Source organism: Ruegeria arenilitoris, from assembly GCF_013031355.1.
GTDB classification, from domain to species: domain Bacteria; phylum Pseudomonadota; class Alphaproteobacteria; order Rhodobacterales; family Rhodobacteraceae; genus Ruegeria; species Ruegeria arenilitoris_C.
This window is the reverse complement of sequence record NZ_WPZO01000007.1, coordinates 113,030-169,331: the sequence shown is the minus strand read 5'-3', so window position 1 is coordinate 169,331 and position 56,302 is coordinate 113,030. Positions and strand designations below refer to the sequence as shown.

Below are 56,302 nucleotides of genomic sequence, written 5' to 3'. Positions count from 1 at the left end.
GTCGAGAAAAACGGCTCGAACACCTTTTGCTGTACCTCGTCGCTCATGCCCGGCCCGGTGTCGGCGACATCCAGACGGATCACGCCGATCGCCTCGTCCGGCAAATCATCGAGCGCGTCGTCATCCGCCCGGCTGATCCGCAGCACCACCTCACCGGGCTGGTCACCCATCGCCTCAAACGCGTTGTGACACAGGTTCAGCAGGGTCTGGAAAAACAGGGTGGTGTCGAAGTCAGAAAAGGCAGCGTCGATCTCAACGTCAAAGCGGGTCTCAATGCTGGGCGGGGCCGAGACCTTGATCAGCTCCAGCGCCTCTTGCGTAGCTTTCACCAAGTCACCGCGCTGCGGGTTGCGGGGGCGCTGGCGGGCAAAGGTCAGCATCTTGCGCACCAGCGCTTGCGCCCGCCGCGCCGCAATCCGGATATGACTGACCGAGGTCTGGACGTCCTCGTTCCCGTCGGCATCCAATTCGATCAGATCGGCGTTGCCGATCACGCTCATCAGCACGTTGTTGAAATCATGCGCGACCGAGCCCGCAAGGATGTTGACGGCCTCCATCTTCTGCACCTGAGCGAATTGTTCCCGGGTGCGACGGGTCTCGGTGATATCCTCGCCGATACCGATGTAATGCGTGACAGAACCGTTTTGATCCACCAGCGGGAAAATGGCCGTCGAGACCCAATAATGCGCGCCATCCTTGCGCAGGTTCCGAAACACGCCGTACCAGCTTTGGCCTTGTTTCAGCCGCACCATCAGGTCCTTGTAGACCCCCTGCCCGGAATAGCCCGACTGCAGCATTTTGGGCGTATGGCCATAGACCTCATCCGCCGTGTACCCGCTGAGGTCAAAGAATTTGCGGTTGGCGTATTCGATATTCAGATCGGTATCGGTGATCAGGATCGAGGTCGGGCTTTGTTCAACCGCACGGGCCAATTTGCGTTCGGCCAGTTCAACCTGCTCGCGCAAGGTCAGTTCGGCCTGCAGGCGCCGGTTGGTGCGCAGGATGTTGGCGATCAGCAATGTGGTCAGAATGGCGACCACCCCGACAAGAACGATCAGCCCGACCAGCAGAACCGAGAAGTTACGCACCAGCCGCTCGCCATCGGAAAACGCCCGCACCATGCCCGAGAGGCTGCGATCCCGCTCTTCGACCCACAGGGTTTCCAGCGTCGCCAAAGCCGCCAGCGCGCCGCTGTCATCGACGCGCACTCGGGTATCGATCTGTTCGGCGGTCTGGCCTGCGGCGATACCCTCTTCGATCAAGGGGATGTTGCCGGTGTATTCCAGGGCAACATCTTCGATCTGCCGCAAGGCGTCCAGTTCCACCTGCGATGGGTCCGAGTTGCGATAGGCCTGAATCGTCCCCAGCAAGCGGGCCGACTGCTGGCGCAGGATCGGGCCATAATCCGGGTCCTGCCGCAGCACGTAGTTCTTGAAGTTGTGAATCAGACCGCCATAGCCGAAATCCGCACGGATGTCGGAAATCCAATAGCCGCGCGGCGTGGTCTCGACCGAATAGCTGTGCCAGGCCTGCCGCATCTCGCCAATGCGATTGCCGGTTTCGCGCGACATATACAGAAACACCGACAGGATGATCACCAGCGCGATGCCGATTGCAAAGGCCACGGCAAGCGACCGCCCTGGATAACCCTCGACCACTTCGGGGACGTCTTTCATGCCTGCACCCTGACCAGAACATCTTTCAGGCCTAGGGTGTGTCACGTTTTGAAGATGCGCGCCACTTTTGTTCAGGCTGTGCGGCTTAGAAGTCCAGCCCGATATCGATGGTGCGGTAGGAATGAGTCAGCGCCCCGGACGAGATGTAATCCACCCCGGTCGCCGCCACGGCCGCCACCGTGTCACGGCTGATATTGCCCGAGGCTTCAGTGACGATCCGGCCATCTACCAGCGCGACCGCCTGTTTCAGGGTCTCGGGCGGCATGTTGTCCAGCAGCACCACGTCCGCGCCGCCGACCTCAAGCACTTCGGCCAGTTGGTCCAGCGTGTCCACTTCGATCTCGACTTTCATCATGTGCGAAGCGCGAGCCTTAGTGGCCTCGAGCACCGCCCGCACGCCCCCGGCGGCGGCGATGTGATTATCCTTGATCAGGATCGCGTCGGACAAAGAGAATCGGTGATTGAAACCACCGCCATGCAGCACCGCCTGTTTTTCGACAATGCGCAGGCCGGGCGTGGTCTTGCGGGTGCAAGTGATCCGAGCCTCGGTGCCTTTGGTCTCGGCCACCAGCGCCGCCGTTGCGGTCGCCACACCGGTCATGCGCCCGGCATAGTTCAGCGCCACCCTCTCGCCCGACAGGATTGAGGCCGCGCTGCCTTTGATTTCCATCAGCGTATCACCCGTAGCGCAGCGCTGACCGTCGGCAATATGGGTCGTGATCTGCAGCGACGGATCGACCAGACGGAATGCCAGCGCGGCAATCTGCATCCCCGACACCACCGCATCCTCGCGTGCGTTCAGCCGCGCGTTATAGGTGGCATCCGCCGGGATCACGGTCAGGGTGGTGATATCGCCATTGGTGCCCAGATCCTCCATCAGCGCCGCGCGCACCATGGGTTCCAGGATCATGTCGGGCAAAGCCGGGTAGTTCATGCTGCATCCTTTGCAATGCGGTCCCGCAGGGCCAGTGCCTCGGTCAGTGTCAGGGCCGAGCGTTGGCCGGGGCCGGGAATAAGGTCGGGGAAGTCGGATCGGTAATGCGCGCCGCGGCTTTCCTCGCGCAGCAAAGCGGCGGCGGTGATCAGCGTGGCCGTGGCGGTCATGTTGAGGAACACTTCGGACTCGGCGTGCTTGGCCTCAAGCGCAGCGATCTGCGTCAAGGCGTGGCGCAGGCCCGTTTCGTCGCGCACCACGCCCACATGTTCCGTCATGGTGCGGCGCAGGGCGGCTACATCCTGATCCAACGCGGCTTCGTCGCCGGAGGTCAGGTGGACATTCACTTCGGGCGCCGCCTGCGTGGTCATCTCATCTGCAATGTCCCGCGCGCAAGAGCGGGCAAAAACCAGCGCCTCGAGCAATCCGTTCGAGGCCAAGCGGTTCGCGCCATGCAACCCGGTCGAGGCCGCCTCGCCACAGACCCAAAGTCCCGTCAGAGAACAGCGCCCTGCCAGATCGGTTTCAACGCCGCCCATGTGATAATGCGCCGAGGCGGTCACCGGGATCGGGTCGTGCGCGGGGTCAACACCATTACGCAGACAGGCCTCGGTCACGGCGGGGAATTGCGTCGCGATCTCGGCCCCGATGGCTTTGCACGTGTCCAAAGCAGGGCGTTTGCCCGCCTGCGCCTGCTGGTAGACGGCGCGTGCAACCGTGTCGCGCGGGGCCAGTTCGGCATCGGGGTGGATGTCGGACATGAAGCGGTGGCCATCACGGTCGATCAGAATAGCGCCTTCACCGCGCAGCGCCTCAGTTGCCAATGGCGTCGGGTCTTCACCCACATCGATTGCGGTGGGATGAAACTGCACGAATTCCGCGTCGGCAATCCGGGCACCGGCACGGGCAGCCATGCCGATCCCCTGCCCCCGGATACGCGCCGGATTGGTGGTCTGGGCATAGAGGCCAGATGATCCGCCGGTGGCCAGTACATGCGCCGCACCGCGCAACAGAACGGTTGGCGCTGCGGCCATATCTGCATTGGTCAGGTAAACGCCGGTGACCTGGGCGCCGTCACTTTCCAATCCGACGGCCTGCACGCCTTCGATCACCTGAATCTGAGGGGTCTGGCTCAGTTCCTCGATCAGCGCACGCATGATCTCGGACCCGGCCTGATCGCCCTTGACCCGCACCACCCGCGCCGCGGAATGCGCGGCCTCTCGCGACTGCACAAACCCGCCATCGGCGGTGCGGTCGAACCCGGTACCAAGGTCGGACAGGTCATAGATATGCTCGGGTGCGGCCTGGGTTACGAACTCGGCCACCTCACGCAGAACCGACCCGGCGCCAGCGCGCATGGTATCCTCTGCATGGGCTTCGGGGCTGTCCGTCCGCGCCATCGCCGCTGCGACGCCACCCTGCGCCCAGGCCGAGCTTGCGCCTGACCCCAAAGGCTCGGGCGAGATCATCACGACCGGACAAGGGGCCAGCTTCAGCGCGGTATAAACCGCCGCCAGCCCGGCCCCGATGATGACCACACGCGGCGTCTCAACGATCTGCATGTCGCCGATCAAATACCCAGTTTACGTGACAAATCGATCATGCGCTGCACCGACAGGCGCGCCTTGTCGGCCACGTCCGCGTCAACCTCGACCTGCCCGGTCATGGTGTCCAGCGCGAACAGCACCTTTTCCAGCGTGATCTTCTTCATGTACGGGCACATGTTACAGGGGCCGACAAACTCGACCTCGGGCAATTCGTCGGCGATGTTGGACGCCATCGAGCATTCCGTGATCAGCAGCGCCTTTTCCGGCTTCTCATCGGTGACATATTTGATGATGCCGCTGGTCGAACCCGAGAAGTCGGCCTCGGCCACAACGTCCGGCGGACATTCGGGATGCGCGATCAGGCGCGTGCCCGGATTCCATTCGCGGAAGTCGCGCAGGTCATTGGCGCTGTACTGTTCATGGACGATGCACGAGCCTTCCCACCAGACCACGTTCTTCTGTGGAACGTCACGGGCCACGTTCTGCGCCAGATACTGGTCCGGGGTCATGATGACCGTGTCGCTGTCCTGCGCGGCAACGATCTGTGCCGCGTTGGACGATGTACAGCAGATGTCCGAGGCCGCTTTGACCTCGGCCGTGGTGTTCACATAGGACACCACTGGTGCGCCGGGATAGCGGCGGCGCATTTCCTCGATCCCCTCGGCGGTGATCGATTCCGCCAGCGAGCATCCAGCCTCCATATCCGGCATCAGCACTGTTTTCTGCGGGCTGAGGATTTTGGAGGTTTCGGCCATGAAATGCACACCGCATTGCACGATTACATCCACCTCGACCTCGGTTGCCTTGATCGCCAGTTGCAGGCTGTCGCCGCCAAAATCGGAAATGCCGTGGTAAATCTCGGGCGTCATATAGTTATGACCCAGAATGACCGCGTTGCGCTCGGTTTTCAGGTCGTTGATCGCCTTCACATAGGGCGCATAGATCGCCCAATCCACGGGCGAGACCACGCGCGACATGCGGTCGTAGATATCGCTCATGCTTTCGGCAAGCTCGGGCGACGGGGCTAGGTCATACTTTTCGGAGAGATGCGCGCGCTGCGCGGGTAGGTCGAACACGGGACTGTTTTTCTGCCTGATGAACTCGTGACGCTGTTCATATGGTGTTTGTGGCGAATTTACCACCACCCAGACCAGAAGAATGTTCTGATATCGCTAGCGTCGGCGGAATTATCTTGCCGAAGCGTGTAATCCCAAGGCCTTACACTCACACGTGGCGAGGGTCGCCGTGGTCGTCATGACCATCTTAACCGCCCGCTGCGGATCAACCCCATCCTGATGACGGGACCGAATCCCAACAGCAACCTGCATAAGGCTGTCCACTTGGCCTGTCAGAGCAAGACTTGCCATGTGCATTCCAAAATTGCGATGCTTTGATGAGTCGAATCCGCACAGTTGTACGTTCTGTCAGAGTCCTAGTGGGGGAGATTTTCAATGTTGTTTTCTAAGTTTTTTGTACGCGCAATGGCACTTGGAGCGGGGATATTCGCTTCGTCTGCCACGAGTTTGGTTGCGGAAAACCAAGGTCCTACTGAATGGTCTAGAACCGAGCCTTATCCCAACCAGACCGTATATTACCCTGGAACAGAAACCCTTGGCCCTGACGAAATGAGGGTCGTCGCTTGTGGAACGGGCATGCCGCAGCCGCGCCTGAAACAGGCTGCTGCGTGTTTCCTGGTCGAGTTGGGCAATGGTGAAAAGTTCATCTTCGATATGGGTGAAGGGTCGTATGAACGGATTATGGCGCTTGGGATTCCCTTGGATCAGTTGGATAAGGTCTTTTTAGGCCATTTGCACCTTGATCACGCAGGCGATTTTCCGGCGTTCTATTTCACCGGCCCTGTGAACAACCGCCTGACACCTGTACGTCTTTGGGGCCCTGCGGGGATCAAGCCCGAATGGGGAACAAAGTCCTGGGCAGACCACATGATGAAGATGTGGGCTTGGGAAGAAGCGACCCGAGGCGCGGCGGTCGACCCGCGCGGCTTGCAGCTTGAAGTGAACGAGTTCGACTGGAAAGCTGTAAACAACGTCATCTATGACGAAAACGGTGTTCAGGTCCGAACGCTACCAGCCATTCACGGTGAGCAGGCTGTGAGTTTTCTGCTGGAATGGAATGGCCTCAAATTTGCGTTTTCGTCCGATACGCTTCCGACGCGATGGTGGAGAGAGCATGCAGTCGGTGCGGATCTGGCCATCCATGAGTGCTTCACCCCGCCTGAGTTCATGATCGAGAAATACGGATTTGCACCATCGGAAGCGATTTTTGTGGGCTCACAAGGGCACACCGCTGCGCAAGCCTTCGGCAAGATTATGTCTGATACTGCGCCGCGGCTGGCGGTTTGCTATCACTTCCAAAACGACCATGACATCGCGTTGGCCGTCTATTCGGCAATCCGGGAAACCTACGACGGCCCCTTGGATCTGGCAGCTGATTTCATGACGTGGAACGTAACGAAAGATGCAATTCGTACGCGTCAGGGCGTACCGAATGAGGAATCGTTCCCGGCGCCGGTTCAGATGGCCAAGCAGCCCCCGGACTCTGCCGCGGAGTTCCCTTTCTCTGAGTTTGATCTTGAGAGTATCGACCGCGGCGCCGCACAAGCCACGAACGATATGATCGATGCGTTCAACGAACGCTCGGGAAATAATGAGGTAGGGGCATATACCAGCCTTCCCTTTGCCGAATAGTCAAAAATGGCGCCCAAAAGCCCTCGATTTGAGCTCTCTAACGCTGTTTTGTCCGCTTGGCTGGCGGTTCCCTTGGGCACAGCGGACAAAGGATGTAGCTGCGCTCATAACGTTGCGCTGTTCGAAAAGCCCGTCAAACTCGACGGGCTTATGTCATAGGCTGCTGCAAGGGCAAACCAGGCGCGAATGGAAGGCAGAACTCATACCATGACCTCTGCCTAGCCTGTTTACGCGTTGAAGAACTCTGCCACAGCGTCGGTGGAAGCCTTGACCGCCTCGGGTTTGTAGTAGAAGTCCACGTGGCTGAATTCGTCGAAGGCCAGTTCTTGGTGGTCATTGGTCAGCTTCTCAACGAATGCGGTTGAGCAGATCGCCGTCGAAGCAGAGGTGCCGTAGATGGTCAGTGACGGCTGCGCGATCTTGTCGGCATAGGCTTCGCAGATCGAGAACAGTGACTGCATGGCCTGATCGCCGATGTGCATATTGGTGTAGGTCGCAACCGCAACCGGACCTTTGACACCGTCACGACCGTAGTAGTCATAGGTCTCGCCAGCCATGGCCGGATAGGCGGCCGCTGCAGTGAACTCTTCGCGGGACATTTCGTCGTTCAGACCGAACGGGGCGACATAGTCCGGCTCACCGGTCTCATATTGCTTCTGCATCGATGTGTTGGCACCGGCGATCATCTGGTTGACCATATCGCGGTCGGTCCACTGGAACGCATCTGTCGCCATCATGCCCGACACCATCGCGATTTTCTTGATGCGGTGGTCTGTCACGGCGGCCGATGCGATGATCGAGCCGCCCTGGCAGACGCCCAGGCCGTGGATTTCTTCAACGAAGGGCAGAGTGCCCAGGTAAGACACCGCGTCCCAGGTGTTTTCGATCAGACGGAACATGTAGCGCGCCTGCTTGAACTCACCCGGAAGCGCCGGGGATTCACCCATGCCCAGATAATCAAAACCCAGATAGATGAAGCCACGCGCGGCCATTTCCGGGCCGTAGGTTGCCGGAATTTGGTCCTTGACCTGTGGGAACGGGCTGGCGCCCACGATTGCCTTGTACTTTTTGGTCTCATCGAAACCTTCGGGAAGGTAAAGATCGCCAACCAAATCCACACCAAAGGATTTGAACGCTACTTTATTTTTGCCAGCAGTAAGGGCCATATCAGAAAGTCCTTCGTTAGAGGGTTGTGAGGTTTGTTTTGCATTTGCTCCCCAGCCCGCGAGAGACAACAAGGAAGCGATGGAGGCGGTTTGGAGGACATTGCGTCGTGAAAGTTTGATCATGGTCATGCTCCGCTTTCTCGGGTTGGTCGGCACCTTGCCTTGCAAAAGTACATGATGGTGTTTACTTATGGCATCACACACAACTTGTAAATAAGGCTATTTACTTTTAAGGTTGAAATCGTGAAACGCACTGAAAAAAAACGAAAAGACATCATCGATGCAGCTATCGATGAGTTCCGTGAGCAGGGCTTTCTCGGGGCAACGACAACCTCCATTGCCAAAAAAGCGAACGTATCGAGTCGCACGCTCTACAATCACTTCGAGAGCAAGGAGGCCCTGTTCGAAGCAATTTCTGAGATCATGATCGAGCGGAACTGGAGCATGGACCCGGTACCCTATGACCCGGATCGCGACTTCGTCGAGCAATTGAAGGATGCTTTATGGCGCTATGTCGAAGTGATCACGGAAGAGACTGCCATAGGATTGAACAGGATGGTCATCTCAGAACTGATCCGTGACCTTGACCGTTCCCGGCAGTTCTTCAAAGAAAGCGAAACGCACAATTATCCAATAACGAGGCTGATCAGCGAAGCCATGGATGCAGGCGTGATCCGGAAAGCCGATCCGGGTTTCGCGACCAATCAGCTTCTGATGCTCGTCAAAGGCTTCTTTTTCTGGCCGGAGTTTTTCCTCGGCGAGAGCCCGACATCCAAAGACGTGTTGGACGATTGCGTCGCGATGTTCCTGGCACACTACAAAGCTGACGTTTGACCAGCCATTGCGAATGGCAGCTTCTTTGGGCAAATAAATCGAAGAAAATTAATGGCTTGAATCTCTGCTTCAGGCTGCAGTCGGTAAATGATACTCAATACAGAACACGACTTAGTGCCCATATCTAGCAAAGCCGCAAGTGCGCGCGCAAACGTCCGCCACCCGAACAGTGGTATGACGGCGCCCACCAGTTAACACGGTGTGAGGTCATTGCCGTTTGTCGTGTTGTGCGGCTGGTTGAGGTGTCGGGTCAGACGCTTGCGGAACATGCATAGGGCGAGGGGGTTTCGCGTGCCCTGTTTTGTGTAAAGAACGATACGGCCAATAGCACGACACCAACCAGCGCTGGGATAAATCCACCGTCACTGACGTTGACATGCGCCGAAACCGCCAGCAGCAGAAGGAAGAACATGGCCGCATCGGCAAGGTCGGGCAGCTAAACCGGGCGACGCACCAAAATTGCGATTGCGCCAAGAACCTTTGCGAACATCAGAACGGAAACAAGGTACAGCGGAGCCCCGAGTGCGGTTTATGCCGCGTTGACCATATCCCTCTGAGTCGCATCGAGGGCAGCTCCTCCAAAGTACATAAGAGCAATCAGGCCGGTTGAACTCCAATACACCATTTTGATTTTGTTCCTGTTGATTTCCTTACGCACTTTTTTGCTCGCATGAAGAAAGGAGAGGAAAATGCCTGCGAAAGAAGAAGAACAGCCTTTGATGAAATATCGGCACCGCATCGAGTATGATTTGACCCCTACGGGCAGATCACTGATATTGCCGCTTCACACTCTCTGGGAATGGGCAGCCGAAAAGAGAGAAGACATCGATAATTCCCGCGCGGCATATGACCAGCGTGTAGCCGCGAAAACGCAAAGCACCTGATGTACCGGTCCGACAAGCAGTTGGAAATAAACCGACGACGAAACTGTAGTATCGGCAACCGCGCTGGGGTGACACCTCAGGTCGCGATTGCCGCCAATTATCTTAGACCAGACAACAGGACTAGAAATCCAGGTTCTCGACGCTCAGTGCGTTTTGCTGGATGAACTCGCGGCGCGGTTCCACCACGTCGCCCATCAGCTTGGTGAACAGGTCGTCAGCCTCGACCATATCATCCACGCGCACCTGCAACAGCGTGCGGGCATCCGGGTCCAGCGTGGTTTCCCACAGCTGATCCGGGTTCATCTCGCCCAGACCCTTATAACGTTGCAAGGACAGACCTTTTTCGCCCTCTTCCAGAATGGCGCGCAGCAGGTCAAGCGGGCCATGGATCGCCTGCATGCGATCGCGGCGAACCAGCGTGGCCGGGGTGTTGTAGACCTCTTGCAGGCTTTGGGTGAAGCTGCCGGTTTTACGGGCCTCACCCGAGCGCAGCATCGGGCCGTCCAGCGTGCGCACCTCTTCCACGCCGCGCAGGATGCGGGCCAGACGGATACCGTGGTCCTGCGTGATCCGGCCCTGCCAGCCGCGCTCATATTCCAGCGCGATCAGGTCGAGACGGGCGGCGACCTTGTCGGCCACGCCTTGCAGGTCGGCATCAACCGCACCCGGCACAAAGGCGCCTGCGACGGCGGCTTGTTCCAGAATGTGACGCGGGTAGTGGGTCGGGAACGCGTCCAGCACGCGTTTCAGCTGGCGTGCCTCGTCGACGACCCGGGTCAGGTCCTGACCGATGATCTCTTCGCCCGAGCCGAGTTTCAGCACCGCGCCCTCGACGCCTTGGTTGATCAGGTAGTCATCCAATGCTGCCTGGTCTTTCAGATAAACCTCTGATTTACCGCGCGAAACTTTGTATAGCGGTGGCTGCGCGATATAGAGGTATCCTCCTTCGATCAGCTCCGGCATCTGCCGGTAGAAGAAGGTCAGCAGCAGCGTTCGGATGTGTGCGCCGTCCACGTCCGCATCGGTCATGATGACGATCTTGTGGTAGCGCAGCTTTTCGATGTTGAACTCATCGCGGCCAATGCCGGTGCCCAGCGCCATGACGAGGTTGCCGATCTCCTGGCTCGACAGCATCCGGTCAAACCGCGCGCGTTCCACGTTCAGGATTTTACCGCGCAGGGGAAGAACCGCCTGAGTCAGCCGGTCTCGGCCGGTTTGCGCAGACCCACCCGCCGAGTCACCCTCGACCAGGAAAACTTCGGTCTTGGACGGGTCCTTCTCGGAACAATCTTTCAGTTTACCGGCGAGATAGTTCACATCCATTGCCGTCTTGCGGCGGGTCAGTTCACGGGCCTTTCGGGCGGCTTCTCGGGCCAAAGCGGCCTCGATGATCTTGCCGACGATCCCCTTGGCCTCGTTCGGGTTTTCCTCGAACCACTCGGCCAGTTTTTCGTTCATCAACCCTTCGACCGCCGGGCGAACCTCGGACGAAACCAGCTTGTCCTTGGTCTGGGACGAGAATTTCGGGTCGGGTACTTTCACCGACAACACGCAGGTCAGGCCTTCGCGCGCGTCGTCGCCGGTGAAGTTGACCTTTTCCTTCTTCGCGATCCCGCTGGACTGTGCATAATTGTTGATCGTCCGAGTCAGGGCGCCGCGGAAACCCGCCACATGGGTACCACCATCGCGCTGCGGGATATTGTTGGTGAAGGGCAGAACCGTCTCGTGGTAGCTGTCATTCCACCACATCGCGATTTCAACGCCGATATCGTCGCGCTCGCCCTTGATATAGATCGGCTCCGGCATCGCCGGGGTCTTCGAGCGGTCGAGGTATTTGACGAACTCTTTGACGCCGCCTTCATAGAACAGCTCTGTTTCCAGACGCTCCGCTGGGCGTTCATCGATCAGGATAATCCGCACGCCCGAGTTCAGGAAGGCCAGCTCGCGCAGGCGCTTCTCCAGCGTCTCGAACGAGTATTCGAGGTTCGAGAACGTATCGGTCGAGGCTAGGAACCGCACCTCGGTCCCAGTCCTATCACCGCATTCGCCGACGACCTTCAGATGTTCCGCCGTCTCGCCGCCCTCAAAGCGCGCGACATGTTCCTTGCCCGCACGCCAGATGCGCAACTCCAGCCAATCCGACAGCGCGTTCACCACCGAAACGCCCACGCCGTGCAGACCGCCCGACACCTTGTACGAGTTGCTGTCGAACTTACCGCCCGCGTGCAACTGGGTCATGATGACTTCGGCCGCCGAGACCCCCTCTTCCGGGTGGATATCGACCGGAATTCCGCGGCCGTTATCGCTGACCGAAACGCTGGAATCGGCGTGAATTTTCACAGTCACATGGTCGGCGTGACCGGCCAGAGCCTCGTCAATTCCGTTGTCCACAACCTCATAGACCATGTGGTGCAGGCCCGAGCCGTCGTCGGTGTCACCGATATACATACCGGGACGTTTGCGAACCGCCTCTAAGCCTTTGAGAACTTTGATGGAATCAGCGCCGTATTCTTGTGGTGCCTGTGCGTCTTCGGACATGCCGTTAGTACCTATATTATTTTGGTAACTTATACGTTTTCTGGTGGGGATTGTCACGCGCTCCCCCAATATTTTGTGGGTCCGAGGGGCTTTATTTGCGGATCAAAGCCGATCGAGGTCCGCCGCGATATCCTCGGCGATTTCCGCCGCGTTCACATCGTCGCGCTCGGCGGACAAGCGCAGCCCCAGAAGGTCGGATTGATACCGCGCTGCAAGGCGGTTTGGGTCGCGGCCGGGGGCGATCTCTCCGGCCTCCTGTGCGCGGCGAAACAGGTCCGCAAAGCAGGACTTCATCGCAACCATATGGATGCGCGCCTGACCGGCCAGATCATGATCCTTGGCCTGCAATTCGGCATAGGTCTTGGCCAACATACACGCTTTGGTCGGCAGTTCCGACGCCTCGACCACGCGACGCGGCTGCGCCTTGAGTGCACCGAGCGGCCCGAGTTCCTCTGCCAGTGCCATCATGTTTGCGACCCCGTCCTGCGCATAGCGCTCCAGCGCGAGGGCATAGAGCGCATCTTTGGACCCGAACGCCGCATAAAAGCTGCCCGGCTTCAGCTTCAACTCCCGCTCCAGATCCTTCAACGATGTCCCGGCCCAGCCTTGACGCCAGAAAATGTCACGTGCCTGCGCGATCAGCGCATCGCGATCATAGGAAGGTTTGCGGGGCATCATCTCACCAATACTTGAACGTCCGCTCAAATATATACTTGAGCGATCACTCAAGAAACCCTATTTCTGTCTCATCACGCCAGAAACAGGAGTTCCGACATGGCCAATTTCCCGTCTCATGACCTCGAATCCGCGCCCGAAGGGTCCAAACCGCTGCTCGAGAAATCTCAGGCCGCATTCGGTCGCCTGCCCGGCCTGCACAAGGTAATGGCAGAAAGCCCGCAGCATCTGGAAGGCTATCAGGTTCTGCACGGCCTGTTCATGCAGACCGATTTCGACAATGACGAGAAAACCGTCGTCTGGCAGACCATCAACGTTGAAAACGAGTGCCACTACTGCGTGCCCGCCCACACTGGCATCGCCAAAATGATGAAGGTCTCGGACGAGATCACCGAAGCCCTGCGCAACGAAACACCGCTGCCGAGCGCCAAGCTGGAAGCGCTCCGCACCTTCACCCTGCAAGTGATGGAGACCCGCGGCAACCCGACCGAGGAACAGTTGCAGGCGTTCTTTGACGCCGGTTACTCGCACCGCGCCGTTCTGGACGTGGTGCTGGGTTTGGCACAGAAAACCATGTCGAACTACGTCAACCACATGGCAAAAACACCGGTGGATGAGGTCATGCGCGGCTTCTTGTGGGAACGCAAAGTCGGCGAACCAGCCTAAGTGGCGACAACCGAGCCCTCATCGCCTTCAGTCACGATCAGCGTTTGGGCCCGGTCACCCAACTCCGCAAACAGCTCAGGCCCGGTGCCTGTCATCCAGGCCTGAGCCCCCAGCGCGCAAATCTCATCATAAAGCGCCGCGCGCCGCCGGGCATCCAAGTGTGCGGCTACCTCATCCAGCAACACGATCGGAGGCGCCCCTACCATTCCGGCCAGCGCCCGCGCGTTCGACAAGATCAGCGAGACAAGCAGCGCCTTCTGCTCTCCGGTCGAGCAATCCTTGGCCGGAACGCCCTTGGCGGCGAATACGCCATACAGATCCGACCGATGCGGCCCGACCAACGTGCGCCCTGCCCCCAGATCGCGGAACCGGCTTTCATTCAGCGCCTCGCGCAGATCCTCGGCCGATTCGGGCATCGCCCCTTCAGTCTGTACCAGCTCCAGATCGGCCGACGGGAAAGCGGTTTCCGCCTGCTCCTGCGCCGCCCTCAAGTGACCCAACGCCGCCAAGCGCGCCACGTGAATGCGATGACCGGTTGCGGCCATCTGCCCCTCAAGCGCCGCGTACCAATGCGCATCGCGCACCTGCTCTTTCAATAGACGGTTCCGTTCGCGCATGGATTTTTCATAAGTCAGGGACGCTTCGGCATGAGCCGGGTCGAAGCTCAGCGCGATGCGATCCAAAAACCGCCGCCGCCCTTCCGCACCTTCGATCCACAACCGATCCATCGACGGGATCAGCCAGACCACGCGCGCCAGCTTACCCAAATCGATCTGGCTAACCGCCTTGCCATCAATCCGGACCTGACGCGCCGCGCCCCCTTCGGACCATGTTTCGATTTCGTAATTCTGCCCCTGTGCATTCAGCAACCCGGACAGCTTCCAGCCCAGCGCCTCGGGACGCCGGGTCATCTCGGCCGCACTCGCCCGGCGCATCCCGCGACCGGGTGAGAACAACGACACCGCTTCAAGAATATTGGTCTTGCCGGCCCCGTTCGGCCCATGAATGGCCACCGGCCGCCCATCCAAAGACAGCCGCGCCAGCTTGTGAGACCGGAAATGCGAGACCGTAAGTTCGGTCAGGGCCAAAGTCATGACCCCTCCCTTCCGTTAAGGATCACCCCGCAGGGTCGATCAGACGCGCATCGGCATGACAACGTAGACCGCGCTCTGATCATTGCCTTCGCGCATCAGCGTCGGATCACCGGCCGAGTTGAACAGGAACACCGCGTTCTCACGGTCCACCTGCGAGGCAATCTCGAGCAGGTACTTGGCGTTGAAGCCGATCTCCAGCCGCTCATCGCCATAGGCCACGGCCAGTTCTTCCTCGGCGGCACCACTGTCCGGTGCGTTGACCGACAGAACCAGCTTGTCCGCATCCAATTGCAGTTTCACCGCGCGCGAGCGTTCGGACGAAACGGTGGCAACCCGGTCAACGGCCTGCGCGAACTCGGCGGCGTCCACTTCCAGCTGGCGGGTATTGCCCTGCGGAATCACGCGGGTGTAGTCGGGGAACGTGCCGTCGATCACTTTCGACGTCAGCGTGATGTCGGGTGTTGCGAAACGGATTTTGGTTTCGCTGACCGAAACGGCGATGTCCATCTCATCATCATCCAGCAACTTGCGCAGTTCGCCTACGGTCTTGCGCGGCACAATCACGCCAGGCATGTCTGCGGCGCCATCCGGCAGGTCGGCGTCGATGCGGGCCAGACGGTGGCCATCGGTGGCCACGCAGCGCAGCACCTTGCCGCCTTCGGACCCATCGGCCACGTGCATATAGACACCGTTCAGGTAATACCGGGTCTCTTCGGTCGAGATGGCAAATTTCGATTTGTCGAACAGCCGCCGCAGCAGCGCGGCCGAAGCCGTAAAGTTCGACTGATATTCCGAGGACGCCATCACCGGGAAATCCTCTTTCGGCAAAGTCGCCAGCGAGAAGTTCGACCGGCCCGCCTCAACGGTCAGGCGGCCAGCGGCACTGTCGGCAGTCAGAGTTACCAGCGCGCCATCGGGAAGTTTGCGCACGATCTCATGCAGAGTGGTGGCCGCTACCGTGGTTGCACCTGCCTTCTCCACCTGCGCCGGGGCCTTGTCGACCACTTCGATATCCAGGTCGGTGGCGCGGAACATGGCCTGATCGCCTTCGGCCTCGATCAACACGTTGGCAAGTATGGGAATGGTGTTGCGACGTTCGACAACAGATTGGGCCTGGGAAACGGCCTTGAGAAGGGTGCCGCGTTCGATGCTGATCTTCATACCCTAATTCCTCTGACTTGCGTGCCAACATGGGCGGGACTGGCACGTTAGCGGTTCCACCCTGAGGCACAAGGATTTTTTATGGTTTTCTGGGTCGGAACGCCCAATGCGTCAAGGGCCGCGTGGCCCGGCGGGCACAGTTCCAGGGTAAACGTGGATTAAAGCGCACAAAAAAGCCCCGGGCACGAAGGTCCGGGGCGTTTCCTGAGGGGCTTGAGGTAAGTCTCAGGCTTCCAGCGCGCGGCGCAGCATTTCCACGTCTTCGGCAATCTGGCCGTCGGTGGTTTTAAGCTCTTCGATGCGTTTTACACCATGCATGACAGTGGTGTGGTCACGCCCGCCAAAACGGCGGCCAATCTCGGGCAGCGAGCGGCTGGTCAGTTGCTTGCACAGATACATTGCCACCTGACGCGGGCGGGCATAGGACCGCAGGCGCTTGGGGCCGATGATGTCTGACAGACGGATGTTGTAATAGTCGGAGACTTTGCGCTGAATCTCTTCGACAGTGATCTTTCGCTCGGACGCGCGCAGCACGTCAGCCAGACAATCCTGCGTCAGCTCCATGTCGATCTCACGCCCCACCAGCGAGGCAAAAGCGAACAGACGGGTCAGGGCACCTTCCAGCACGCGAACGTTGGTCGAGATGCGATGAGCAAGGAATTCCAACACGCCATCGGCAATGGTCAGGTCGGGATATGTATTGCTGTACTGCTGCACCTTGTTCTGCAGGATGCCCAGACGCAATTCGTAATCGGTCGGGTGCAGGTCGACGACCAGACCGCATTGCAGACGAGATTTCACGCGGTCTTCCAGATCCTTGATCTCGCCGGGGGCGCGGTCGGCCGAGATGATGATCTGCTTGTTCTGGTCCACCAGCGCGTTGAAGGTGTGGAAGAATTCTTCCTGAGTCGAATCCTTGCCCGCGATGAACTGCACGTCATCCACCATCAGCACATCGACCGAACGGAACAGATGTTTGAAATCCATCATCCGGCGCTCACGCAGCGCGCGCACGAAGCGGTACATGAACTGTTCAGCGGACAGGTACAGCACATTCAGTTCGGGCCGCTTGGTTTTCAGCTCCCATGCAATAGCGTGCATCAGGTGGGTTTTACCCAGACCGACGCCACCATAGAGAACCAGCGGGTTGAAAGTGACGGGACCACCTTCCGCGACACGGCGCGCGGCGGCATGCGCCAGCTCGTTGGGTTTGCCGACCACGAAGCTGTCAAAGGTGAAACGCGCGTCCAATGGTGCGGCCTGCAGTGATTCCAGCGCATCACCTGACACCTCGGCCTGCTGTGACAGAGACTGGGGTTGCGGCGCGACCTGCGCGACCGCGGGCGCGGATACGGATTCGTTGGACGGTCGCACTGGCGAATTGGCGGCAACGCGAAAGGCCAGGCGCTGCACCGTTTCCCCTGCGGTGTTCATCTCGTACAGGATGAGATCCGCAAAGTTCTGGCTTACATAATTGCCCATGAAATTCGTCGGCACCGAAAAAACGGCTACGCCATCCTGCAGCTCTTGGAATTCAAGAGGTTCGATCCAGGTGGTGTAGTTGTTCTTGCCGACTGCCTTGAGCAATTTGTTACGTAGTTGTCCCCATTTTTCTTGTGTCATCAAGCGCCTCACGCATCCCATTCTTTATTGGCCTGTCGGCCTTATTACCCAGTTCCGGTTACCCGGTTATTTTGCGTTCACTCGCAACAGGATACCCACACGCCAAACCACGTTGGTCTGGCGGGACTGTCCCCAGAACTCAGCACAGCCTGACAAGTGGCCACCCGAAAAGAGGGCACCCCATGAGCCGGGTTGCGCGTCGCAAACATATTTTTTTAGACAGGGCTCAGATCTTCGGTGACCCGAAGACCTTTAGCAGATCAACAAACGGGCAGTATCCGTTTGCCAACATTCGTTTCGCGACCATCCTGATGCCCGTCAGTTTGATCAATGAAACAGCCTGTCCCCCCAAGCGAGTGAATCGCTGACTTAGTGGTAACAAGAGGCCAAGGCGTACGGCAACGAAACTCTGATGTTGACTCGGGTCTTTGGCCGAAAGAATCTCTCGTCTTCGTGAAGACGCGGCTTTCCGGCAACAGCACAAAAAAAGCGCCACGAATTGTGACGCTTTTGTGAACAATTCAGCCGTGAATTGTTGACCTAAGGTCAACCCTTGGGCTTAGCCCAGCGCTTTGACCCGGGCCGACAGGCGCGACATCTTGCGCGAGGCGGTGTTCTTGTGGAAGACGCCTTTGGTGACGCCGCGCATCAGTTCGGGCTGAGCGGCACGCAGGGCTGCGGTCGCTGCGTCTTTGTCGCCGGATGCGATCGCTTCTTCGACTTTGCGCAGGTAGGTACGGATGCGCGAGCGACGTGCTTTGTTGATTGCGAAGCGCTTGTCATTCTGACGCGCGCGTTTCTTAGCCTGGGGCGAGTTTGCCATGTGTTTCTGACCTTCGTTCGGTACGGTTATATTCGGTTACGCGTCACGGATTATCCGCACCGGATCAGAATCACGGGTGTGAGTCGGGCCAAGCGGGCCGCACGCGCATGTATAGCGGCGCTAGTTATCCAAGATTGCGTGCTTTGCCAAGCCGATTCTTTCACTGAACAGGACAGGCATGAAAAAGGCGGGCATGGCCCGCCTGATCTCGATCCAATACGCGCGCCTTACTTGTCGCGGAACTGGGCGGCGCGTTTTTCCTGGAACGCGGCCATGCCTTCTTTCTGATCTTCGGTCGCGAACATGGAATGAAAGACGCGGCGTTCGAACAGCAGGCCTTCGCTCAGCGTGACCTCATAGCTGCGGTTGACGGCCTCTTTGGCGGCCATCGCGCTCAGCTGGGATTTCTCGGCGATCTTTTGGGCCGCGCCAATCGCTTCTTCCATAAGCTTCTTGGCCGGAACGACCCGGCTGACCAGCCCGGCACGTTCCGCTTCTTCGGCGTCCATGAAGCGACCGGTCAGGTTCATGTCCATTGCCTTGGACTTGCCGACGAAACGGGTCAGGCGCTGCGTGCCACCCAGCCCGGCAATGACGCCCAGATTGATCTCGGGCTGACCGAACTTGGCGGTGTCGGCGGCAATGATGAAGTCACACAGCATGGCCAGTTCGCACCCGCCGCCCAGCGCATAGCCGGAAACGGCAGCAATGATCGGTTTGCGGATCGCACAGATGCGGTCATTGAAGCCGCCAAACAGATTGGACGCATAGACGTCGACAAAGCTCATCTCGGACATCTCTTTGATGTCCGCACCAGCCGCAAAGGCCTTGTCCGATCCGGTGATGATGATGCAGCGCACCTTATCGTTCTGGTCCGCCTCTTCCAGCGCCGAGCAAAGCTCTTGCGTGAGTTGGGCGTTCAGCGCGTTCAGTGCATCGGGTCTGTCGAGCTTGATAAGTGCGACGTGGTCTTCGATTTCGACGATGATCGTCTCAAAAGCCATGAGGTGTAAGCTTCCGGTTGTTCCGTTCAGTTACGATTCCTTATCACGCGAGGAAGCTGGATCAAGCTATCTTTGGCATTGCGCGCAATAGAAGGATGACCGACCGGACTGTGTGATTCTTTTCACAACCGCATCGCAGCCTTCGGTGCGGCAGGGTTCGCCTTCGCGGCCGTAGACGTCAAAGCTGTGCTGAAAATATCCAAGTTCTCCATCGGCTTGGCGGAAATCGCGCAGGGACGAGCCACCGGCCTCGATGGCGTCCTGCAACACCTGCCGAATGATCGGGACCAGTGCCGCGACACGGGCCGCAGAAATCTGTCTGGCTTTGCGACGTGGCGACACGCCTGCGCGATAAAGCGCCTCGCAGACGTAGATATTGCCCAATCCGGCAACGATTCCCTGATCCAGCAACGCCGATTTGACCGGAGTGTTCTTGCCCCTGAACGCCTCGATCAGATGTTGCTCGTGGAAATCGTTGCCCAGCGGTTCCGGCCCCAGAACCGACAACAGCTTATGCGCCTCGGCGGTGGCGGTTGGCAGCAGGTCCATCGCGCCGAACCGACGCGGGTCGTTGAAGGTGACCCGCGCGCCATTGGCCATGTGGAACACCACGTGGTCATGTTTTTCCGGCATCGGATGTTCGTGGACGAACTGTCCCAGCGGATCGCCCGACACTGTCATCCGTCCGGACATACCCAGATGGATCAGCAAGGTTTCCCCACTGCTGAGATCGGCCAGAATGTATTTCGAGCGCCGCCGCAGCCGGTCGACCCGCTGTCCGGTCAGCCGTTCCGCCATGCGGTCGGGAAAGGGCCAGCGCAGATCTGGGCGGTTCACATCCGCCCGTTCGATCACCACCCCTTCCATCGCGGGCGTCAGCCCACGGCGGACCGTTTCGACTTCGGGAAGCTCCGGCATGTGCTCTCCTGATTTGCCGCAAGCGCGTTTTCAAACGCCTGCACCATTTCATCATGTCCGGTTACATATTTCAGAATCCGCGCCGTCTTCCCATCCGAAAAACGCAAACGATACATCGGACCGTTGCGGTGTTCGACCGCCACTAGCTTGCCCAGATCAAAGGAATAGCGTTGAAAAAACGCCCCGGTCACAGTCAGTTCCTTTCCATCGATGGTCAACCGATATACGAAATGGTGCAACACATTGAAGGCAAGCACTGCTATCAGCGCGACCTTGAAAAGGGTGACGGGATAACTGCCGAATTCCGCCTCAAGCGCTCCCATCGCGTAAACATCGAGTTTGTAAGCGAGAGCCAGATAAACCGCCACGAGCACAAACAGAGTTTTAAAACGCAGCCCATAGGTCGTCCGATAGGTGGTTTTATTCAGTGTGTGTTCGGGTGAGTCTTGGCTGCCGCGCATGACCGTTCTTTCGAAGCCGCGATCCCATATTGGCAGTTCCTTGCTCTGATCACGTATGTCGTTCCATTCATTCGGACCGCGCCATTTCGCGAAATACCGGCGCCCAAGGCGGATCGCCCGGACAAACAAGACGACCAGTATGACAAACACCGACGTCTGGAACACAAGAAGCGGAGTAACCTCAATCATTTTGTCAGCAATATCCTATCACGCGGGCTGCCGTGTACGACCCGCCGCGAACATCTACCGTCAATGGGGCACATTTGTGACTTTGGAGCGCACCAAACTGCGCCAATCTGTCCGTCCAGGCGGGGCGCGATTGTCTTCCCCGCGCTGAGGCCTATAAGGATGAGCAACACAGGCAAAGGCGTCCTTTCAATGTCCGACAGCAACGACAAGACCACACATTTCGGGTTCGAAACCGTACGCGAGGCCGACAAGGCCGGGCGCGTACAGGGCGTGTTCAACTCGGTCGCTTCGAAATACGACGTGATGAACGATGTCATGTCGATGGGCATCCACCGGGTTTGGAAAGACGCGATGATGGATTGGCTGGCCCCGCGCCCCGGTCAACGCCTGCTGGATGTGGCGGGTGGTACGGGCGATATCTCGTTTCGCTTCCTCAAACGCGCGGGATACGGCCACGCCACCGTGCTGGACCTGACCGAGCCGATGCTGGTCGAAGGCCGCCAACGCGCCGAGGCCGATCAGATGTCCGACAGCCTGAACTGGGTGGTCGGCGACGCGATGTCCCTGCCCTTCGACGACAATACCTTTGACGTCTACACCATCTCTTTCGGCATTCGGAACGTGACCCGCCCGCAAGAGGCCCTGAACGAGGCCTTCCGCGTGCTCAAACCCGGTGGCCGCCTGATGGTGCTGGAATTCAGCCAATTACCAAATGATGGGCTGCAGAAGCTCTATGATCTGTACAGTTTCAATGTCATCCCGCGCATGGGCAAGCTGATCGCCAACGACTACGACAGCTATCAGTATCTGGTGGAATCGATCCGCAAATTCCCGGATCAGGAGACCTTCCTGAACATGGTCCGCACCGCCGGGTTCGAAAATGCCAAATACCGAAACCTCAGCATGGGTATCGCTGCGCTGCATTCCGGCTGGAAGATCTGATCCATGCGCGGCCCTCACAATATCATCCGCCTGATCCGCACAGGCGCCACGCTAGAGCGCACTGGCGCAATGAACGTGGTGTTGGACGCTTTCGAAGCCCCCCGTCCTTTGCGCTTTATTGCTCACGCTTTGGGCAAACCGTTCCAATGGCTGGGCTATAAGGGCGATCCTGACATGCCTCCAGCCACCCGGGCGCTGACGGCGCTGGGTCCGGCCTATATCAAGTTCGGTCAGGTCCTTTCGACCCGCCCGGACGTGGTGGGCAATGACTTGGCCGCCCAATTGCGCGTGTTGCAGGACAAACTGCCGCCGTTTTCCCGAGCCGAGGCAATGGCCGAGGTCGAAAAGGAACTCGGCCAGTCGGTGGATCAGGTGTTCTCGGAATTCAGCGAACCCATCGCCGCAGCCTCGATCGCACAGGTCCACAAGGCCAAGCTGACCAGCACGGGTGAGGATGTCGCCGTCAAGGTTCTGCGCCCCGGCATCGAACGCGCGTTCCGCAAGGACGTGGACGCGTTCTATTTCGCCGCCCGCATCGCCCAGTTGTTCGCACCCGGCGCGCGCCGCCTGCGCCCGATGGAAGTGATCGAACATTTCGACGGCGTCGTGCGCGGCGAGCTGGACCTGCGTCTGGAAAGCGCCGCCGCCTCGGAATACGCCGCCAACACCAAGGATGACGCCGGGTTCTGGCTGCCTCCTGTGGTCTGGTCTCTGTCGGCGCGACGGGTGATGACACTCAGCTGGGCCGACGGGATTCCACTGGGCGAAAACGAAGCGCTTGATGCCGCAGGTCACAATCGCCGCGATCTGGCCGAACGGGTCCTGCGCCTGTTCCTGCAGCACGCGCTGCGCGACGGTTATTTCCACGCCGACATGCATCAAGGCAACCTGAAGGTTGCCGCCAATGGTGACATCATCGCCTATGACTACGGCATCATGGGCCATATCGATGAATACACCCGCCGGGTTTATGCCGAGATCCTCTTCGGCTTCATCCGCCGCGACTACAAACGCGTGGCCGAGGTGCATTTCGAGGCCGGCTATGTCCCCGCCAATCAGGATGTCGATGAATTCGCCCGCGCCCTGCGCGCAGTGGGTGAGCCGATCTTCGGCATGGACGCTTCGAATATCTCGATGGGCCGCCTGCTGAACTACCTGTTCGAGGTCACCGAACGGTTCGGGATGGAAACCCGGACCGAGTTGATCCTGCTGCAACGCACCATGGTGGTGGTCGAAGGCGTCGCACGCTCACTCGATCCACATACGAACATCTGGGAGGTCGCCCGCCCCGTGGTCGAGGATTACATCAAGCAATCCATCGGCCCCCGCGCGGCGCTGCGCGATTTCAGCAAAACCGCGTGGGTTCTGGCCCGCTTCGGCCCCCGCCTGCCGGGATTGGTCGAAAACGCCCTGATCGCCCAGACCCAGAAGGACGAGCCGCGGAAATCGCCTATGTGGTCCGCCGCCCTGCCCGCCGGTATCGGCGCTGCGGCAGGGGCCGCGCTGGTTCTGCTGCTCAACGCGCTCAGCTAGCAAAAAGCCCGCCCGTTTTATCTGGCCGGGACTACCTTCGGAGGGAATCGCGCCCCGCGCGATGGGGGGGCAGACAGCCCCCTGCCAGGCTTCGGCTCAGAGCCGCTCGATGGCGATGGCGATCCCCTGCCCGCCACCGATGCACATGGTGATCAGCCCTTTGGACCCACCCGTGCGCTCCAGCTCATACAGCGCCTTCAGCGTGATAATTGCCCCGGTCGCACCCACCGGGTGACCCAAAGCAATTGCGCCGCCATTCGGGTTCACCTTTGCCGCGTCCAGACCAAGCTCCTGATTCACGGCTAGAGCCTGCGCTGCAAAGGCCTCATTGCTTTCAATCACGTCAAAGTCGTCGACTGACAAACCGGTCTTGTCCAGCAGGTTCCGCACCGCCGGAACCGGCCCGATGCCCATCACCTCGGGGCGTACACCAGCGTGGGCATAGCCCAGAATGCGCGCCTTGGGTTTCAGCCCGGCTTTCTCGGCCGCATCAGCCGTGGCCAGAACCATCGCCGCTGCGCCGTCATTGATGCCCGAGGCATTGCCCGCCGTCACACGACCGTCTTTCTTGAACACGGGCCGCAGACCGGCCAAAGCCTCGGCCGTGGTGGCCTTGGGGTGTTCATCGACCTTGAAGTCGACCATGTCCCGCTTGACCTTGACCTGCACCGGCGCGATCTGGCTGTCGAAATACCCCGCCTCGATTGCCGCCGCCGCGCGGGTCTGGCTGGTCATCGCAAATTCGTCCATCTGCTCGCGGCTGATCTGATGCTCATCGGCGACATTCTCAGCGGTCACCCCCATGTGACCGGTGCCGAAGGGACAGTTCAGCGCCCCCAGCATCATGTCCAGCGACGTCACATCGCCCATCTTTGCCCCCCACCGCGCCTGCGGCACGATGTAAGGGCTGCGCGACATGCTCTCGGCCCCGCCTGCCACAGCAAAGTCGGCATCGCCCAGCATCAGGGACTGCACCGCCGAGACAATCGCCTGCGCGCCCGACCCACACAGCCGGTTCACATTCATCGCAGGCGTCCCGTTGGGTATCCCCGCCTGCATTGCAGCAACACGCGACAGGTACATGTCGCGCGGCTCGGTATTGATCACGTGCCCGAACACCACATGCCCGATCTGAGCACCTTCAACACCCGAGCGTTCCAACGCAGCTTCGGTGGCAACGGTCGCCAGGTCGATGGGTGCGGTCGACGCCAGCGCGCCGCCAAAGGTTCCAATTGCGGTGCGGGCACCGTCCAGCAATACGATATCGGTCATGTCAGTCTCCTCCGGGATTCGCAGACAGTATGCACCTGCAGCAAAGACATGTCCTATGGGACGTCCCGTCACGGTTGGAATTGACATCCATCCCCGCAAAGCGCATGAAATTCCGTCATGACGGACAACACTGACGATATCCTGACACGCCTGCCCGCCCGCCTGAAAGAAGCGCGCCGCGCAAAGGGCCTGTCGCTGGAAGCCGTGGCCAATCTCAGCGGTGTGTCCCGCTCGATGGTCAGCCAGATCGAACGGGGCGAAAGCAGCCCGACCATCTCAACACTTTGGAACCTGACCCGTGCCCTGCAGGTGGATTTCGCGGGCCTGCTGGAAGAGGCCAACACCGCCGACCAGATCGAGGTACTGCGCAAGGCCGAAGTGCCCAGCATCGACAATATGGGCCAAAACTGCCGAATCCGCATTCTGTCCCCGCCCGAAGAGGCCGGCGGGCATGAGGTCTATGATATCGAATTCGACGCAGGCGGCGCATTGACAAGCCAGCCCCATGCGCGGGGCGCCCGCGAGCAACTGACGGTGCTGGAAGGGTCGGTCCGCGTGACTTCAGGCGCGGCTTCCAACAACTTGCAGCAGGGTGACACGGCGCGCTATGCCGCCGACGTGGCCCATTCAATCACGGCTGAAAGCCCCGCACGCGTCTTCCTGATCGTCAAGAACGCATGACAAATTCCGCCCCGAAATTGGGAAAAACTCTGAATCCGTGCTAGCTTGGAGCTTTCTCAACCATTGGGGGCATCCGAATGGGACTAGAAGTTATTGGGGCCGGTTTTGGCCGCACGGGAACCAATTCATTAAAAATCGCTTTGGAACGTCTGGGCTTTGGCCCTTGTCATCACATGTTCGAAGTTCGGGACAATCCCGAACAATTGCCCGCGTGGGAAGCCGCCGCACGGGGTGAGGCTTCGGATTGGGATACCATGTTCCGAGGCTATCGTGCGCAGGTCGATTGGCCCGGCGCGGCCTATTGGCAGCAACTGGCCGCGCACTATCCTGACGCCAAAGTCATCCTGAGTGTCCGCAACCCAGACGCGTGGTTTGACAGTGTGCAGGCCACCATCGGCCCCTTCATGACGACGATGCGGGGCAAACACGATCAACCGCATTTGAATGCCATTGCCGAAATGTGCAGCAAGTTCATTGTGCAGGATATCTTTGGTGGTCAATTGAATGATCGCGACCACGCAACACGCGTGTTTGAAACACATATCGACACGGTCCGCAAAACAATCCCGGCGGGTCGGCTGCTGATCTATGAAACCGGGAGCGGTTGGGATCCTCTGTGCACTTTTCTTGGGGTCGACACCCCTGACGAGTCCTATCCCCTGACCAATTCGACCAAGGAATTTCAGAAAAAGATCAACGATCGAAAATAGTTAGGCATATCTGACGGAGCGCACCTCTTGCAATTCCAATATTTCGGATTTTATTCCGCAATACAGAAATTCCCGTATTCCGGAATCAATTCCGCTATGATAGATAATGCCCTGCGCAAGGAGGATTCGATGTCTCAAGATTTCCTGAACCACATCACCGAAACGCTCGGCCAGATCCGGGCGGAAGGCCTGTACAAAAACGAACGAATGATCACCTCGCCTCAGGGCGGTGAGATTACGGTGGGCGACAAGCAGGTGATCAACCTGTGCGCCAACAACTATCTGGGTCTGGCCGATCACCCGGCGCTGATCGACGCCGCCAAGGGCGCGATGGAGCCCAAAGGCTTCGGCATGGCCTCGGTCCGGTTCATCTGCGGTACGCAGGACATTCACCGCGAGTTGGAGCAGAAGCTGGCCAAATTCCTGAACAAGGACGATGCGATCCTGTTCGCGGCCTGTTTTGACGCCAATGGCGGGCTGTTTGAGCCTTTGTTAGGGCCTGAAGACGCCATTATCTCAGACAGTCTGAACCATGCCTCTATCATCGACGGGGTGCGGCTGTGCAAGGCCAAGCGCTATCGCTACATGAACAACGACATGAACGACCTGGAGGCCTGGTTGAAACAGGCGCGCGAGGATGGCGCGCGGCATATCATGATCGCGACCGACGGCGTCTTCTCGATGGACGGCTATCTGGCCAACCTGCCGAAGATTCGTGAGCTGGCCGACAAATACGATGCCATCGTTATGGTCGATGACTGCCACGCCACTGGCTTCATGGGGCCGAACGGCGCGGGCACACCGGATCATTTCGGCGTCAATGTGGATATTCTGACGGGAACCTTGGGCAAGGCACTTGGGGGGGCAATCGGCGGTTACATCGCCGGGCCGCAGCCAGTGATTGATCTGCTGCGGCAGCGGGCGCGGCCCTATCTGTTCTCGAACTCGCTGCCACCCTCTATCGTCGCTGCTGGTCTGGAGGCCATCCGTCTGGTCGAAGAAGGCAGCATGCTGCGCGCGCAACTGTTCGGCAACGCCAAATACTGGCGTGCGGGGCTGGAAAAGCTGGGTTTTGACCTGCTGCCCGGTGAACACCCGATCATCCCGGTGATGCTGGGTGAGGCGACGCTGGCACAGGACATGGCTGCCAAGCTGTTTGACGAGGGCGTCTATGTCTCGGGCTTCTTCTTCCCGGTCGTCCCGCGTGGACAAGCGCGGATCAGAACGCAGATGAATGCGGCTCTAACAAAGGATGAACTGGACCGCGCACTGGCCGCATTTGGAAAAGTTGGCAAAGAACTGGGAGTGATTTCGTGATCCTGCCCTCTGTGATCGACGCTATCGGAGACACGCCGCTGGTCGACCTTTCGCGCGTTTGCCGGCAGCTTGATCTGGACGGTCGCATTCTGGCCAAGCTGGATTACCTGCTGCCGGGGTTTTCGAAAAAGGACCGGGCTGCGAAGTCCATCATCGAACTTGCGCGGGCCGATGGTACATTGTCACCGGGGCAGACGGTGGTTGAACTGACTTCGGGCAATATGGGCACGGGTCTGGCGATTGTCTGCGGTATTCTGGGGCATCCCTTCGTCGCGGTCATGAGCGCCGGAAACTCGGTCGAACGCGCGCGCATGATGCGGGCCTTGGGAGCCGAGGTCGTGATTGTCCCGCAAGCCGAAGGCAGCAAACCCGGTGAAGTCTCGGGGGCCGATCTGGCATTGGTGGATGAGGCCGCGCAGCGCATCACCACCGAACGCAATGCGTTTCGCGCCGATCAGTTCGGTCATTCGGGCAACCCCAAAGCCCATGCCACCGGCACAGGGCCAGAAATCTGGCATCAGTCCGGCGGGTCTGTGACGGCGTTCTGCGATTTTGCAGGGTCCGGCGGCACTTTGGCCGGGGCGGCAGAGTACCTGACCCCGCTGGGTGTGCGCTGCTATGCGGTCGAACCCGAAGGCGCGCGGGCCATCGCCGGAGAAGCCATCAACAACCCCGATCACCCGATTCAGGGCGGCGGCTATGCCATGGGCGATCTGGTCCACCTGAACGGAACGGCTCTGGCCGGGCATCTGTCGGTCTCGGGTGACGCAGCACGGGACAGCGCGCGATTGCTGGCCCGGACCGAAGGCATTTTCGCGGGCTTCTCAGCAGGGGCCAACCTTGCTGCGGCCATCGACCTGTTACGCGGGCCCGAAAAGGGCGGCTGCGTTGCGATTGTGATGTGTGACAGCGGCCTCAAATACCTGTCCACCGATTTGTGGGAGTAAACTCATGCGAGCCAACACCATGAAAGCACTTGAGAAGTCCAAGCCCGAAGAGGGCCTTTGGATGATACAGGCCCCGGTGCCCGAAATCGGCCCGGAAGAGGTGCTGATCCGCGTCAACAAGACCGGTATCTGCGGCACCGACATCCATATCTGGAACTGGGATGAGTGGGCCGCCGCGACCGTGCCGATTCCGATGATCACCGGGCACGAATTCGCCGGTGAAATCGTCGAGCTCGGGCGCAACGTCACCGGACTTGAGATTGGTCAACGCTGTTCCGGCGAAGGCCACCTGATCACCACCGACAGCCGTCAGAGCCGCGCGGGCAAGTTCCATCTGGACCCGGGCACGCGCGGGATTGGCGTGAATGAACAGGGGGCTTTTGCGCAATATCTGAAATTGCCTGCCTTCAACGTGGTGCCTCTGCCGGATGATGTCCCTGATGAGATCGGAGCGATCTTGGATCCGCTGGGCAACGCCGTGCACACTGCCCTCAGCTTCGATCTGCTGGGCGAGGATGTTCTGATCACCGGCGCAGGCCCGATCGGGATCATGGCTGCTGCCGTCGCGCGCCACGCAGGCGCACGACACGTGGTGATCACCGATATCAACCCGGATCGCCTGAAACTGGCCGAGCATGTGGTGCCGACCGTCCGCACTGTCGATGTCTCCAAAGAAGACTTGCAGGACGTCATCACCGAACTGGGCATGAAGGAAGGCTTCGATGTGGGCCTCGAAATGTCCGGTTCCCAAATCGCGCTGGACCAGATGGTCGAGGCGCTGGTGATGGGAGGCAAGATCGCATTGCTGGGCATTCCACCCGGAAAATCTCCGGTCGACTGGTCCCGTATCGTGTTCAAGGCCATCACAATCAAAGGCGTCTATGGGCGCGAGATGTTCGAGACCTGGTACAAGATGATTGCCATGTTGCAGAACGGTCTGGACGTCAGCCGGGTGATCACGCACGAGATGAAAGTCGACGATTTCGCCGAAGGCTTTGCCGCAATGAAATCGGGTCGGTCGGGCAAGGTGGTGCTCGACTGGACCTAACGCTCTGGCACCGCGCGGGTTTTGATCCTAAACAGGGAAAAACCTGCGCGTTTGGAGGAGCACATGGGCGATAAAGACAGGTATCTGGAACGCGGGATCGAGGACTCGCTGGTCACGGATTTCGCGCAGACCCATCGCAAGAGCTATGGCGATTTTCTACAGCTCAAAACCTTGCTGAACCTGCAAAAAACCTTTCAGGACCCCGCCCAACCTGATGAGATGCTGTTCATCATCATCCATCAGGTCAGCGAGCTGTGGCTGAAACTGATGCACCACCAACTGGTCGAGACACGCCACTTCCTGCAACAGGATGCGTTTGGCCCGGCGATGAAGAACCTTGACCGGGTGAAGGCGATCCAGCGGCAGTTGATCGCGGCATGGGAAACCCTGCTGACCATGACACCCGCAGATTACATGACCTTCCGACAGGCATTGGGGAGCTCTTCGGGGTTCCAAAGCTACGGCTATCGCCAGATCGAGTTCATTCTGGGCAACAAGGATGCCTCGACCCTGAAAGTGCATGAACATGATCCAGAGGTCATGGAGATGCTGGACGCTGCTTTGACCAAGCCGTCGCTCTATGACGAGGTTCTGTTCATGCTGGCGCGTCAGGGGTTCGACGTCCCGCAGGACCTGCTGGATCGCGACTATGCGCAGCCCTATTCCGGCGATCCGCGCGTGGTTAAAATCTGGGTGCAGGTCTATCGCGACACCGACCGGTATTGGGACCTCTACGCGCTGGCTGAAAAGCTGATGGACGTGGAATCTCTGTTTCAGCGCTGGCGCTTCGATCATGTCACGGCGGTCGAACGGGTGATCGGCAACCAGCCCGGCACGGGCGGGTCCAGCGGCGTGTCCTTCCTGCGCAAGGCCTTGGATTTGCGCTTTTTCCATGATCTCTACGACATGCGCACCGAACTGATGTATACCGAGCAGGAGTAAGCGATGCTGTACCGGGGTTTCACTCAGGAGGAACTGGATCAGGAATATTCGCCCCGGTCGATGATCGGCGGTGATCTGACCCCCTATATCGACAGCTACGCCGCGCTCAGCGCACAGCACCGGGCGCAGATGAAGGTGAAAGAGAACCTGGCCTATGGCGACAGCCCGGCGCAGGTTCTGGATTTCTTTCCTGCCAAAGGCGCAGGCGCCCCACTGCATGTCTTTATCCACGGTGGCTATTGGCAGGCCCTCAGCCAGCGCGAGTCGGCGATGATGGCCCCGGCGCTGGTCGAGGCCGAGCAGTCCTTTGCTACCCTCAACTACACGCTCGCCCCGGATGCGCGTATCGGAGACATGATCGAGGAATGTCGCAACGCCCTGCTCTGGCTGGCGGAGAACGCAATTGACCTGGGGTTCGATCCCTCCCGCGTCACCCTGTCCGGCCACAGTGCTGGTGCGCATCTGGTCAGCATGGTCATGGCGGAGTCGGCCGATACGCTAGCCCGCGCCGGGATGCGGGTGCGCGATGTGATCCTGATCAGCGGCGTCTACGATCTGGAGCCGATCAGCCTGACGCCTGTCAACGATCCGCTGCAACTGACCCCGGTCGAGATACACGACTTGTCCCCCATCCTGCACCTCCCCGCCCCCGGCCCGCGCTATCACGTAACCGTGGCCGAACGGGACACGCCCGAGTTCATCCGTCAGAGCCGCGACTATGCCGAATTGCTGCGCAAGGGCGGGCATTCGGTCAGTTTCGATCTAAAAAAGGGGATGCAGCATTTCGACATTATCATGCATCCGGGGACGTTTCTGCCCGTATATCGATAGTTGAGGGCATTGGGCGTTAGACCGATTTGGTCTTTGCACCACGAAGCAACGCAATCATTTCAACTTGAACGTTTTGGTAGGATAAGGAATGCCTGCGTTGAGCGCAAAGCAGCACCTGTTCAAAGGTCAATCAAGTGTGTTTTTGTAGATAACACAGCCCTTTGCAATTAGGTGGAGGGTATCCTGACAGCTCACTGGGATTTCGTTTCCCTCAATCGGGTTTCCGCCGACCAGAACAATCCGTGTATACTCTTGGTCCAATCACACCTATTGGACCGCTGGAGTGCGGACTAAACCCACCGGGAACAGCAGTGGGTTCGCCGTCTTCTTAGATCGCTCGTATGAGGCTCTCTGCAGGTGTTGTTATTTTAGTTTCAGTTTCCAGGTTTGTCCGCAGTGTTATCCGGATTAGGGTTGGTAACTGGGTCTGCTCCAACATTTTCTGCTTGGTTAGGCCATGAGTTTCCGGGCACGCAATCGTTTCCGTTGCCCCAGCCATTATCACACTTTACCCTTCCGCTTGCCGCTGACTTAGCGACAACTTCAGATGCTGAAAGTGCTACAGTGGATGCAGCGCCCACTGCGGCTGAGTACTTCATAAGTGCGGCCAATACTTCTCTACGCTCAACGGCGTCATCAGACTCTGTCGTTTGATGGATATTCATATTATACCCCCAGATAACCGATAGATTGTGATTTTAGTCGAATATAATAATAGCCCGATTTTAAATCGACCTGGGTGAAATGTCAAATTTGCAAGCGCGCTTTTCCGGCTTCTTAACCGCATCTCAAGAAGATTTCCGCCACAGCAGTTTCAGGCAGCTGGGTCCGCTCAACCGGTGTTAAATCAAATTCAACCCGTGTTCATGTCAGGATTGCATGACGCGAAGTGTTGCTGAGATGCCAAAACTCGCGGACAAGAACAAAGGTATTTAACAGCCGACAAAAAAAGCGGCCCGAGGGGGCCGCTGTTTTCTTTTTCTATTCCGTACCGGATCAGTCCAGTGTGCGGGTGACTTCTTCGCGCTCGAAGATTTCGATCACGTCGCCTGCGCGGATATCGTCGTAGTTTTCGAACGCCATACCGCATTCCTGACCCGACTGAACCTCGGCCACTTCGTCCTTAAAGCGTTTCAGCGTCTTCAGCGTGCCTTCGTGGATTACCACGTTGTCGCGCAGCAGGCGGACACCTGCGGAACGGCGGGCAACGCCTTCGGTAACCAGACAGCCAGCAACCTTGCCAACACCGGTGACCTTGAAGACTTCGCGAATCTCGGCGTAACCGATGAACTTCTCGCGGATCTCAGCGCTCAGCAGGCCGGATGCGGCCGCTTTCACGTCGTCCACAAGGTCATAGATCACCGAGTAATAGCGGATCTCGACACCTTTCTGGTTCGCGGTGTTCCGTGCCGATGCGTTGGCACGGACGTTAAAGCCCATGATCGGTGCGCCCGACGCTTCGGCCAGACCGACATCCGTCTCGGTGATCGCACCCACGCCCGAGTGCAGCACACGCACGCGCACTTCGTCGTTGCCAATCTTTTCCATCGCCTGAACGATGGCCTCGGCGGAACCCTGAACGTCGGCTTTGACGAGGATCGGCAGCTCGGCCACGTTCTCGTCTTCCTTGGCCTTCTGCATCAGTTGCTCAAGGGTGGTCGCGGCACCAGCGGCGGCGCGTTTGTCCTTGGCGGCCTGCTCACGATAGGCGGCGATCTCACGGGCCTGCGCTTCGGTCTCGGTCACGTTCAGAACGTCACCGGCCTCGGGCGTGCCGTTGAGACCCAGAACCTCGACCGGAACCGAGGGGCCAGCTTCCTGGACGCGTTCACCCTTGTCGTTGATCAGCGCACGGACCTTACCGTATTGCTCACCCACAACGAAGATATCGCCCTGACGCAACGTGCCGTTCTGAACCAGAACGGTGGCCACGGGACCGCGGCCCACGTCCAGCTGCGCCTCGATCACGGCACCTTGGGCGGCGCGATTCGGGTTAGCTTTCAGTTCCAGAATTTCGGATTGCAGTGCGATGGCTTCCAGCAGTTCGTCCAGACCCTGACCGGTGATGGCGGACACTTCGACGTCCTGAACCTCACCCGACATTTTCTCAACGATGACTTCGTGCTGGAGCAGATCGGTACGCACCTTGTCCGGGTTCGCGCCCGGCTTGTCGACCTTGTTGATCGCCACGATCATCGGCACTTCGGCCGCTTTGGCGTGGTTGATCGCCTCGATCGTCTGCGGCATCACCGCGTCATCCGCAGCAACAACCAGAACCACAATATCCGTGACCTGAGCCCCGCGCGAACGCATCGAGGTAAAGGCCGCGTGGCCCGGCGTATCCAGGAAGGTCAGCGTGGTGCCACCATCGGTTTTCACCTGATAGGCGCCGATATGCTGGGTGATGCCACCGGCCTCACCTGCCACAACGCGTGCGTCGCGGATCGCATCCAGCAGCGAGGTCTTACCGTGGTCAACGTGGCCCATGATGGTAATGACCGGCGGACGCGGCTGCAGATCTTCTTCGCTGTCTTCGACCTCTTTGATGACGTCTTCAACATCCGAATCGGATACGCGGGTGACCTTGTGGCCAAACTCTTCGATGATCAGCTCGGCGGTGTCGGCGTCGATGGTCTGGTTCTGCGTGACCATCATGCCCATCTGCATCAGCGCCTTGACGACATCAGCCACACGCTCGGCCATACGGTTGGCCAGTTCCGAGACCACGATCGCCTCGGGCAGCTGAACGTCGCGAATTACCTTTTCCCGCTCGACCGGGCCGCCCATGGCTTTCTGACGCGCACGCTCCTGCTTGCGCTTCATCGACGCCATCGAACGTTGGCGGTTGCCTTCGCCACCGGTGGCCTGACCCAGTGTCAGCTTGCCCGAGCGGCGGTTGTCGTCACGGCCTTTGCCACGGCCACGCTGTTCGCGTTCACGCTCCTGCTTGCGCGGAGCCGCAGCAGGCGCCGGCTTACTGGCCGGAGCACGGGCGGCTTTGGGTTCTTCGGGGGCCGGGGCTGCAGCGGCGCGTTTAGCAGCTTCTTCTGCCTCTTTGCGCTTGCGCTCTTCCTCTTCGGCCTTGGCGCGTGCGCGCTCTTCAGCTTCACGCTGTTCGCGTTCCTTGGCTTCCTGCTCGGCACGACGGCGGGCGCGTTCTTCTTCACGCGCCTTTTCGGCGGCCTCGCGGGCGGCGGCCTCTTCGGCCTCGCGCGCCTTGGCGGCCTGCAGCGCCTTCATCCGGCGGGCCATTTCCGCGTCGGAAATCCCGGCAGGGCGGCGCGACGGATCACCCGAGGGCGTTGCTCCGCCACCCGGCTTGCCGGCGCCCGGCTTGGGAACCACCACGCGCTTGCGTTTGGTTTCCACCACGACATTCTTGGTACGTCCGTGGCTGAAACTCTGTTTCACATTTCCGGGGCGTGCCCCGCCACGAAGACCCAATGTCTTTTTGCCGTCATTATCGCTCATAAAGCTTCTTACCCTTCCGCGCGGCCCCTGCCGCCGTCATCCGTTTCGCGCAAGCCACGCAGGCGCTGCGCTTCCTCTACAACACGTTTGGCGAGTCCACCAGAGGCCAAGGCCGCATGAATCACCGTTTGGCGCCCAAATGCCTGTCCCAACTCGTCCGCAGTGAGCCATCCGATGTATTTTCCGAAGTGCGGCGTGCTGAGTTTCGACTTACCGCGCCCCGATCCATCAGAGGCCTGAATCAGTACCTGGGCCTCTTCCCGGTCCAGCCACGTCTTGACTTTTTCATACCCGGCGACCGCGTCACCGGACTTGCGCGCTAGGCTGAGAAGTTCAACCACGCGACGCGCAACCTGCTTTTCGACCTCATCGGTCAGGTCCTTGGGCACGTTCACCTGCGCCTTGAACCCGCGGGCGAACAGCTTCTTGCCCACGGCCTTGTCCAGCGCAGCGCGGTCCGCCGCCACATAGACCCCACGTCCCGGCAATTTCGCCGCGACATCCGGGTAGACCTGACCGTCCGGCCCCGTCACAAAGCGGATCAGCCCGTATTTAGGCTGAACCTCGCCCGTGGCGATGCACTTGCGCTCAGGTCCTTCAGACCGATCCTTATGGACGCCACCGCGACCCATGTGCGCCACCCGAGGCCCTGAGATCAGGCCTCGGCCTCCTCTTCGGCAACATCGCCTTCTTCTTCGGCTTCTTGCTCCAGCTCAGCCGGATCAACCCAACCCAGCATGATGCGGGCGGTCATAACCAGATCCTGTGCCTCTTCCAGCGTCACGCCGAAAGGCTCAAGCACACCGTCATCCTTGATACGCTCGCCATCAACCGTGGTCCAACCACCGGCCAGCTCCCAGTCGGCGCAGGTGGCAAAGTCTTCCAGCGTTTTCACGTCGTCCTTTGCCAGAGCTTCTACCATCTGGGGTGTCAGGCCTTCGAATTCAATAAGGCTGTCCTCGGCACCCAAGCTGCGGGCGCTGTCCAGCGCCGCTTTGGCCTGTGCTTCCAGGAATTCGCGGGCGCGGGTCTGCAGCTCTTGTGCGGTGCCTTCGTCGACGCCGTCGATCACCAGCAGCTCGTCGAGCTCGACATAGGCGACCTCTTCAAGGTTGGTGAAGCCTTCCGACACCAGCAGCTGCGCAAAGAATTCGTCCAGATCCAGGCTGTCCATGAACAGCTTGGTGCGGGCTTCGAATTCTTTCTGACGACGCGCCGATTCTTCGGCCTCGGTCATGATGTCGATATCCAGGCCTGTCAGCTGGCTGGCCAAGCGCACGTTCTGACCGCGGCGGCCAATAGCGAGGCTCAGTTGCTCCTCGGGCACAACCACTTCGATCTTGCCGGCTTCTTCGTCCAGAACCACCTTGGAAACCTCGGCGGGCTGCAGCGCGTTCACCAGGAAGGTCGGCTGGTCTTCGTTCCACGGGATGATGTCGATCTTTTCACCCTGCAGTTCGTTCACAACGGCCTGTACGCGGCTGCCGCGCATACCAACGCAGGCACCCACAGGGTCAATCGAGCCATCATAAGAAATCACAGCGATCTTCGCGCGCGAACCGGGGTCACGGGCCACGGCTTTAACCTCGATGATGCCGTCATAGATTTCCGGAACTTCCATCTTGAACAGCTCGGCCATGAATTCCGGCGCGGTGCGCGACAGGAAAATCTGGTGACCACGAACCTCGCGGCGGACTTCCTTGATGTAGGCGCGCACACGGTCATTCGGGCGATAGCTTTCGCGACCGATCTTGTCGTTGCGACGCAGAACGGCCTCGGCACCGCCCAGATCGACGATGACATTGCCGAATTCCTCGCGCTTGACGGCACCGTTGATGATGGTGCCTGCGCGATCCTTGAATTCTTCGTACTGACGGTCACGTTCCGCTTCGCGAACCTTTTGCAGGATGACCTGCTTGGCAGATTGGGCTGCGATGCGGCCCATCTCAACCGGCGGTACTTCTTCAACGAAGACGTCACCAACTTCGGGCGATTCCATGTACTGTTTCGCCTGCTCGACGGTCATCTCGGCCTGGTAGTTTTCCAGCTCGTCATCTTCGACAACGGTGCGGACGCGAGTGAAGGTCGCTTTGCCGGTCTTGCGGTCGATCGAGACGCGAATGTCCATCTCGGCGCCGTAGCGGCTCTTGGCGGCACGGGCGAGCGATTCTTCCATCGCTTCGACAACCAGACCGGGGTCGATCATCTTTTCGCGGGCCACGGCCTCGGCGGTCTGCAGCAGCTCCAGCTGGTTGGCTGAGGTGATTGCCATCAGTTCGTCTCCTCTTCGGACCCTTCGGTCTCAATCTCGTCGAAAGCGTTTTCGTTCAGGGCACCTGCGTCCTTGCGCTGGCGCAGCATTTCCTTGATCAGGTCATCGGTCAGGACCAGCTTGGCGTCGCTCAGCCAGTCGAACTGCAGACCGATGGTGATGGTCTCGGCCCCTTCGGGGATGTTGATCAAAACCTCATCCCCTTCGATCCCGGCCAATTCACCTTTGAACCGGCGGCGGCCGTCGATCAGCTCGGCGGTCTCGATCTTGGCCTCATACCCTTCGAATGTCTCAAAATCCTTGAGACGGGTCAGAGGGCGGTCGATGCCAGGGCTGGACACCTCAAGCGTATAGGCGTCAAGGATCGGGTCCTCGACATCCAGCGTGGCGCTGACGGCGTTGGAAATATCGGCGCAGTCATCCACTTCGATACCGCCATCAGGCTTGTCGGCCATGATCTGCAGCGTGGTCTGCTTGCCGCTCATCAGGCGGATGCGGACGAGTTCATACCCCAGATCCTCGATCACGGGGGTGATGATCTCGGCCAGTCGCCGGTCAATGGCAGCTTTGGCAATAAGGTCGTTTGTCATCAGGTTCTCTACCCTTCAGCCGGGCACAAAAAAACGGGCGCGCGGCCCGTCGAAATTTCCGGTGGAGCCCCGGACCGAAGCCCGACACGCCGCTGTTGAAACTGCATATACGCAGGGTTTGCCGAAACTGCAACCCCCGGTGGGTTTCGTGAACGGATTTACGCCCGCCACCACCGTTCGGCAATACGTCCGTCGTCCAGCGCGCGCCTTGCCGCGATCTGGCGCGGCATACCCACATGCGGGGCCACGGCCAGCGCCATATCCGATTCGCTGGGGTGATATCGCAGACCGCGCTGGCCTTTCAGATCATCGCCTTCGGGCAGGGCCGCCACTTCTACGTAGCCGTCCCGCAACGCCTCGGCCCGGACACGGGCATCGGGAATGACAATGATTTCGAACGTGTCGACCCACCCGGCGGCACCGTCCTTGTAATGCCCGGCAACCTTGCGGCCCAGGAAATGGCGATCATCCTCGGCCCGTTCGACAAGATAACAACCTGTGCCATTGGCCGCGTGCAGAGGCGTCACGCCCTGACCCTCGCGCGTGATGACAAAGCGGCTGTCGGCCAACAGGAAAGGCAGGCCCGGGTTGGCCTCAGCCAGTTCCAACCGCACCGAGTCGGGTGTCAGCGCTTCGGCCCGTCCGACCTCGCGCAGCACCGAGACCACGTCGGCCACATTCAGCGCCGCGCCATCGTGGAACGCCACGTCGCTACGCAGGTCAAAACGCCAGACGCGCGCATCGGAATCGGTCTGCCAGCCGGTCGCCAATTCGCCGCGCAAGGTGCCGTCGGGCGCAATCTCGGTCAGGGTGTCGAACACAGCCCCGCGGGCCACCTGTTCCAGACTGTCGTCGCGCGGCACGGCAAGGCGCAGCGTGCCGCCTTTCTTGGGCGTATCCGCCAACGAGGCTCCCGTGGCCGCCAACAATGCAGCGGCAGCACCCGAGGCAAACAGTGCACGGCGGTCAATCCGGGTCATGCCACCCCCTCGGCCACGCGGTCCATGATCCGGACCAGCTCGGCGCTGATACCGGGTTCGGACAAGGCGTGACCTGCGTTGCGCACCATCCTCAGGTCCGCGTTGGGCCAGCGTTCCGCCAAATTCCAGGCGGCCTGCGGCGGGCAGATCATGTCATAGCGCCCCTGCACGATATGGCCGGGTATATGGGCGATCTTCTCGACCTGATCCAGAATCTGCCCATCTTTCTCAAGGAAAGCGCCGTTGATGAAATAGTGATTCTCAAGCCGCGCAAAGGCGCGTGCGTATTCGCCTGGGCTTTCCCCCGTCATTCCATTTGTGTGAATCGAGGCCAGCGCATTTTCCCATGCCGACCACGCCCGCGCGTACAGGATTTCCGTTGCGCGATCCCCCGAGAACAGGCGTTTGTTGTAGGCCCCGATGGTGTCGGACAGCTCATCCTCAGACAGCAGAGCGGTGAATTTCGCCCATGGCTCGGGCCAGAACTTGCCCGCGCCGCCGCCATAGAACCAGTCCAGCTCGGCCTTGGTGGCCAGAAACACGCCGCGCAGCACCAGTCGGTTCACCCGGTCAGGATGGGTTTGCGCATAGACCAGCGCAAGGGTCGCGCCCCAGCTGCCGCCGAACACGGTCCAATCCTCGATATCCAGCAAGGTCCGCAACCGCTCGATATCAGCGACCAGATGCCACGTCGTGTTGTCGGTCACCGACGCATGCGGCCGCGACCGGCCACAGCCGCGCTGATCGAACAGAATCACCCGAAAGACGGCAGGGTCGAAATAACGCCGCATCGCCGGGCTGCAACCGCCGCCCGGTCCACCGTGCAGGATCACCACTGGTTTGCCGTTGGGATTGCCGCATTGTTCCATATAGATACGGTGCCCGTCGCCCACATCGACCATGCGCTGATCGAAAGGATCGATCGGCGGGTACAGATATTGAACTGCGCGCTTTTGGTCCGGGTACTTGTCCATTATGGCCCTATATAGTCCTTAAACGTAAAAGAGCATACGGAGACAGGAATGCAAGCGCATCCGAACACGGTGGACCCTTCCGAGATCGCAAAATTCGAAGCGATGGCGGCCGAGTGGTGGGACCCTCATGGGAAATTCAAGCCCCTGCACATGCTGAATCCGTGCCGTCTGGACTATATCACACAACAGATCGCTGGCGAATTTGACCTTGATCTGAAGGCCCCGCGCCCGTTCGAAGGACTGCGCCTGCTGGATATTGGCTGCGGTGGTGGGTTGCTGAGCGAACCGATGGCGCGCCTTGGGGCCACGGTGGTCGGCGCCGATGCTGCCGAGGGCAACCTGCCCGTCGCCCGCATTCATGCCGAGCAATCGGGGCTGGAAATCGACTATCGTCACACCACCGCCGAGGACATGGCTGCCGCGGGCGAGCAGTTCGACGTGGTTCTGAACATGGAGGTGGTCGAACACGTCGCCGACCCCGCGGGATTTTTGACTGCGTCGCAGCACTTGCTGAAACCGGGCGGTCTGCTGATCTGCTCGACCATCAACCGCAACCCGAAATCCTATGCGATGGCCATTTTCGGGGCCGAGGTCGTCATGCGCTGGCTGCCGCGCGGCACGCATGAATGGAACAAGTTCATCACCCCCGACGAATTGTTCGACCTGCTGCGTCAGGCCGGGATGGACCCGGTGGACCGTAAGGGGTTCGTGTTCAACCCAATCCTGTGGAGCTGGTCGATCTCGGATCGCGATCTGAGCGTGAATTATGTGACTGCGAGCGTGAAGCCCGGGTGATCTCAACAAAGGGTGAAGATGAAAATCCTTCCACCGGGAACTAAAAGTTCAAACTGAAGACGAGCAACAAATTGGTAAATGACTGGACAAAGAACTGGTTTCTCCCGCTCTATGACCGCAGCCCATTTTTCGGAAGCATGTTGGGCTTGGCCTGCATTATCTTCGCATTCGCTGTAATTGGTTCCTTTACCGCCGCTATGAAAGAACTTGCTGGTTTTCCAACACTCGTAGTGATTTTCGCTCTAACTCCCTTTTTCGTCATGTTGCTCAAACCTTTGACGATGGTGATTTTCTTAGCGAACGAATCCCTGTGGAAATCACTCGGAATCTATAACCTTCTGGGGATTGAGGGGCGCCCTATTCGGAGCCGCAAAAAAGTTGGGGATTAGAGTATTGTTTCGTGCCCGTGGAGATTTCGATAGGCGTCAAGACTGAGCGTCTAGCCCCTACTCCCCCTCCAACTGCAACCGCAAATCCCGCAGCACGGGCAGCGTGCTACGCACCCGCTCCAGCCCCAGTTCTCCGACCACGCGGTTGATCAGCGGCGCGATCGAGGAAATGGCCTGATCCCGCGCCCGGCGACCGGCGGGGCTGATCGCGACCATCTTGCGGCGGGCGTCGTCCCAGTCGGGGCGGATGTGGATATATCCGGCCCATTCCAGCTTGGCCAAGGTGTTGGTCATCGCCCCGCGCGTGACGTGGAAGGTGCTGGCCAGTTGCGCCGGGGTGCGCTCGTCGCCCACAAACACCAGATGGTTCAGCACCGAGAAATGCGAGATTTCCATGCCCTTGGGCAGCACCCGGCTCAGCCGGTTCCGCAACAGCTGGTCGGCAGTCAGGATCTCGCTGAACAGCGTGACCGCAAGGGCATTGTGTTCGTCAGTCATGTCTCGGTTCTGGGTCAGGGCCCGTCGAAAGGCCGCACGTGAGTCAGTGAGGGCACGCGACGGCGCGCCTCTGTCACAGAACTATCATCCAAATCGAAAAAGTGAATGCCCGGATCGTTGCCTGCGTCGATGACGACCTCTCCCCACGGGGCCACAACCATGCTGTGACCGTAAGTGTGGCGCGTCTTGCCGCGGGTTTTCGGATGCGTACCGGTCTGCGCGGGCGCCAGCACCCAACAGCCGTTTTCAATCGCCCGGGCGCGCAGCAGAGATTGCCAATGGGCCGCGCCGGTCACCGGCGAAAACGCCGCCGGAACGGTCAGGATACGCGCCCCGGCCTGCGCCAGAGCCGTATAAAGATGCGGGAACCGGATGTCATAGCAGATGGTCATGCCGACCGCGCCGAAATCGGTCTGCGCCAGCACCGCGCGGTCGCCGGGGCGGTAGTTCTTGGATTCGCGGAAGGTCTCGGCGTCAGAGACCTGTACGTCGAACATGTGGATCTTGTCGTACCGCGCTACGATCTGGCCCTGCGGGTCGATCATGAAAGAGCGGTTGGCAAAGCGCCCGTCGGCATCGTGGGTCTTGATCCCCAATGAGCCGATCAGCAGCCATACGCCCAGCGCGGCGGCCTGATCCTGCAGGCCCGCCAACGTCTGGTCATCTTCTTCGTGCTGCAACACCTCGCGCTGCCGTGTTGTGCTGGTGGACACGCAATTCGTCACCTCGGGCGTCAGGATGAACCGCGTGCCTTGCCCGGCAGCCTCGGCCATCATGTCGCGCACGGTTGCCAGGTTTTCGGCCGGATCATCCGACGAACAAAGTTGCAGCAGCGCGGTTTTCATCAGGCCGCCAGCAGGCGATCCAGCTTGCCCTGACGCTCCAGCTCATAAAGGTCATCGCAGCCGCCCACATGTTCGGTGCCGATGAAAATCTGCGGCACGGTGCGTTTGCCGCCCGCGCGCTGGATCATCTCGGGCTTGCGTTTCGGGTGCAGCAAGACGTCAATCTCTTTAAATTCGACGCCTTTTTGTTTCAGCAACCGCTTGGCCGCATGGCAATAACCGCACAGCGGCGAGGTGTAGAGTTCAACCGGCTTCATATTCCGTCCCTTCGGGTTTCGCGCAATCCTGAGCGAATTAGGCATCCTTGGCAACGCGCGCCAGTAACAACACGAAAATATGATTTGCTCCCGCGGCAAGGCAGACACGCGCACAGGCCGACAGCGTGGCCCCCGAGGTCATCACATCATCCACCAGCAAAACATCCCGCCCCTGCATCCGGTGAAGCCGTTTGGGATGCGTCACAATTGCATCCGCCAGAGTCTCGGCCCGTTCCGACGCGGTTTTGCCATCCAGGACCGGGGTCCGCACCCGCCGCACCAACAGATCCGGACAGACATCCAGCTCGGTCTGCCGCCCCAGATGCTGCGCCAATAAGGCCGACTGGTTGTAACGCCGTTTCAACAGCCGCGACCAATGCAGCGGCACCGGAGCAATCAGCATGTCGTCACGGAACAACTCGCGCCCCGCCTGCGCCATCCAGCGGGCCGCCGGCTTTGCCAGTTCCGGCCTGTCCCCATGCTTCAACGCCAGAATCAGGGACCGCGCTTTGCCGTCGTACAAAAGCGCCGCGCGCCCGTCCTGCCAGGGGCGGGGCGTTTTCATGCAGTCGTCACACTCGATCCGGTGGCCGTCCGCCTCACCCGGCAGGGGCACGCCACAGCTTTCGCACACCACCCCACCAATAAAGGGCGTGTCGCGCCAGCATTGGCCACACAGACCGAAATCCTGTTCGGTCAGATCGCCGCATCCCAGGCAACGCGGTGGATAGATCAGTTGAACAGCGGTTTGAATCCGCTGCCACATGCGATAATTGCGCCCTATGAAGCTGCCTGACTCCAATGCACCCTCTCTGTTCGACCGCCTGGCCCTGACCCGGCACCGCGCCCGCGCGCAGGATGACGCGCTGTTTCTGCACCACGCCGCCATGGACGAGGTGCAGGATCGGCTCACTATGGTTAACAAAACCTTTACGGCACCAGCAGTGGTGACGCCGTTTGCACAGGTTTGGCAGGTTGTGTTGCCCGGGGCGCGGATTGTTGCGGATGATGAGGTGCTGGACCTGACGCCCGGAGCCCATGATCTGGTGATACACGCTATGGCGCTGCACTGGGCCAATGATCCGGTCGGGCAGCTGATCCAATGCCACCGCGCCCTGCGGCCCGATGGGCTGCTGCTGGTGGTCTGTCTGGGCGGGGAAACCCTGCACGAGTTGCGCGCCGCCCTTGGGCAGGCCGAGATCGAAATCGCAGGCGGCCTCAGCCCGCGCATCGCGCCGATGGCCGAGCTTCGCGATCTGGGCGGTTTGCTGCAACGGGCGGGGCTTGCGCTGCCGGTGGCCGACACCGCGCGACTGACGGCGGAATACCGCGACCTGACCCACCTGATGCGTGATCTTCGGGCGATGGGAGAGACCAACAGCCTGTCCGGCCGCGTGAAACACCCCACCAGGCGGCAGGTCTTTGCCCGGGCGCAGCAGATCTATGCCGACCACTTCACCACCCCTCAGGGCCGTCTGGCCGCCACGTTCGAGCTGATCTGCCTGACCGGCTGGTCGCCCGACGACAGCCAGCAGAAACCCCTGCGTCCCGGATCGGCCAAAGCACGTCTTGCCGATGCGCTGGGTGCAAAAGAAGGCAAACTGCCCGATTGACGGCCGGGTTTTTCCGGTTATCTCAGCTTGGCACAGAGAAATCTCAGGAAGCTCGACATGTTTGACGCCACTCGCCCCTCCCACGCCCCCGCCGACCATCCCAAGGTCAAGATGGGCCGCGTCGGCATCCTGCTGGCCAATCTGGGCACGCCGGACGATTACAGCTATTGGCCGATGCGCCGCTACCTGAACGAGTTCCTGTCGGATCAGCGCGTCATCGACTATCCCAAGTGGAAATGGCAGCCGATCCTGCAGGGCATCATCCTGACCAAACGCCCCTTCAGCTCGGGCGAGGCCTACAAGTCGATCTGGAACCACGACAAGGGCGAAAGCCCGCTGATGACGATCACCAAGGACCAGACCGCCAAGCTGCGCGACGTGATGCAGGCGCGCTATGGCGATCGTGTGCTTGTCGATTTCTGCATGCGCTACGGCAACCCCTCAACCAAATCCAAAGTGCGCGAGATGGTGGCCGCAGGCTGCGACCGCGTCCTGTTCTTCCCGCTCTATCCGCAATACGCCGGAGCCACGACCGCCACCGCAAACGACCAGTTCTTCCGCGCGCTGATGGAGGAAGCCTGGCAGCCCGCCACGCGCACCGTGCCCGCCTATTTCGATGAACCCGCCTACATCGACGCTTTGGCCGGATCGGTGGAACAGGCCTATGCGGCGATGGAGACCAAGCCGGATATTCTGGTCGTCTCGTACCACGGGATGCCGGAACGCTATTTGCAGCAGGGTGACCCCTATCACTGCCAATGCGCGAAAACCTCGCGGTTGCTGAAAGAACGGCTGGGCTGGTCGGACGACCAGCTTGTGTCAACCTTCCAGTCCCGATTCGGACCCGAGGAATGGCTGAAGCCCTATACGGTCGACCACGTCGCCGAATTGGCCAAGCAGGGCAAGAAGAACATCGCCGTGATTGCACCGGCGTTTTCCGCCGATTGCATCGAAACGCTGGAAGAGATCAACGAAGAGATCCGGGAAAGCTTTGAAGAGGCGGGCGGTGAGAGCTTCACCTACATCCCCTGCCTCAACGACGATGATTCGCATATCGCGGCGCTCGGCAAGGTGATCGAAGACAACCTGAAGGGCTGGCTGGACTGACCGGCCCCATCAATCAGGCCCACTCAACCAGACATGAAAAAAGGCGGTGGATTGCTCCACCGCCTTTTCTCTAGATGACGCCTGTCAAATTAGCTTGCTGCAACAGCTGCGGCAACTACGACCAGCAGGATCAGCGGCAGGATGATGCCCTGCGACGAACCTTGAGTTTCCTCAACAACAACCGGTGCTTCTACAACCGGCTCTTCCAGGTTACCGGCATAAGCGGTCGAAGCAGCAGCGGTCAGTGCAGCGGCGAGAACGAGTTTCTTCATATTAACCTCCAGAATTTGCACGGTTCCAAATAGCGAAACCGCACATCCAAGACTTACCTCGTACGTTTTTTCTAATCAGCTATCCAACTGGAATGCAATTGCAACTTGCGCCGCAAGCGGGTTCGTGCGCGAAAATGTCGTCAAATTAGCAACACTTGCGTGCCGACCTTCGCCATAGAAAACAGTTCGGCAATGTCTTCATTGAACAGGCCGATACAGCCATTCGACGATCTGCGACCGATTTTGCGCGTATCATGGGTGCCGTGGATGCGGTAATATTTCCAACTCAGGTACAAAGCGTGTGTTCCCAATGGGTTATCCGGGCCCGGCGGAATATAGTCCGGCCATTCCGGATTGCGCTTTTTCATCGACGGCGTTGGCGACCAGCTGGGTCCTTCGACCTTGCGGACCACACTGGTGCGGCCGCGGCGGGTCAGTTCCTCGGTCAGAGGCACGGATGAGGGGTATAATTTGTACACACGCTGATCCTCGGACCAGTAATGCAGCGCGCGCGAAACGGTATCGACCAGAATTGCCCCATTATTCGTGTTGGAAAAATAGGGCTGCCAGTCCAGCGCACGGAATCCCGAAATATTGCGACGCACCTCTGGTTCCGGCTCGGGAGCGGGGCGCAGTGGGTCGCCAGGAATATATTGGGCAACCGCAGGCGTGGCCAGCAGAGCCGACGCTCCGGCCAGGAATCCCCGGCGGGAGGGCGCATGAATGTGTTTTTTGACCATGACGGGCGGTCCTTTTCTAAGGCCAGTCTGAAATTAAACCGTATTTTATGGCCAGAATGCTTCAGTCGCAAATCAAACCGGCAGAATCACGCGGAATCGAACCAATGCGCGTTTGCCCAAGGCGGCCTGTCGCGCTATGCCCTAGGTTAAACCAATCATCAGGTCGATCATGACGCGTATTATTTCTTTGCTATTTGCCTGCTTTATCGGGCTGGCCGCATGTACTCCCGGCAGCACTCCAACCTATGGATCGGACGGACGACCGCTGCCGACAGTCTATAAAATTCGGGGCAACCCCGAGAAACTGCAGTTCCGTATGCTTGATTCGGTCAACGCATTGCGTCAGGCGCAGGGCCTGCAGGCGGTGCAGTTGAACTCGCAGCTCAACGCCGCTGCCGCCACGCATGCCAAGGACATGGCACGCCAAAACCGCCCCTGGCACTTTGGCTCGGACGGCTCATCGCCAATCGACCGCGCCCAGCGAGTTGGCTATTACGGCACCTTCCTGGGTGAGGCGATCTCTGAGACCTATGAGACCGAGACCGAGACTCTGGCCGCCTGGATGCAGGAACCCGGCCCGCGGTCAGTGATCATGGACCCCAAGGCCACACAGATGGGCTTTGCCTGGCATCAGGAAGGTGGCGGCAAAATCTGGTGGACGCTGGAAATGGGTGCAGGCGGCTAACCGCAACCCTATCAGAAAACGAAAAAGCCCCCGGAAAACCGGGGGCTTTTTCGTATCGACAGTGGCCTAGGCCGCTTGCATGGACTGCGCTTCGGTCAGAATGGCGTACAGCTTGACCGGATCAGGGTTGGCCCGCAATTTCGCACAAACCGAAGTGTCGCGCAGGGTCCGCGACACCAGAGCCAACGCCTTCAGGTGATCCACCCCGGCCTCTTCCGGTGCGAAAAGCGCAAAGGCGATATCCACCGGCTGGCGGTCCACAGAACCAAAATCAATCGGCTTTTCCAGCATGACGAAGACACCGGCAACGGCCTCAAGCTCGGACATGCGCGCATGTGGCAAAGCCACGCCATGCCCGACACCGGTTGGCCCCAGGCTTTCCCGCTCCAGCAGCCCGTCCACAACGATCTGGGCCTCAAGACCCAGAGTCGCGTCTGCCACATCGGCGATTTCCTGAAACAGCCGCTTCTTGCTGGACGCAGCTGACAGTACACGCACTGCTTCGGGCTTCAGTATGCTCGAAAGCTCCATGATTACGCTCCATGGCGAAGCCCCCGCAGGATGCAGGGGCGAGCCTTTGCTATTCTTGCCTGTTACGGATCGATCCAGCCGATGTTGCCATCATCGCGGCGGTACACGACGTTCAATCCGTCCTTGTTTTCATTCCGGAACACCAGCACCGGAGCGCCGGCCAGTTCCATCTGCATAACGGCTTCACCAACACTCAGCGATGGGATCTTGGTTTCCATCTCAGCCACGATCATCGGCTGCAGGGATTCCGGCTCTGCTGCCGACTCAGACTCGTCAGAAGCGAGGATATATGAGGAAGCTCCAAAGAGTTCAACCGGCTCGGACCGATCCTTATGGTGATCCTTGAGGCGGCGTTTGTAGCGGCGCAATTGGGTTTCCATCTTGTCGCAGCAGGCCTCAAACGCCGCGTAGATTTCGGTTGCGTGAGCCTTGGCCTGCGCCGTCAGGCCGGTGGAAAGATGTACGGTTGTTTCGCATACATATTCATGCGCAGAACGGGAAAAGACGACATTGGCATCGGTCGGACGCTGGGCGTATTTGCCCACGACCTCGCCCAGTTCGGTCTGCACATGGGTCTGGAGTGCTACACCGATGTCGATCTGTTTTCCGCTGATTTGGTAACGCATGTGATCTCCTTCACAATTCACACCCATTCTGACGTCACGTAACGCGACGCACTTCTTTTTATCGGGTGGGGGGTAGAGACATTTCCAGCGGTAGCCGCACCGTTCCCCCTTCGAAAAGAGGGCATCGTGATCCAGACGGGAACCGAAGAAATGCCATGACCCAATTGAGGCAAGAGACGGCGGAAGAGTCAATCAAAACAGACGTGTATATACGTGATTTCCGCCATGCATTCGGCGCATTTCTGCGCAAGCTCATGAAATCCGGAAATTTTCACCCAGATAGACGCGACGGACATTCTCATTTTCGACCACTTCATCCGGGGTTCCGGACATCAACACCTGCCCGTCATGCAGGATATAGGCGCGATCCACAATTTCCAGCGTTTCCCGCACGTTATGGTCAGTGATCAGAACGCCGATGCCGCGTTTTTTCAGATCCGCGACAAGGTGGCGGATATCGCCGACACTGATCGGGTCAACGCCTGCAAAGGGCTCATCCAAAAGCAAATATTTCGGATCGGCCGCCAGGCAGCGGGCAATCTCAACGCGGCGGCGTTCACCGCCCGACAGTGCCAGGGCTGGTGCCCGGCGCAGGTGTTCGATCGAGAAATCCGACAGCAGCTCTTCCAGACGCTCTTTGCGGCGGTGGGCGTGACGCACCGTAATGTCCAGAACGGCAGCGATGTTGTCCTCGACGCTCATGCCGCGAAAGATCGACATTTCCTGCGGCAGATAGCCGATACCCAGTCGCGCGCGGCGATACATCGGCAGGGTCGTGACGTTCTGCCCGTCAATCGTGACCGTGCCCGCCTCGGGGAAAACCAACCCGGCGACCGAGTAGAATGTAGTCGTCTTGCCCGACCCGTTCGGCCCCAACAGCGCCACAACTTCGGACCGGGCAAGCGTCATCGACACATCCCGGATTACGGTCTTCTTGCGGTAGGATTTCCGCAGCTTTTCGATACTGAGGCCGGAATTGCCTTCGGCCACAGTCAGTTCCGGACGCGCCATCAGTTGTTGCCCTGCTGCAGGATGGTTTTGACATTGCCGGTCATCGTCGCGGTACCTGCGGTCAGGTCGGCATTCATCTGATCGCCGCTAATGGTGCTGGGACCTTGGTTCAACAGTACGTTGCCCTTCATCACGATCACGCCGGAATCGATGGTGTATTCGGCCGAGTCGCCCTCGGCCGCATCGGGCGGGCTGACCAGAACTACGTTCTCGGTCGCTTCCATCCTCTCGATGCCCGAGCGGTCCTCATTGTAGATGACCAACACCCGTTCGGCAGTCAGGCGCATTTCACCCTGAATGACGATCACATTGCCCAGAAATTCGGCCGATCCGTCCTCTTGATTGACGTTCAGCTTTTCCGAGGTCACTTCAACCGGCAGGCTGGGGTCAGCCTGGGTCGCGCCAAACGCGACCTGAGTCTCCTGCGCCGCCGCAGAAAAGGCGCCAAGGATCACAAAAAGGCAAAGTGGAACAAATCGGAAATCGAACACAGGTTATCTTTCTGCTTTTTGAGGCTCGTATATCAGCTTAACGCCATCTGTAAAAAGAATATGCACAGGGCCATCGGTTTTTTCCGTACCAAAGCTCATGCTGCCAGCGGTAAAATTGCCGATGATCCCGGTTCCGTTGACCTGGCCGGGCGCATCGCCCCGGATTTCGTCCAATGAGGTATTAAGAAGGTCGGTGGTGATCTCCGTGCCATCGGTCGAAGTGATGACGACATCGCCGACAAACGTGGCCGTGTTCTTGTCGGGCCGGATCATGCCCGAATTGGAATCCAGCGTAATGACACCACCACTAGACAAGCTCATGCTGCCCCGGAATTCGGCTGCGGTCGGAATTGAGCCTTCCCTGCCCTGCGTTGCCCGGATCGCCTCGATCTGGACCTCTTCGCCCTTGCGGGTGGTGCCACGGTAATTCGGCTGTGTTACCACCTGATCGGCCAGCCGTTCGTCGATGTCCTGCTGAGTAAACGGAACGCTGACATTGGTTTCGATACTGCGCGACAGAAGGAAAACGGTGGACAGCATCAGGATGGCCACCAATGGCAGCACCACCTTGAAGAACTGAACCATGCGGGAATGTCCGTCCACCGCGTAACCCTCCGCTTAACCCAGACCGACGCGCAGGCAGTCGTGGATATGAAGCAACCCTTGTGCCGGGCCCTGCGTTTCGGGGTCGACCACGAACAGAGAGGTGATTTTGCGGTCGTTCATGATCGCCACCGCCTCTTCCGCCATCGCGTTGGGAGCAATGGTCAGAGGGTTGCGAGTCATCACCTCTTCGGTGGTCTTGTTCAGAAGCCCGTCCATGTTTCGGCGCAAGTCGCCGTCGGTCACAATGCCCATCAAGCGGCCCGCTTCATCCGTCACGCCGACGACGCCGAAACTCTTCTGGCTCATCACCAGCAAAGCCTCACTCATCGGGGTGCCGACCGGAACCAACGGCAAATCCTCGTGCATCAGATCACGCACGGTGGACAGCTGCGCCCCCAGTTTGCCGCCGGGGTGGAAGGCGCGGAAATCTTCGGGCTTGAAATCGCGGTATTTCATCAGCGCGATCGCCAGCGCATCGCCCATCGCCAGCGTCAGTGTGGTCGAAATTGACGGCACCATGCCGAAGCCGCAGGCCTCTCCCATCGACGGGATCAGCAGATGCACGTCCGCCTGTTTCATCAGCGTGCTTTCCGGCTTGCTGGACAGTCCGATCAGCGGGATGCTGAAACGGCGGGTAAAGGCCAGAAGGTTGACCAGCTCCGGCGCTTCGCCCGAATTCGAAATAGCCAGAACCACGTCGCCTTTCGACACCATGCCCAGATCGCCATGGCTGGCCTCAGCCGGGTGCACGAAGTAGGCGGGCGTGCCGGTGCTGGCCAGCGTCGCGGCAATCTTGTGGCCGATATGGCCCGACTTGCCGATGCCGCTGATGATGATCCGACCCGGCGCCTGCAGGATAAGTTGCACGGCCTCGGCAAAGTGCTCGTCTAGGCTGTCGGCCAGAACGTCCAGCGCGCGGGCCTCATCGGTGACGACCTGCCGGGCGGTTTTCAGGAATGCTTCGGTATCGGTCATGAGTGCGCAAAAATATCCGTTTCGGGCCAACCGGCGAGGTCGAGTTTCGCACGCATCGGCAGGAAGTCAAAACACGCCTGCGCCATCTCAAAGCGCCCTTCGCGGGCCAGACGCCCGTCCAGCGCTTCGCGCAGCTGGTGCAGGTAGAGAACATCCGAAGCCGCGTAGTCCAGCTGCGCGTCGGTCAGGGTCTCGGCACCCCAGTCGCTCATCTGCTGCTGCTTCGAGATATCGACGCCAATAAGCTCCTGGCACAGGTTCTTAAGGCCGTGGCGGTCGGTGTAAGTACGCACCAGACGGCTGGCGATCTTGGTGCAATAGACCGGCGCCGCCAATGCCCCAAAGGTGTGGTACATTGCGGCAATGTCAAACCGGCCGAAATGGAAAAGTTTCAGCACATCGGGGTTTTCCAGCATCGCGCACAGGTTCGGCGCTTCGGTCTGGCCTTTCTCGACCTGCACGATATGGCTATTGCCGTCGCCACCCGACATCTGGATCACGCACAGGCGGTCGCGATGCGGGTTCAACCCCATGGTTTCGCAGTCGATGGCCACAACAGGGCCCAGGTCCAACCCGTCCGGCAGGTCGTTTTTATAGAGATGGTTCGCCACGCGGGTCTTCCTTTGTCCGGTATCGTCCCCGAGATAGGAGGTTTGGCCCCCGAACTCAACGCTATCAATAGAATGCGGCCAAGTTGCGCGGATTTCTTGACCCCGAAGGTCTTGACGGGAAAAAGGGTTCGGTCGCTCCGCCCCGGGTCACAAGAGGCTCAGCAGCGGGCCCCAATGGTCAAAAGGTCCAACCTGCTGATGCTGAGTGTTCTGCGAAATCAAACGTATCGCCACTTGTTGGGGGCGCAACTGGTGGCCCTGATGGGCACCGGGCTGGCGACGGTGGCGCTGGGACTGCTGGCCTATGATCTGGCCGGCGACGCGGCGGGCATGGTTCTGGGCACGGCGCTGACAATCAAGATGGTCGCCTATGTGACCATCGCCCCCCTCGCGGCAGCCGTTGCCGAACGTCTGGATCGCCGCCGGATGCTGGTGGCGCTGGATCTGGTGCGGGCGCTGGTTGCGATCTGTCTGCCATTTGTCACCGAGATCTGGCAGGTCTATGTGCTGATCTTCGTACTGCAATCGGCCTCGGCCGGATTCACCCCGGCGTTTCAGGCCACAATTCCGGACGTGCTGACGGACGAACAGGAGTATACCAAGGCCCTGTCCCTGTCGCGGCTCGCCTATGATCTGGAAAGCCTGCTAAGCCCGATGCTGGCCGCCGCGCTACTGCTGATCGTCAGCTTTGACAGCCTGTTCTGGGGCACCGGGTTGGGGTTCATCGCCTCGGCCTTGCTTGTGGTGTCGGTTGCCCTGCCCTCACCCAAACCAACGCACCGCCGGGGTATCTACGACCGGACCACACGTGGCATCCGCCTGTACCTGAACACGCCACGCCTTCGGGGCCTGCTGGCGCTCAACTGGACGGCGGCAGCGCTGAGTTCAATGGTCATCGTCAACACCGTGGTCATCGTCCGCGCCGATCTGGGCTTGTCCGAAAGCGCGGTGGCCATCGCTCTGGCCGGATTTGGAGGCGGCTCGATGCTGGCCGCGTTTACCCTTCCCAAGTTGCTGGATACCTATAAAGACCGCAGCGTCATGCTGACCGGGGCCGCGATCGGCACCTTGGCGATGGGAGTTGCGACCGTTTCATTTGCCGTCACGCAAGTCTCGCTGATCGGGCTGACAATACTGTGGGCCTGCGTCGGGTTCGGCTATTCCACAACCCTGACACCTTCGGGCCGCTTGCTGACCCGCTCGGCCCGCCCCGAGGACCGACCAGCGGTTTTTGCGGCGCAGTTCACGCTGTCTCATGCATGCTGGCTGGTGCTGTATCCGCTGGCAGGGTGGATCATGACGACGACCAACACCGCAACGACACTTGCGGTCATGTCTGTGGTTGCCTCGCCCGGCCTTGCGGCAGCGGCCCTGATCTGGCCGCGTCCGCCTCGGAAAGCCGTTTCAAAAGAACGCTCTGACATGTCTTGAGCCCCCCGGCCCCTGTGCATTACACCTTGGGGATCATGGATCAGCTAGACCGCCGCATCATCGCTGCCCTGCAGCACAACGCCCGCGAGACGACCTCGAAGATCGCCGCGAAACTGGGCGTGGCCCGAACCACCGTGCATGAACGCATTCGGCGGATGGAAGAAAATGGCGTGATCGCCGGATACTCGGTGGTTCTGAACAGTTCTGAAGACGCCCCGCGTGTTCAGGTCGTGGTGCTTCTAGAAGTGCAGCAAAAGGAAACCACGCGCATCATCAAGCGACTTGAGGCCTACCCGGAAGTGAAACTCTGCCTGTCCATCAACGGCGAGTTTGACCTGCTGCTGTCGGCCGAGGCCCCGCGGATTGAGGATCTGGACATTCTGGTCGACGATCTGGCCAAGATCCCCGGCGTGCTGCGCACCAATACCAGCGTTGTCTTCGGCCGCCGGATCGACCGGAATTAGGTGGCTGATAACCCTCTGTAAACCCAAGCAGGACTAGCTTGACCGGGACTGATCAGAATCCCGGACCGGCAGAATGCCCCATCGTTTGATCTTTGGCCTGAGTTTCCTTGCGCTGTGTGCGGCGCAACAGGGCTTTGCCATGCCTGAAGCGCGTGTGGCCGAAGTCTGCGACTCAGCCGCACGACGAGCCGCGCAGGCTGAAGGCGTCCCGCTGGACGTTCTGCGCGCGATTGCGCGGGTGGAAACCGGACGCTTGAAGGACGGGCGACTGGAACCCTGGCCCTGGACCATCAATGTCGAAGGGCAGGGGTTTTGGTTCACCTCGGAATTCGAGGCGAAATCTTACGTTTTCAACATTTTCAAAGCGGGCAAGCGCAGCTTTGATATCGGCTGTTTCCAGATTAACTACCGCTGGCACGGCAAGGCATTCCGGTCGATCGACGCCATGTTCGACCCGGATGAAAACGCCACCTACGCAGCCCGTTTCCTGAAAGACCTGTATGCCGAGCTTGGCTCGTGGCCCGCTGCCGTCGGGGCCTATCATTCTCGCACGCCATCCTTGGCCAAGGCCTATTCCGGTCGGTTCCAGACTGTGCTGGCACAGCTTGGCCAAACCGTACCCGAAGCGCCCCTGCAAGTGGCGCGCGACCCGTTCACCACCGCCGCAACCCCTCTGATCCCGGTCAACCTGCCGCAATCCGGCAGCGTGTTGGGGTCACTGGTTCCGCCCTCGGGCACCGCCACCGCCTTTATCTCGTTCAACTAGGAGACCCGCGTGCCCAAGATCGACGCCCGTTCCCTGTTCTCGCCCACCGTGCTGCTGGCGCTGGCGCTGATGACGGTCATCGTGATGATGATCCTGCCAATGCCCGCCTGGGTACTGGACGTAGGGCTGGCAGCGTCCTTCGCGCTGGCGATTCTGATCTTCACACTGACGCTGTTCATCGAACGGCCGCTGGATTTCTCATCCTTCCCGACAATCCTGCTGGCCTCATTGATGTTGCGGCTGTCGCTGAATGTCTCCTCGACCAAGCTGATCATCGGAGAGGGGCATACTGGCCCCAACGCCGCCGGCGACGTGATCGAGGGCTTTGCCGATTTCGTCATGGGCGGCAGCATCTTTTTGGGGCTGGTGGTGTTCGGCGTACTGCTGATCGTGAATTTCATGGTCATCACCAAAGGTGCGGCACGTATGGCCGAGGTCGGTGCGCGTTTCGCTCTGGACGGGATGCCCGGAAAGCAACTTGCCATCGACAGTGACATGTCCGCCGGGGCCATCGACCACCAGCAGGCCAAGGAACGGCGCGAGAGGGAACAGCAAGAGACGACCTTCTTCGGCTCACTCGACGGTGCGTCGAAATTCGTCAAAGGCGACGCGGTTGCCGGGCTTCTGATCACGTTGCTGAACCTTGTGATGGGCCTGATCATGGGGGTGATCGTGCACGGGATGCCGATCTCGTCCGCGTTCGAGACCTATGCCATCCTGACCGTCGGCGATGGTTTGGTGTCGCAAATCCCTGCTGTGATTATCTCCATCGCCTCGGCCCTGCTGCTGGCGCGCGGCGGCACGCAGGGGGCCACTGACAACGCGATTTTTTCACAACTGGGCAAACATCCAGCGGCGTTGGGAACGGTGGCGATCCTGATGGTGCTGTTCGCGCTTGTCCCCGGTCTGCCGTTTTTGCCCTTCATTCTGGGCGCGGGTGTGCTGGGCTATGCCGCCTTCAACGTGCGCCGCAAACAAATGGCCGAGGAAAAGGCCGCAATGGACCCGGCGCCGCAGGATGAAACGCCGGTCTCGCAGGCCATTGGTGACATCCTGGATCTGGACGACGTGCATCTGGAATTCGCCCCCGATCTGGTCAGCATGGTCCTGAACCCCGGCACCGGTCTGGACGCACGCATCGCAAATATGCGGACCTACGTCGCCTCAAGCTTTGGGCTGATCCTTCCCGATATCCGCCTGACTGACCGCGCCGATTTGCCAATGGGCACCTATGTGGTCAAGGTGCAGGGGGTCGAACAGGCCCGCGGCGTTCTGAACCCCGATCTGGTGTTGGCACTGGTGCAGGACGACCGCGACATGCTGCCCGAAGGCAATGATGTGACCGAACCGGTCTATGGTGCCCCGGCCCGCTGGATTCTACCCAAGGATCAGGAAGCCGCCGCGATGAGCGGGGCCACAATCGTCTCTCCGCCCGAGATTCTGGCCACGCATCTGCTTGAGATCATCAAACAGAACTTCTCGCGCCTGCTGACCCTGAAATCCCTGCGCCGCCTGCTGTCCGAGATGACGCGGCTCAGCGATCCGGTCCGGGCCGAGGCCAACCGCAAGCTGCTGGATGAGCTGATCCCCGACAAAGTGCCGATCGACACGTTGCACGCCGTGCTGCGGCTGTTGCTGGACGAACGCGTCTCGATCCGCAACATGGCCCTGATCCTGGAAAGCGTGGCTGAGGCACGGCTGACCACGACCCAGCCCGAGGGCATCTGCGAGCTGGTCCGGCAACGGCTGGGCTTCCAACTGGTGGCCGAAATGAAACGCGAGGATGGCTCGATTCCCCTGATTCAGCTGGCCCCGGAATGGGAGGACACCTTCGCCACCTACCAGATCGACGCGCCGAATGCCGGACTGGACGTGGCGCTGCCGCCGAACCTGTTCAACAAGCTGGCCGATGGCGTGGTCAACAGCGTTGCGCAATCCGCCGATCACGGGCTGTTCCCGGCACTGGTCACATCCACCCGCCGGCGCAGGCTGCTGCGCACCATCATGCACGCACGCGGCATCGCCAACCCAGTTCTCTCCTTCGAGGAAATCGGGCTCGAGGCACGCCCCGCACTGGTCGGAACGGTGCCCGCGTGATCGCGCTGCCGCCAGAGCTTCTGCCCCAGTTGGGCGAGGGTCTGTGGCATATGTTTGCCGTCTTCCTGCGCGTCTCTGCCA

General features: G+C 59.8%; 57 protein-coding genes (2 of these 57 cut by a window edge). 22 read left to right on the top strand and 35 right to left on the bottom strand.

Translation table 11 applies throughout. From position 1 onward, the window contains the following. The 4 genes from GOX63_RS16915 to nadA all read right to left on the bottom strand — a co-directional run. Positions 1–1,676: the 5' portion of a hybrid sensor histidine kinase/response regulator gene (locus tag GOX63_RS16915; RefSeq protein WP_170327763.1), read on the bottom strand. 577 nt of this gene lie to the left of the window's left edge; 1,676 of the gene's 2,253 nt are visible here — the first part of the coding sequence; the start codon lies at positions 1,674–1,676; the stop codon falls past the left edge of the window. 85 nt (positions 1,677–1,761) lie between these two features. Beyond that, on the bottom strand, positions 1,762–2,610 hold the full coding sequence (gene nadC, locus GOX63_RS16910; protein ID WP_170546503.1) for a carboxylating nicotinate-nucleotide diphosphorylase: 849 nt from the start codon (positions 2,608–2,610) through the stop codon (positions 1,762–1,764). Then, positions 2,607–4,172: an L-aspartate oxidase gene (locus GOX63_RS16905; RefSeq protein ID WP_170327765.1), complete on the bottom strand. Its 1,566-nt coding sequence runs from the start codon at positions 4,170–4,172 to the stop codon at positions 2,607–2,609. The genes nadC and GOX63_RS16905 overlap by 4 nt, the downstream gene beginning before the upstream one ends. A gap of 8 nt (positions 4,173–4,180) precedes the next feature. Beyond that, positions 4,181–5,233: a quinolinate synthase NadA gene (nadA, locus tag GOX63_RS16900; RefSeq protein WP_170327766.1), complete on the bottom strand. Its 1,053-nt coding sequence runs from the start codon at positions 5,231–5,233 to the stop codon at positions 4,181–4,183. Between the two features lie 375 nt (positions 5,234–5,608). On the opposite strand from nadA, the gene gntH reads away from it, so the two are divergent. Beyond that, complete coding sequence (gntH, locus tag GOX63_RS16895) at positions 5,609–6,865, top strand: guanitoxin biosynthesis MBL fold metallo-hydrolase GntH (protein ID WP_170327767.1); 1,257 nt, start codon at positions 5,609–5,611, stop codon at positions 6,863–6,865. Between the two features lie 227 nt (positions 6,866–7,092). On the opposite strand, the gene GOX63_RS16890 is transcribed toward gntH, so the two are convergent. Then, entirely contained in the window at positions 7,093–8,031 is a 939-nt protein-coding gene (locus GOX63_RS16890; RefSeq protein ID WP_217356209.1) for an alpha/beta hydrolase, read from the bottom strand. 243 nt (positions 8,032–8,274) lie between these two features. Here GOX63_RS16890 and GOX63_RS16885 point away from each other — a divergent pair, with 243 nt between their 5' ends. Beyond that, positions 8,275–8,865, top strand: a complete 591-nt coding sequence (locus tag GOX63_RS16885) for a TetR/AcrR family transcriptional regulator (RefSeq protein WP_170327768.1) — start codon at positions 8,275–8,277, stop codon at positions 8,863–8,865. A 250-nt stretch (positions 8,866–9,115) separates the two neighbouring features. Here GOX63_RS16885 and GOX63_RS23670 read toward each other — a convergent pair whose 3' ends face one another. Continuing rightward, complete coding sequence (locus tag GOX63_RS23670) at positions 9,116–9,277, bottom strand: hypothetical protein (RefSeq protein ID WP_217356208.1); 162 nt, start codon at positions 9,275–9,277, stop codon at positions 9,116–9,118. Positions 9,278–9,554: 277 nt separating this feature from the next. Here GOX63_RS23670 and GOX63_RS16875 point away from each other — a divergent pair, with 277 nt between their 5' ends. Next, the gene (locus tag GOX63_RS16875; protein WP_170327741.1) at positions 9,555–9,749 is read left to right on the top strand and encodes a hypothetical protein; all 195 of its coding nucleotides are present in this window, start codon (positions 9,555–9,557) and stop codon (positions 9,747–9,749) included. Positions 9,750–9,869: 120 nt separating this feature from the next. Here GOX63_RS16875 and gyrB read toward each other — a convergent pair whose 3' ends face one another. Together gyrB and GOX63_RS16865 are read right to left on the bottom strand one after the other, a co-directional pair. Then, a complete protein-coding gene (gene gyrB, locus GOX63_RS16870) occupies positions 9,870–12,287 on the bottom strand; it encodes a DNA topoisomerase (ATP-hydrolyzing) subunit B (RefSeq protein ID WP_170327769.1) in 2,418 nt (805 codons plus the stop codon). A gap of 102 nt (positions 12,288–12,389) precedes the next feature. Continuing rightward, on the bottom strand, positions 12,390–12,962 hold the full coding sequence (locus tag GOX63_RS16865) for a TetR/AcrR family transcriptional regulator (RefSeq protein WP_170327770.1): 573 nt from the start codon (positions 12,960–12,962) through the stop codon (positions 12,390–12,392). A gap of 99 nt (positions 12,963–13,061) precedes the next feature. Between GOX63_RS16865 and GOX63_RS16860 the strand changes: the two genes are divergently transcribed. Next, positions 13,062–13,628 carry a carboxymuconolactone decarboxylase family protein gene (locus tag GOX63_RS16860; RefSeq protein ID WP_170327771.1) on the top strand — a complete coding sequence of 189 codons (567 nt, stop codon included), beginning with the start codon at positions 13,062–13,064 and terminating at the stop codon, positions 13,626–13,628. Here the strand turns inward: GOX63_RS16860 and recF are convergent. The 7 genes from recF to GOX63_RS16825 form a co-directional block, all read right to left on the bottom strand. Then, positions 13,625–14,722: a DNA replication/repair protein RecF gene (gene recF, locus GOX63_RS16855; RefSeq protein ID WP_170546500.1), complete on the bottom strand. Its 1,098-nt coding sequence runs from the start codon at positions 14,720–14,722 to the stop codon at positions 13,625–13,627. The genes GOX63_RS16860 and recF overlap by 4 nt on opposite strands. 39 nt (positions 14,723–14,761) lie before the next feature. Next, positions 14,762–15,883 (bottom strand): DNA polymerase III subunit beta, encoded by a 1,122-nt coding sequence (dnaN, locus tag GOX63_RS16850; protein ID WP_170327773.1) that lies wholly within the window; start codon positions 15,881–15,883, stop codon positions 14,762–14,764. 225 nt (positions 15,884–16,108) lie between these two features. Further along, positions 16,109–17,506 (bottom strand): chromosomal replication initiator protein DnaA, encoded by a 1,398-nt coding sequence (dnaA, locus tag GOX63_RS16845; RefSeq protein ID WP_170327774.1) that lies wholly within the window; start codon positions 17,504–17,506, stop codon positions 16,109–16,111. Between the two features lie 559 nt (positions 17,507–18,065). Continuing rightward, positions 18,066–18,329: a 30S ribosomal protein S20 gene (gene rpsT, locus GOX63_RS16840; protein WP_058282200.1), complete on the bottom strand. Its 264-nt coding sequence runs from the start codon at positions 18,327–18,329 to the stop codon at positions 18,066–18,068. Between the two features lie 227 nt (positions 18,330–18,556). Further along, positions 18,557–19,333 (bottom strand): enoyl-CoA hydratase, encoded by a 777-nt coding sequence (locus GOX63_RS16835; RefSeq protein ID WP_170327775.1) that lies wholly within the window; start codon positions 19,331–19,333, stop codon positions 18,557–18,559. 66 nt (positions 19,334–19,399) lie between these two features. Then, positions 19,400–20,251, bottom strand: coding sequence for a bifunctional DNA-formamidopyrimidine glycosylase/DNA-(apurinic or apyrimidinic site) lyase (gene mutM, locus GOX63_RS16830; RefSeq protein WP_170546497.1), 852 nt, complete (start codon positions 20,249–20,251; stop codon positions 19,400–19,402). Beyond that, positions 20,209–20,877, bottom strand: a complete 669-nt coding sequence (locus GOX63_RS16825) for a hypothetical protein (RefSeq protein ID WP_170546495.1) — start codon at positions 20,875–20,877, stop codon at positions 20,209–20,211. The genes mutM and GOX63_RS16825 overlap by 43 nt, the downstream gene beginning before the upstream one ends. A 213-nt stretch (positions 20,878–21,090) precedes the next feature. Here GOX63_RS16825 and ubiE point away from each other — a divergent pair, with 213 nt between their 5' ends. Together ubiE and ubiB are read left to right on the top strand one after the other, a co-directional pair. Further along, positions 21,091–21,843, top strand: coding sequence for a bifunctional demethylmenaquinone methyltransferase/2-methoxy-6-polyprenyl-1,4-benzoquinol methylase UbiE (gene ubiE / locus GOX63_RS16820; RefSeq protein ID WP_170327778.1), 753 nt, complete (start codon positions 21,091–21,093; stop codon positions 21,841–21,843). A gap of 3 nt (positions 21,844–21,846) precedes the next feature. Then, positions 21,847–23,376, top strand: coding sequence for a 2-polyprenylphenol 6-hydroxylase (ubiB, locus tag GOX63_RS16815; protein ID WP_170327779.1), 1,530 nt, complete (start codon positions 21,847–21,849; stop codon positions 23,374–23,376). A 96-nt stretch (positions 23,377–23,472) separates the two neighbouring features. On the opposite strand, the gene GOX63_RS16810 is transcribed toward ubiB, so the two are convergent. Next, positions 23,473–24,648: an acetyl-CoA C-acyltransferase family protein gene (locus GOX63_RS16810; RefSeq protein WP_170327780.1), complete on the bottom strand. Its 1,176-nt coding sequence runs from the start codon at positions 24,646–24,648 to the stop codon at positions 23,473–23,475. Between the two features lie 117 nt (positions 24,649–24,765). Here GOX63_RS16810 and GOX63_RS16805 point away from each other — a divergent pair, with 117 nt between their 5' ends. The 7 genes from GOX63_RS16805 to GOX63_RS16775 all read left to right on the top strand — a co-directional run bounded on the left by GOX63_RS16805 (position 24,766) and on the right by GOX63_RS16775 (position 31,124). Beyond that, the gene (locus GOX63_RS16805; protein WP_170327781.1) at positions 24,766–25,329 is read left to right on the top strand and encodes a helix-turn-helix domain-containing protein; all 564 of its coding nucleotides are present in this window, start codon (positions 24,766–24,768) and stop codon (positions 25,327–25,329) included. Between the two features lie 77 nt (positions 25,330–25,406). Beyond that, positions 25,407–26,039 carry a sulfotransferase family protein gene (locus GOX63_RS16800; RefSeq protein WP_170327782.1) on the top strand — a complete coding sequence of 211 codons (633 nt, stop codon included), beginning with the start codon at positions 25,407–25,409 and terminating at the stop codon, positions 26,037–26,039. A gap of 129 nt (positions 26,040–26,168) precedes the next feature. Beyond that, positions 26,169–27,356: a glycine C-acetyltransferase gene (locus GOX63_RS16795; protein WP_170546492.1), complete on the top strand. Its 1,188-nt coding sequence runs from the start codon at positions 26,169–26,171 to the stop codon at positions 27,354–27,356. After that, positions 27,353–28,303 carry a PLP-dependent cysteine synthase family protein gene (locus GOX63_RS16790; protein WP_170327784.1) on the top strand — a complete coding sequence of 317 codons (951 nt, stop codon included), beginning with the start codon at positions 27,353–27,355 and terminating at the stop codon, positions 28,301–28,303. The genes GOX63_RS16795 and GOX63_RS16790 overlap by 4 nt, the downstream gene beginning before the upstream one ends. Positions 28,304–28,322: 19 nt before the next feature. Continuing rightward, positions 28,323–29,351, top strand: a complete 1,029-nt coding sequence (tdh, locus tag GOX63_RS16785; protein ID WP_170327881.1) for an L-threonine 3-dehydrogenase — start codon at positions 28,323–28,325, stop codon at positions 29,349–29,351. 63 nt (positions 29,352–29,414) lie between these two features. Then, positions 29,415–30,293 carry a tryptophan 2,3-dioxygenase gene (locus GOX63_RS16780; RefSeq protein WP_170546488.1) on the top strand — a complete coding sequence of 293 codons (879 nt, stop codon included), beginning with the start codon at positions 29,415–29,417 and terminating at the stop codon, positions 30,291–30,293. A 3-nt stretch (positions 30,294–30,296) separates the two neighbouring features. Then, positions 30,297–31,124 carry an alpha/beta hydrolase gene (locus GOX63_RS16775; RefSeq protein WP_170546485.1) on the top strand — a complete coding sequence of 276 codons (828 nt, stop codon included), beginning with the start codon at positions 30,297–30,299 and terminating at the stop codon, positions 31,122–31,124. Positions 31,125–32,120: 996 nt separating this feature from the next. Here GOX63_RS16775 and infB read toward each other — a convergent pair. The 6 genes from infB to pip form a co-directional block, all read right to left on the bottom strand. Continuing rightward, positions 32,121–34,595, bottom strand: a complete 2,475-nt coding sequence (gene infB, locus GOX63_RS16770; protein ID WP_170327788.1) for a translation initiation factor IF-2 — start codon at positions 34,593–34,595, stop codon at positions 32,121–32,123. Positions 34,596–34,603: 8 nt separating this feature from the next. Further along, a complete protein-coding gene (locus GOX63_RS16765; RefSeq protein ID WP_170327789.1) occupies positions 34,604–35,227 on the bottom strand; it encodes an RNA-binding protein in 624 nt (207 codons plus the stop codon). A gap of 23 nt (positions 35,228–35,250) precedes the next feature. Further along, entirely contained in the window at positions 35,251–36,867 is a 1,617-nt protein-coding gene (nusA, locus tag GOX63_RS16760) for a transcription termination factor NusA (protein ID WP_170327790.1), read from the bottom strand. Beyond that, the gene (gene rimP, locus GOX63_RS16755; RefSeq protein WP_170327791.1) at positions 36,867–37,457 is read right to left on the bottom strand and encodes a ribosome maturation factor RimP; all 591 of its coding nucleotides are present in this window, start codon (positions 37,455–37,457) and stop codon (positions 36,867–36,869) included. Before rimP ends, nusA begins: the two co-directional genes overlap by 1 nt. 158 nt (positions 37,458–37,615) lie before the next feature. After that, complete coding sequence (locus tag GOX63_RS16750) at positions 37,616–38,437, bottom strand: ABC transporter substrate-binding protein (protein WP_170327792.1); 822 nt, start codon at positions 38,435–38,437, stop codon at positions 37,616–37,618. Beyond that, complete coding sequence (gene pip / locus GOX63_RS16745; RefSeq protein WP_170327793.1) at positions 38,434–39,411, bottom strand: prolyl aminopeptidase; 978 nt, start codon at positions 39,409–39,411, stop codon at positions 38,434–38,436. The genes GOX63_RS16750 and pip overlap by 4 nt, the downstream gene beginning before the upstream one ends. Positions 39,412–39,459: 48 nt before the next feature. Between pip and ubiG the strand changes: the two genes are divergently transcribed. After that, complete coding sequence (gene ubiG / locus GOX63_RS16740) at positions 39,460–40,206, top strand: bifunctional 2-polyprenyl-6-hydroxyphenol methylase/3-demethylubiquinol 3-O-methyltransferase UbiG (RefSeq protein ID WP_170327794.1); 747 nt, start codon at positions 39,460–39,462, stop codon at positions 40,204–40,206. Between the two features lie 446 nt (positions 40,207–40,652). Here ubiG and GOX63_RS16735 read toward each other — a convergent pair whose 3' ends face one another. From GOX63_RS16735 to GOX63_RS16720, 4 genes are read right to left on the bottom strand one after another with little or no spacing between them, the layout of a single operon-like run. After that, positions 40,653–41,093 carry a MarR family winged helix-turn-helix transcriptional regulator gene (locus GOX63_RS16735; RefSeq protein ID WP_170327795.1) on the bottom strand — a complete coding sequence of 147 codons (441 nt, stop codon included), beginning with the start codon at positions 41,091–41,093 and terminating at the stop codon, positions 40,653–40,655. A gap of 14 nt (positions 41,094–41,107) precedes the next feature. Beyond that, on the bottom strand, positions 41,108–41,938 hold the full coding sequence (locus GOX63_RS16730; RefSeq protein WP_170546482.1) for a carbon-nitrogen hydrolase family protein: 831 nt from the start codon (positions 41,936–41,938) through the stop codon (positions 41,108–41,110). Further along, positions 41,938–42,195, bottom strand: coding sequence for a glutaredoxin 3 (gene grxC / locus GOX63_RS16725; RefSeq protein WP_170327797.1), 258 nt, complete (start codon positions 42,193–42,195; stop codon positions 41,938–41,940). Before grxC ends, GOX63_RS16730 begins: the two co-directional genes overlap by 1 nt. A 37-nt stretch (positions 42,196–42,232) precedes the next feature. Further along, positions 42,233–42,961 (bottom strand): ComF family protein, encoded by a 729-nt coding sequence (locus GOX63_RS16720; RefSeq protein ID WP_170546479.1) that lies wholly within the window; start codon positions 42,959–42,961, stop codon positions 42,233–42,235. Positions 42,962–42,977: 16 nt separating this feature from the next. Here GOX63_RS16720 and GOX63_RS16715 point away from each other — a divergent pair, with 16 nt between their 5' ends. Then, entirely contained in the window at positions 42,978–43,808 is an 831-nt protein-coding gene (locus GOX63_RS16715) for a methyltransferase domain-containing protein (protein WP_170546477.1), read from the top strand. A 57-nt stretch (positions 43,809–43,865) separates the two neighbouring features. Next, entirely contained in the window at positions 43,866–44,915 is a 1,050-nt protein-coding gene (gene hemH, locus GOX63_RS16710; protein ID WP_170546474.1) for a ferrochelatase, read from the top strand. Positions 44,916–45,004: 89 nt separating this feature from the next. Here hemH and GOX63_RS16705 read toward each other — a convergent pair whose 3' ends face one another. Beyond that, positions 45,005–45,187 carry a hypothetical protein gene (locus GOX63_RS16705; protein WP_010442520.1) on the bottom strand — a complete coding sequence of 61 codons (183 nt, stop codon included), beginning with the start codon at positions 45,185–45,187 and terminating at the stop codon, positions 45,005–45,007. Positions 45,188–45,327: 140 nt separating this feature from the next. Continuing rightward, entirely contained in the window at positions 45,328–45,927 is a 600-nt protein-coding gene (locus GOX63_RS16700; RefSeq protein WP_170327801.1) for a L,D-transpeptidase, read from the bottom strand. A 169-nt stretch (positions 45,928–46,096) separates the two neighbouring features. Between GOX63_RS16700 and GOX63_RS16695 the strand changes: the two genes are divergently transcribed. Then, positions 46,097–46,612, top strand: coding sequence for a CAP domain-containing protein (locus GOX63_RS16695; RefSeq protein WP_170327802.1), 516 nt, complete (start codon positions 46,097–46,099; stop codon positions 46,610–46,612). Between the two features lie 66 nt (positions 46,613–46,678). On the opposite strand, the gene GOX63_RS16690 is transcribed toward GOX63_RS16695, so the two are convergent. From GOX63_RS16690 to GOX63_RS16660, 7 genes are all read right to left on the bottom strand, one after another. Further along, positions 46,679–47,143, bottom strand: a complete 465-nt coding sequence (locus GOX63_RS16690) for a PTS sugar transporter subunit IIA (protein ID WP_170327803.1) — start codon at positions 47,141–47,143, stop codon at positions 46,679–46,681. Positions 47,144–47,205: 62 nt separating this feature from the next. Continuing rightward, positions 47,206–47,769, bottom strand: coding sequence for a ribosome hibernation-promoting factor, HPF/YfiA family (gene hpf, locus GOX63_RS16685; RefSeq protein WP_170327804.1), 564 nt, complete (start codon positions 47,767–47,769; stop codon positions 47,206–47,208). 252 nt (positions 47,770–48,021) lie between these two features. Further along, positions 48,022–48,780, bottom strand: coding sequence for an LPS export ABC transporter ATP-binding protein (gene lptB, locus GOX63_RS16680; RefSeq protein ID WP_170327805.1), 759 nt, complete (start codon positions 48,778–48,780; stop codon positions 48,022–48,024). After that, the gene (locus GOX63_RS16675; RefSeq protein ID WP_170327806.1) at positions 48,780–49,271 is read right to left on the bottom strand and encodes an LptA/OstA family protein; all 492 of its coding nucleotides are present in this window, start codon (positions 49,269–49,271) and stop codon (positions 48,780–48,782) included. The genes lptB and GOX63_RS16675 overlap by 1 nt, the downstream gene beginning before the upstream one ends. Before the next feature lie 3 nt (positions 49,272–49,274). Then, entirely contained in the window at positions 49,275–49,874 is a 600-nt protein-coding gene (gene lptC, locus GOX63_RS16670) for an LPS export ABC transporter periplasmic protein LptC (protein WP_170327807.1), read from the bottom strand. 15 nt (positions 49,875–49,889) lie between these two features. After that, positions 49,890–50,852, bottom strand: a complete 963-nt coding sequence (locus GOX63_RS16665; RefSeq protein ID WP_170327808.1) for a KpsF/GutQ family sugar-phosphate isomerase — start codon at positions 50,850–50,852, stop codon at positions 49,890–49,892. Next, a complete protein-coding gene (locus GOX63_RS16660; protein ID WP_170327809.1) occupies positions 50,849–51,463 on the bottom strand; it encodes a ribonuclease D in 615 nt (204 codons plus the stop codon). Before GOX63_RS16660 ends, GOX63_RS16665 begins: the two co-directional genes overlap by 4 nt. 198 nt (positions 51,464–51,661) lie before the next feature. Here GOX63_RS16660 and GOX63_RS16655 point away from each other — a divergent pair, with 198 nt between their 5' ends. From GOX63_RS16655 to GOX63_RS16635, 5 genes are all read left to right on the top strand, one after another. Beyond that, a complete protein-coding gene (locus GOX63_RS16655; RefSeq protein ID WP_170327882.1) occupies positions 51,662–52,894 on the top strand; it encodes an MFS transporter in 1,233 nt (410 codons plus the stop codon). 35 nt (positions 52,895–52,929) lie between these two features. Next, positions 52,930–53,358, top strand: a complete 429-nt coding sequence (locus GOX63_RS16650) for an Lrp/AsnC family transcriptional regulator (protein WP_170327810.1) — start codon at positions 52,930–52,932, stop codon at positions 53,356–53,358. A gap of 73 nt (positions 53,359–53,431) precedes the next feature. Further along, the gene (locus GOX63_RS16645) at positions 53,432–54,124 is read left to right on the top strand and encodes a lytic transglycosylase domain-containing protein (RefSeq protein WP_254435988.1); all 693 of its coding nucleotides are present in this window, start codon (positions 53,432–53,434) and stop codon (positions 54,122–54,124) included. Positions 54,125–54,193: 69 nt separating this feature from the next. Further along, positions 54,194–56,221 carry a flagellar biosynthesis protein FlhA gene (gene flhA, locus GOX63_RS16640; protein WP_174826821.1) on the top strand — a complete coding sequence of 676 codons (2,028 nt, stop codon included), beginning with the start codon at positions 54,194–54,196 and terminating at the stop codon, positions 56,219–56,221. Further along, on the top strand, positions 56,218–56,302 hold the 5' portion of the coding sequence (locus tag GOX63_RS16635; RefSeq protein ID WP_170327812.1) for a flagellar biosynthetic protein FliR. Its footprint extends 689 nt past the window's final position; the window shows 85 of its 774 coding nt (coding positions 1–85); it begins with the start codon at positions 56,218–56,220; the stop codon falls past the right edge of the window. The genes flhA and GOX63_RS16635 overlap by 4 nt, the downstream gene beginning before the upstream one ends.

What these genes read in the sequence shown, in the direction of transcription:
- GOX63_RS16805 (WP_170327781.1), top strand. Translation starts at nt 24,766, where the DNA reads ATGACGGACAACACTGACGATATCCTGACACGCCTGCCCGCCCGCCTG.
- GOX63_RS16720 (WP_170546479.1), bottom strand. Translation starts at nt 42,961, where the DNA reads ATGTGGCAGCGGATTCAAACCGCTGTTCAACTGATCTATCCACCGCGT.
- GOX63_RS16875 (WP_170327741.1), top strand. Translation starts at nt 9,555, where the DNA reads ATGCCTGCGAAAGAAGAAGAACAGCCTTTGATGAAATATCGGCACCGC.
- GOX63_RS16775 (WP_170546485.1), top strand. Translation starts at nt 30,297, where the DNA reads ATGCTGTACCGGGGTTTCACTCAGGAGGAACTGGATCAGGAATATTCG.
- GOX63_RS16690 (WP_170327803.1), bottom strand. Translation starts at nt 47,143, where the DNA reads ATGGAGCTTTCGAGCATACTGAAGCCCGAAGCAGTGCGTGTACTGTCA.
- GOX63_RS16835 (WP_170327775.1), bottom strand. Translation starts at nt 19,333, where the DNA reads ATGGCTTTTGAGACGATCATCGTCGAAATCGAAGACCACGTCGCACTT.
- infB (WP_170327788.1), bottom strand. Translation starts at nt 34,595, where the DNA reads ATGAGCGATAATGACGGCAAAAAGACATTGGGTCTTCGTGGCGGGGCA.
- GOX63_RS16705 (WP_010442520.1), bottom strand. Translation starts at nt 45,187, where the DNA reads ATGAAGAAACTCGTTCTCGCCGCTGCACTGACCGCTGCTGCTTCGACC.
- GOX63_RS16795 (WP_170546492.1), top strand. Translation starts at nt 26,169, where the DNA reads ATGTCTCAAGATTTCCTGAACCACATCACCGAAACGCTCGGCCAGATC.
- GOX63_RS16655 (WP_170327882.1), top strand. Translation starts at nt 51,662, where the DNA reads ATGCTGAGTGTTCTGCGAAATCAAACGTATCGCCACTTGTTGGGGGCG.
- recF (WP_170546500.1), bottom strand. Translation starts at nt 14,722, where the DNA reads ATGACTTTGGCCCTGACCGAACTTACGGTCTCGCATTTCCGGTCTCAC.
- rpsT (WP_058282200.1), bottom strand. Translation starts at nt 18,329, where the DNA reads ATGGCAAACTCGCCCCAGGCTAAGAAACGCGCGCGTCAGAATGACAAG.
- mutM (WP_170546497.1), bottom strand. Translation starts at nt 20,251, where the DNA reads ATGCCGGAGCTTCCCGAAGTCGAAACGGTCCGCCGTGGGCTGACGCCC.
- GOX63_RS16715 (WP_170546477.1), top strand. Translation starts at nt 42,978, where the DNA reads ATGAAGCTGCCTGACTCCAATGCACCCTCTCTGTTCGACCGCCTGGCC.
- GOX63_RS16780 (WP_170546488.1), top strand. Translation starts at nt 29,415, where the DNA reads ATGGGCGATAAAGACAGGTATCTGGAACGCGGGATCGAGGACTCGCTG.
- ubiG (WP_170327794.1), top strand. Translation starts at nt 39,460, where the DNA reads ATGCAAGCGCATCCGAACACGGTGGACCCTTCCGAGATCGCAAAATTC.
- rimP (WP_170327791.1), bottom strand. Translation starts at nt 37,457, where the DNA reads ATGACAAACGACCTTATTGCCAAAGCTGCCATTGACCGGCGACTGGCC.
- ubiB (WP_170327779.1), top strand. Translation starts at nt 21,847, where the DNA reads ATGCGCGGCCCTCACAATATCATCCGCCTGATCCGCACAGGCGCCACG.
- GOX63_RS16735 (WP_170327795.1), bottom strand. Translation starts at nt 41,093, where the DNA reads ATGACTGACGAACACAATGCCCTTGCGGTCACGCTGTTCAGCGAGATC.
- gyrB (WP_170327769.1), bottom strand. Translation starts at nt 12,287, where the DNA reads ATGTCCGAAGACGCACAGGCACCACAAGAATACGGCGCTGATTCCATC.
- dnaA (WP_170327774.1), bottom strand. Translation starts at nt 17,506, where the DNA reads ATGACACAAGAAAAATGGGGACAACTACGTAACAAATTGCTCAAGGCA.
- hpf (WP_170327804.1), bottom strand. Translation starts at nt 47,769, where the DNA reads ATGCGTTACCAAATCAGCGGAAAACAGATCGACATCGGTGTAGCACTC.
- pip (WP_170327793.1), bottom strand. Translation starts at nt 39,411, where the DNA reads ATGGACAAGTACCCGGACCAAAAGCGCGCAGTTCAATATCTGTACCCG.
- lptB (WP_170327805.1), bottom strand. Translation starts at nt 48,780, where the DNA reads ATGGCGCGTCCGGAACTGACTGTGGCCGAAGGCAATTCCGGCCTCAGT.
- GOX63_RS16765 (WP_170327789.1), bottom strand. Translation starts at nt 35,227, where the DNA reads ATGGGTCGCGGTGGCGTCCATAAGGATCGGTCTGAAGGACCTGAGCGC.
- GOX63_RS16905 (WP_170327765.1), bottom strand. Translation starts at nt 4,172, where the DNA reads ATGCAGATCGTTGAGACGCCGCGTGTGGTCATCATCGGGGCCGGGCTG.
- nusA (WP_170327790.1), bottom strand. Translation starts at nt 36,867, where the DNA reads ATGGCAATCACCTCAGCCAACCAGCTGGAGCTGCTGCAGACCGCCGAG.
- GOX63_RS16750 (WP_170327792.1), bottom strand. Translation starts at nt 38,437, where the DNA reads ATGACCCGGATTGACCGCCGTGCACTGTTTGCCTCGGGTGCTGCCGCT.
- GOX63_RS23670 (WP_217356208.1), bottom strand. Translation starts at nt 9,277, where the DNA reads ATGTTCTTCCTTCTGCTGCTGGCGGTTTCGGCGCATGTCAACGTCAGT.
- GOX63_RS16810 (WP_170327780.1), bottom strand. Translation starts at nt 24,648, where the DNA reads ATGACCGATATCGTATTGCTGGACGGTGCCCGCACCGCAATTGGAACC.
- GOX63_RS16700 (WP_170327801.1), bottom strand. Translation starts at nt 45,927, where the DNA reads ATGGTCAAAAAACACATTCATGCGCCCTCCCGCCGGGGATTCCTGGCC.
- GOX63_RS16695 (WP_170327802.1), top strand. Translation starts at nt 46,097, where the DNA reads ATGACGCGTATTATTTCTTTGCTATTTGCCTGCTTTATCGGGCTGGCC.
- GOX63_RS16890 (WP_217356209.1), bottom strand. Translation starts at nt 8,031, where the DNA reads ATGGCCCTTACTGCTGGCAAAAATAAAGTAGCGTTCAAATCCTTTGGT.
- GOX63_RS16860 (WP_170327771.1), top strand. Translation starts at nt 13,062, where the DNA reads ATGGCCAATTTCCCGTCTCATGACCTCGAATCCGCGCCCGAAGGGTCC.
- gntH (WP_170327767.1), top strand. Translation starts at nt 5,609, where the DNA reads ATGTTGTTTTCTAAGTTTTTTGTACGCGCAATGGCACTTGGAGCGGGG.
- flhA (WP_174826821.1), top strand. Translation starts at nt 54,194, where the DNA reads ATGACGGTCATCGTGATGATGATCCTGCCAATGCCCGCCTGGGTACTG.
- GOX63_RS16650 (WP_170327810.1), top strand. Translation starts at nt 52,930, where the DNA reads ATGGATCAGCTAGACCGCCGCATCATCGCTGCCCTGCAGCACAACGCC.
- ubiE (WP_170327778.1), top strand. Translation starts at nt 21,091, where the DNA reads ATGTCCGACAGCAACGACAAGACCACACATTTCGGGTTCGAAACCGTA.
- grxC (WP_170327797.1), bottom strand. Translation starts at nt 42,195, where the DNA reads ATGAAGCCGGTTGAACTCTACACCTCGCCGCTGTGCGGTTATTGCCAT.
- GOX63_RS16865 (WP_170327770.1), bottom strand. Translation starts at nt 12,962, where the DNA reads ATGCCCCGCAAACCTTCCTATGATCGCGATGCGCTGATCGCGCAGGCA.
- GOX63_RS16730 (WP_170546482.1), bottom strand. Translation starts at nt 41,938, where the DNA reads ATGAAAACCGCGCTGCTGCAACTTTGTTCGTCGGATGATCCGGCCGAA.
- dnaN (WP_170327773.1), bottom strand. Translation starts at nt 15,883, where the DNA reads ATGAAGATCAGCATCGAACGCGGCACCCTTCTCAAGGCCGTTTCCCAG.
- tdh (WP_170327881.1), top strand. Translation starts at nt 28,323, where the DNA reads ATGAAAGCACTTGAGAAGTCCAAGCCCGAAGAGGGCCTTTGGATGATA.
- GOX63_RS16800 (WP_170327782.1), top strand. Translation starts at nt 25,407, where the DNA reads ATGGGACTAGAAGTTATTGGGGCCGGTTTTGGCCGCACGGGAACCAAT.
- nadC (WP_170546503.1), bottom strand. Translation starts at nt 2,610, where the DNA reads ATGAACTACCCGGCTTTGCCCGACATGATCCTGGAACCCATGGTGCGC.
- GOX63_RS16665 (WP_170327808.1), bottom strand. Translation starts at nt 50,852, where the DNA reads ATGACCGATACCGAAGCATTCCTGAAAACCGCCCGGCAGGTCGTCACC.
- hemH (WP_170546474.1), top strand. Translation starts at nt 43,866, where the DNA reads ATGTTTGACGCCACTCGCCCCTCCCACGCCCCCGCCGACCATCCCAAG.
- GOX63_RS16645 (WP_254435988.1), top strand. Translation starts at nt 53,432, where the DNA reads ATGCCCCATCGTTTGATCTTTGGCCTGAGTTTCCTTGCGCTGTGTGCG.